This window comes from Rahnella woolbedingensis, from assembly GCF_003602095.1.
GTDB classification, from domain to species: domain Bacteria; phylum Pseudomonadota; class Gammaproteobacteria; order Enterobacterales; family Enterobacteriaceae; genus Rahnella; species Rahnella woolbedingensis.
The window spans coordinates 1-57,671 of the sequence record NZ_RAHH01000002.1; the positions used below are offsets into that span (position 1 = coordinate 1).

Annotated in this window: 47 protein-coding genes, 1 CRISPR repeat array and 1 other annotated feature; of the genes, 36 read left to right on the plus strand and 11 right to left on the minus strand. The window is 51.2% G+C overall.

Annotated elements, in window-relative coordinates:
- The 6 genes from D6C13_RS01250 to wzzB form a co-directional block, all read left to right on the plus strand.
- A partial coding sequence (locus D6C13_RS01250; protein WP_244212609.1) for a glycosyltransferase occupies positions 1–1,021 on the plus strand: 1,021 nt, incomplete at its 5' end.
- Positions 1,002–1,592, plus strand: coding sequence for a DapH/DapD/GlmU-related protein (locus D6C13_RS01255; protein ID WP_120131037.1), 591 nt, complete (start codon positions 1,002–1,004; stop codon positions 1,590–1,592). The genes D6C13_RS01250 and D6C13_RS01255, both read left to right, overlap by 20 nt.
- Entirely contained in the window at positions 1,580–2,707 is a 1,128-nt protein-coding gene (locus D6C13_RS01260) for a glycosyltransferase (RefSeq protein WP_120131038.1), read from the plus strand. Before D6C13_RS01255 ends, D6C13_RS01260 begins: the two co-directional genes overlap by 13 nt.
- A gap of 1 nt (position 2,708) precedes the next feature.
- The gene (locus tag D6C13_RS01265) at positions 2,709–3,500 is read left to right on the plus strand and encodes a glycosyltransferase family protein (protein WP_120131039.1); all 792 of its coding nucleotides are present in this window, start codon (positions 2,709–2,711) and stop codon (positions 3,498–3,500) included.
- Between the two features lie 170 nt (positions 3,501–3,670).
- A complete protein-coding gene (gndA, locus tag D6C13_RS01270; protein ID WP_120131040.1) occupies positions 3,671–5,080 on the plus strand; it encodes an NADP-dependent phosphogluconate dehydrogenase in 1,410 nt (469 codons plus the stop codon).
- Between the two features lie 202 nt (positions 5,081–5,282).
- Positions 5,283–6,275, plus strand: a complete 993-nt coding sequence (wzzB, locus tag D6C13_RS01275; protein ID WP_120131041.1) for an LPS O-antigen chain length determinant protein WzzB — start codon at positions 5,283–5,285, stop codon at positions 6,273–6,275.
- Positions 6,276–6,346: 71 nt separating this feature from the next.
- On the opposite strand, the gene hisIE is transcribed toward wzzB, so the two are convergent.
- The 8 genes from hisIE to hisG are packed head-to-tail and all read right to left on the minus strand — an operon-like array spanning position 6,347 to position 13,501.
- Positions 6,347–6,988, minus strand: coding sequence for a bifunctional phosphoribosyl-AMP cyclohydrolase/phosphoribosyl-ATP diphosphatase HisIE (gene hisIE, locus D6C13_RS01280; RefSeq protein ID WP_120131042.1), 642 nt, complete (start codon positions 6,986–6,988; stop codon positions 6,347–6,349).
- Positions 6,985–7,758 (minus strand): imidazole glycerol phosphate synthase subunit HisF, encoded by a 774-nt coding sequence (hisF, locus tag D6C13_RS01285; protein WP_120131043.1) that lies wholly within the window; start codon positions 7,756–7,758, stop codon positions 6,985–6,987. Before hisF ends, hisIE begins: the two co-directional genes overlap by 4 nt.
- Positions 7,740–8,477, minus strand: coding sequence for a 1-(5-phosphoribosyl)-5-[(5-phosphoribosylamino)methylideneamino]imidazole-4-carboxamide isomerase (gene hisA / locus D6C13_RS01290; RefSeq protein ID WP_120131044.1), 738 nt, complete (start codon positions 8,475–8,477; stop codon positions 7,740–7,742). The genes hisF and hisA overlap by 19 nt, the downstream gene beginning before the upstream one ends.
- Before the next feature lie 5 nt (positions 8,478–8,482).
- Positions 8,483–9,073, minus strand: coding sequence for an imidazole glycerol phosphate synthase subunit HisH (gene hisH, locus D6C13_RS01295; RefSeq protein ID WP_120131045.1), 591 nt, complete (start codon positions 9,071–9,073; stop codon positions 8,483–8,485).
- Entirely contained in the window at positions 9,073–10,137 is a 1,065-nt protein-coding gene (hisB, locus tag D6C13_RS01300) for a bifunctional histidinol-phosphatase/imidazoleglycerol-phosphate dehydratase HisB (RefSeq protein WP_425272689.1), read from the minus strand. The genes hisH and hisB overlap by 1 nt, the downstream gene beginning before the upstream one ends.
- A gap of 14 nt (positions 10,138–10,151) precedes the next feature.
- Entirely contained in the window at positions 10,152–11,285 is a 1,134-nt protein-coding gene (gene hisC, locus D6C13_RS01305; RefSeq protein ID WP_120131047.1) for a histidinol-phosphate transaminase, read from the minus strand.
- Entirely contained in the window at positions 11,285–12,598 is a 1,314-nt protein-coding gene (gene hisD, locus D6C13_RS01310; RefSeq protein ID WP_120131048.1) for a histidinol dehydrogenase, read from the minus strand. The genes hisC and hisD overlap by 1 nt, the downstream gene beginning before the upstream one ends.
- Positions 12,599–12,601: 3 nt before the next feature.
- Positions 12,602–13,501 carry an ATP phosphoribosyltransferase gene (gene hisG / locus D6C13_RS01315; RefSeq protein WP_120131049.1) on the minus strand — a complete coding sequence of 300 codons (900 nt, stop codon included), beginning with the start codon at positions 13,499–13,501 and terminating at the stop codon, positions 12,602–12,604.
- Between the two features lie 72 nt (positions 13,502–13,573).
- Positions 13,574–13,695, minus strand: a sequence feature (His leader region).
- A gap of 327 nt (positions 13,696–14,022) precedes the next feature.
- On the opposite strand from hisG, the gene D6C13_RS01320 reads away from it, so the two are divergent.
- The 15 genes from D6C13_RS01320 to cas6f all read left to right on the plus strand — a co-directional run bounded on the left by D6C13_RS01320 (position 14,023) and on the right by cas6f (position 32,367).
- Entirely contained in the window at positions 14,023–14,847 is an 825-nt protein-coding gene (locus D6C13_RS01320) for an SDR family oxidoreductase (RefSeq protein ID WP_120131050.1), read from the plus strand.
- Positions 14,848–16,103: 1,256 nt separating this feature from the next.
- The gene (gene flhD / locus D6C13_RS01325) at positions 16,104–16,448 is read left to right on the plus strand and encodes a flagellar transcriptional regulator FlhD (RefSeq protein WP_120131051.1); all 345 of its coding nucleotides are present in this window, start codon (positions 16,104–16,106) and stop codon (positions 16,446–16,448) included.
- 2 nt (positions 16,449–16,450) lie between these two features.
- Positions 16,451–17,059, plus strand: coding sequence for a flagellar transcriptional regulator FlhC (gene flhC / locus D6C13_RS01330; protein WP_120131052.1), 609 nt, complete (start codon positions 16,451–16,453; stop codon positions 17,057–17,059).
- Positions 17,060–17,236: 177 nt separating this feature from the next.
- Positions 17,237–18,127, plus strand: a complete 891-nt coding sequence (motA, locus tag D6C13_RS01335; protein ID WP_120131053.1) for a flagellar motor stator protein MotA — start codon at positions 17,237–17,239, stop codon at positions 18,125–18,127.
- A complete protein-coding gene (gene motB / locus D6C13_RS01340) occupies positions 18,124–19,224 on the plus strand; it encodes a flagellar motor protein MotB (RefSeq protein WP_120131054.1) in 1,101 nt (366 codons plus the stop codon). The genes motA and motB overlap by 4 nt, the downstream gene beginning before the upstream one ends.
- 36 nt (positions 19,225–19,260) lie before the next feature.
- Positions 19,261–21,279, plus strand: a complete 2,019-nt coding sequence (gene cheA / locus D6C13_RS01345; protein ID WP_244212617.1) for a chemotaxis protein CheA — start codon at positions 19,261–19,263, stop codon at positions 21,277–21,279.
- Positions 21,280–21,362: 83 nt separating this feature from the next.
- The gene (cheW, locus tag D6C13_RS01350; protein ID WP_120131056.1) at positions 21,363–21,860 is read left to right on the plus strand and encodes a chemotaxis protein CheW; all 498 of its coding nucleotides are present in this window, start codon (positions 21,363–21,365) and stop codon (positions 21,858–21,860) included.
- A 594-nt stretch (positions 21,861–22,454) separates the two neighbouring features.
- Positions 22,455–22,847 (plus strand): hypothetical protein, encoded by a 393-nt coding sequence (locus D6C13_RS01355; protein ID WP_120131057.1) that lies wholly within the window; start codon positions 22,455–22,457, stop codon positions 22,845–22,847.
- Positions 22,844–23,062, plus strand: coding sequence for a helix-turn-helix domain-containing protein (locus D6C13_RS01360; RefSeq protein ID WP_120131058.1), 219 nt, complete (start codon positions 22,844–22,846; stop codon positions 23,060–23,062). The genes D6C13_RS01355 and D6C13_RS01360 overlap by 4 nt, the downstream gene beginning before the upstream one ends.
- Before the next feature lie 193 nt (positions 23,063–23,255).
- Positions 23,256–23,645: a CRISPR direct-repeat array (repeat unit 28 nt; unit sequence GTTCACTGCCGTACAGGCAGCTTAGAAA).
- 249 nt (positions 23,646–23,894) lie between these two features.
- Positions 23,895–24,872 carry a type I-F CRISPR-associated endonuclease Cas1f gene (gene cas1f, locus D6C13_RS01365; RefSeq protein ID WP_120131059.1) on the plus strand — a complete coding sequence of 326 codons (978 nt, stop codon included), beginning with the start codon at positions 23,895–23,897 and terminating at the stop codon, positions 24,870–24,872.
- Positions 24,869–28,117: a type I-F CRISPR-associated helicase Cas3f gene (cas3f, locus tag D6C13_RS01370; RefSeq protein WP_120131060.1), complete on the plus strand. Its 3,249-nt coding sequence runs from the start codon at positions 24,869–24,871 to the stop codon at positions 28,115–28,117. Before cas1f ends, cas3f begins: the two co-directional genes overlap by 4 nt.
- A 356-nt stretch (positions 28,118–28,473) precedes the next feature.
- Positions 28,474–29,811, plus strand: a complete 1,338-nt coding sequence (gene csy1 / locus D6C13_RS01375; protein WP_120131061.1) for a type I-F CRISPR-associated protein Csy1 — start codon at positions 28,474–28,476, stop codon at positions 29,809–29,811.
- Entirely contained in the window at positions 29,808–30,761 is a 954-nt protein-coding gene (csy2, locus tag D6C13_RS01380) for a type I-F CRISPR-associated protein Csy2 (protein ID WP_120131062.1), read from the plus strand. The genes csy1 and csy2 overlap by 4 nt, the downstream gene beginning before the upstream one ends.
- A gap of 22 nt (positions 30,762–30,783) precedes the next feature.
- Positions 30,784–31,803, plus strand: coding sequence for a type I-F CRISPR-associated protein Csy3 (gene csy3 / locus D6C13_RS01385; protein ID WP_120131063.1), 1,020 nt, complete (start codon positions 30,784–30,786; stop codon positions 31,801–31,803).
- Positions 31,804–31,812: 9 nt separating this feature from the next.
- Entirely contained in the window at positions 31,813–32,367 is a 555-nt protein-coding gene (cas6f, locus tag D6C13_RS01390) for a type I-F CRISPR-associated endoribonuclease Cas6/Csy4 (protein WP_120131064.1), read from the plus strand.
- A 441-nt stretch (positions 32,368–32,808) separates the two neighbouring features.
- On the opposite strand, the gene D6C13_RS01395 is transcribed toward cas6f, so the two are convergent.
- Positions 32,809–33,813 carry an acyltransferase family protein gene (locus tag D6C13_RS01395; protein ID WP_120131065.1) on the minus strand — a complete coding sequence of 335 codons (1,005 nt, stop codon included), beginning with the start codon at positions 33,811–33,813 and terminating at the stop codon, positions 32,809–32,811.
- Between the two features lie 736 nt (positions 33,814–34,549).
- Positions 34,550–35,557 (minus strand): transcriptional regulator FtrA, encoded by a 1,008-nt coding sequence (ftrA, locus tag D6C13_RS01400; protein ID WP_120131066.1) that lies wholly within the window; start codon positions 35,555–35,557, stop codon positions 34,550–34,552.
- A gap of 114 nt (positions 35,558–35,671) precedes the next feature.
- On the opposite strand from ftrA, the gene D6C13_RS01405 reads away from it, so the two are divergent.
- The 14 genes from D6C13_RS01405 to D6C13_RS01470 all read left to right on the plus strand — a co-directional run bounded on the left by D6C13_RS01405 (position 35,672) and on the right by D6C13_RS01470 (position 51,357).
- Positions 35,672–37,144 (plus strand): MFS transporter, encoded by a 1,473-nt coding sequence (locus D6C13_RS01405; protein ID WP_120131067.1) that lies wholly within the window; start codon positions 35,672–35,674, stop codon positions 37,142–37,144.
- 198 nt (positions 37,145–37,342) lie between these two features.
- Positions 37,343–37,639 carry a hypothetical protein gene (locus D6C13_RS01410; protein ID WP_120131068.1) on the plus strand — a complete coding sequence of 99 codons (297 nt, stop codon included), beginning with the start codon at positions 37,343–37,345 and terminating at the stop codon, positions 37,637–37,639.
- A gap of 8 nt (positions 37,640–37,647) precedes the next feature.
- Positions 37,648–38,241 (plus strand): hypothetical protein, encoded by a 594-nt coding sequence (locus D6C13_RS01415; protein ID WP_120131069.1) that lies wholly within the window; start codon positions 37,648–37,650, stop codon positions 38,239–38,241.
- Positions 38,242–38,343: 102 nt separating this feature from the next.
- Positions 38,344–40,038: a methyl-accepting chemotaxis protein gene (locus tag D6C13_RS01420; RefSeq protein ID WP_120131070.1), complete on the plus strand. Its 1,695-nt coding sequence runs from the start codon at positions 38,344–38,346 to the stop codon at positions 40,036–40,038.
- A gap of 69 nt (positions 40,039–40,107) precedes the next feature.
- Positions 40,108–41,778, plus strand: a complete 1,671-nt coding sequence (locus D6C13_RS01425; RefSeq protein ID WP_120131071.1) for a methyl-accepting chemotaxis protein — start codon at positions 40,108–40,110, stop codon at positions 41,776–41,778.
- 67 nt (positions 41,779–41,845) lie between these two features.
- On the plus strand, positions 41,846–42,718 hold the full coding sequence (gene cheR, locus D6C13_RS01430; protein WP_120131072.1) for a protein-glutamate O-methyltransferase CheR: 873 nt from the start codon (positions 41,846–41,848) through the stop codon (positions 42,716–42,718).
- The gene (locus tag D6C13_RS01435; RefSeq protein WP_120131073.1) at positions 42,718–43,767 is read left to right on the plus strand and encodes a protein-glutamate methylesterase/protein-glutamine glutaminase; all 1,050 of its coding nucleotides are present in this window, start codon (positions 42,718–42,720) and stop codon (positions 43,765–43,767) included. The genes cheR and D6C13_RS01435 overlap by 1 nt, the downstream gene beginning before the upstream one ends.
- Before the next feature lie 46 nt (positions 43,768–43,813).
- The gene (gene cheY, locus D6C13_RS01440; RefSeq protein ID WP_120131074.1) at positions 43,814–44,203 is read left to right on the plus strand and encodes a chemotaxis response regulator CheY; all 390 of its coding nucleotides are present in this window, start codon (positions 43,814–43,816) and stop codon (positions 44,201–44,203) included.
- Between the two features lie 10 nt (positions 44,204–44,213).
- Positions 44,214–44,858 carry a protein phosphatase CheZ gene (gene cheZ / locus D6C13_RS01445; RefSeq protein ID WP_120131075.1) on the plus strand — a complete coding sequence of 215 codons (645 nt, stop codon included), beginning with the start codon at positions 44,214–44,216 and terminating at the stop codon, positions 44,856–44,858.
- A gap of 311 nt (positions 44,859–45,169) precedes the next feature.
- Positions 45,170–46,324 (plus strand): flagellar biosynthesis protein FlhB, encoded by a 1,155-nt coding sequence (gene flhB / locus D6C13_RS01450; RefSeq protein WP_120131076.1) that lies wholly within the window; start codon positions 45,170–45,172, stop codon positions 46,322–46,324.
- On the plus strand, positions 46,317–48,401 hold the full coding sequence (flhA, locus tag D6C13_RS01455) for a flagellar biosynthesis protein FlhA (RefSeq protein ID WP_120131077.1): 2,085 nt from the start codon (positions 46,317–46,319) through the stop codon (positions 48,399–48,401). The genes flhB and flhA overlap by 8 nt, the downstream gene beginning before the upstream one ends.
- Position 48,402: 1 nt before the next feature.
- On the plus strand, positions 48,403–48,819 hold the full coding sequence (locus D6C13_RS01460) for a flagellar protein FlhE (RefSeq protein WP_120131078.1): 417 nt from the start codon (positions 48,403–48,405) through the stop codon (positions 48,817–48,819).
- A 177-nt stretch (positions 48,820–48,996) separates the two neighbouring features.
- The gene (locus tag D6C13_RS01465; protein ID WP_120131079.1) at positions 48,997–50,574 is read left to right on the plus strand and encodes an ABC transporter substrate-binding protein; all 1,578 of its coding nucleotides are present in this window, start codon (positions 48,997–48,999) and stop codon (positions 50,572–50,574) included.
- A gap of 120 nt (positions 50,575–50,694) precedes the next feature.
- On the plus strand, positions 50,695–51,357 hold the full coding sequence (locus tag D6C13_RS01470) for a DUF998 domain-containing protein (protein WP_120131080.1): 663 nt from the start codon (positions 50,695–50,697) through the stop codon (positions 51,355–51,357).
- A gap of 69 nt (positions 51,358–51,426) precedes the next feature.
- On the opposite strand, the gene putA is transcribed toward D6C13_RS01470, so the two are convergent.
- Positions 51,427–55,401 (minus strand): trifunctional transcriptional regulator/proline dehydrogenase/L-glutamate gamma-semialdehyde dehydrogenase, encoded by a 3,975-nt coding sequence (gene putA, locus D6C13_RS01475; RefSeq protein ID WP_120131081.1) that lies wholly within the window; start codon positions 55,399–55,401, stop codon positions 51,427–51,429.
- A 525-nt stretch (positions 55,402–55,926) separates the two neighbouring features.
- Here putA and putP point away from each other — a divergent pair.
- Complete coding sequence (gene putP / locus D6C13_RS01480) at positions 55,927–57,411, plus strand: sodium/proline symporter PutP (protein ID WP_120131082.1); 1,485 nt, start codon at positions 55,927–55,929, stop codon at positions 57,409–57,411.
- The last annotated feature ends 260 nt before the right edge of the window (positions 57,412–57,671 follow it).

The following is a 57,671-nucleotide window of genomic DNA, read 5'->3' on the forward strand; positions in this document are numbered from 1 at the left end:
GGATTACTTTGCACAAATGAAAATATATTTTTTGAATGAGCTAAATTTCGTACGTAAAGATGCTGGCTTTAAAGCAAGAAAGGATGCAGTGGATATCATTAGTGAAATGGGGCGTGTTCAGGTAATCAATATACCTCTTTGGGGCTCTTTGTTATCAAGACTAACAAATGGGAGTAAGCTATTTCATTTTTTACTGACGCTAAATCGAACAGATGTTTTTTTATTTAATTTTCCTATGCCTAAACCCTTTTGGCAGGTTTTAACTTTAGCAAGAAAGCTGAAAGGCTTTAAAATAGTGCCGCTGATTCATGATATAGATGCTTTGCGTGGTGGACACGGTAAGGACCCAATAAGGATTTTATCGTGTGATAAAATCATTAGCCATAATAAAAATATGTCTCTGTATTTAAAAAATAAGAGTAGTAAGAAAATTGATATTTCAGAAATCCACGCTTTTGATTATTACTTACCCTATGAAAGCGCTCCTCGTTTGATAAATGACCAACAAAGAGAAGTTATATTTGCTGGTAACCTTGATAGGGCAAAATGCGGATTTATTTACACCCTTGAAGATGTCGACAACATAAAGCTTTTTGGTGTCAATTATGCAGGCGGAAGCCAAAATTACATGGGTAGTTTTGATTCCCAGTTTCCTGATGCAATCAGACAGCCAGGTATCGTATTTGGCTTGATCTGGGATGGTGATTCTATTGAAACATGTTCTGGAAGTTTTGGCGAATATTTAAAATTTAATAATCCACATAAAACATCTCTGTATTTATCAATGGGATTACCTGTATTGATTTGGAAAGAAGCTGCTATTGCAAGTTTTATCATTGATAATAATCTCGGATTTGGTGTTTCGAACATCAAAGAAGCAATGAATATTGTTAATACTATAAGCTTAGAACAATACCAATTGATTAATTCAAATGTAGAAATAATATCAAAAAAGATAAGGCAAGGTTATTATCTATCAAAGGTTGTTGATGAGGTCATAGATGATTTTTCGATTCATTAAGAGATATGGTTTTTTCGGCACTGTTAGACTAGCGAGAGATGTACTAATTACAAAGCTATTTTTCCCAGATAGTTGTCGGATTGTACGTTATCCATTTTATATTCGTTGTGATAATAAGATCAGCTATGGAACAAAATTTACCTCTGGTGTTGGTCTTAGAATTGATCTTTTTGGTAGCGGTACGTTAGTCTTTGGAAAAAATGTCCAGGTCAACGATTATGTTCATTTGGCTGTTATTGATAGCGTTATCATAGGAGACAATACATTAATTGCGAGTAAAGTGTTTATAACCGATCATAATCATGGCATGATTGGGCAATCAGATAAATCAAGCTCGCCTCTCGTAATACCCTCGCAGCGCCCATTAGTCTCTGCACCAGTGGTAATAGGTGAAAGAGTTTGGATTGGTGAAAATGTGACAATCTTACCAGGGATTACAATAGGCAATGGTTCGATTATAGCAGCAGGTGCTATTGTAACTCATGATATACCTGATAATTCAATTGCTGCAGGTGTGCCAGCCAAAATAGTAAAAACATACAATTTTGAGACTTTTAGATGGGAAAGCTAAAGTTAGTAATTTCTGCCGTTAATTTCACGCATGGTGGTCCCTACACAATTTTAAAGGAAACCTTAAAAGCTGCTTCTGAGCTCGAACATATCGAGGTTGTCGCTCTTGTTAATAATAGTGATGAACTTAAGCTAAGTTTTCCAAAGATCAAATTCATAGATTTTCCAGAACCCAAAAAATCATGGTTGGCTAGAATCCGCTTTGAGTATTTTTCTTGCAGAAAACTTTCTAAAGAATTAAGAGCAACCCATTGGTTTTGCTTACATGACATGACCGCCAATGTCGTGACTAAATACCGGTTTGTTTATTGTCATAACCCGGCACCATTTTACCATAGTATAACATTGAGAGAGGTATTTTTAGAGCCAAGTTTTTTCATATTCAAGATGTTATATTCTAAATTCTATGGTTTTAATATCAAAAAGAATGATGCTGTTTTCGTACAACAACATTGGCTTGCTAATGAATTCAAACGCATTTACCAACTAAAAAAAATTGTCGTTTCACGACCGGAATTTGAAGTAAAAGCTCCTCCAAATTCTTCATTGAAAACCAGTGAAAGCAAGAATACCTTTAGCGATAACGATAAGATAATAATATTCTATCCTGCTGTAAGTCGTGTATTTAAAAATTTCGAGATAATTCTAGATGTTGCTCAAATGATGATTTCAGATCACCGAGTCGAGTTTAGAGTTACCTTTGATGGCAGAGAGAATAAATACTCTAAATTACTGTTGGAAAAATATGGTGCACTAAGTAATGTCAAATTTTTGGGTTACCTCTCAAAGAAGGATATGACCATTCAATATAAAGAGTCTGACATACTTTGTTTCCCTTCTAAACTAGAAACATGGGGCCTGCCGATTTCTGAGGCCAAAATGCATGGCTTATGGATCTTGGCTGCGGATCTACCATATGCTCATGAGACATTAGGTGTTTACCCAAAAAAGACTTTTTTCGACCCAAAAAATAGTGATGCTTTACATAACGCAATTCTTTCTTTTTTGAGTTGTAGATTGCCTGAGATCCATCATGATGATGTACTGGATTGTCAGTGTACTGAAGAAATTATTGGGTTTAATGCACTCATTTCATACATAGTGGATTTTAAATAGTATGGTGTATATAATAGTTGTTTCTCATGGTCATGACAATTTTATAAAAAAGCTCTTTAGTGGCTTGAATCTAACCTCTTCATTCTACAAAGTAATTGTTAAAGATAACCTGAATAATAAAGAGTTACAAAAATACTGTAATGGTCTAGAGAGCGTTGAGTATATTTCTAGTAACATGCAGTATGGTTTTGGAAAAAACAATAACATAGCAGCAAAGTATGCGATCGAGATACTTCATGCAAATAATAGCGATTATTTTTTAATTCTTAACCCAGATATCTATATTACGGATGACGTTTTGGTTGGTTTCATTCAATATAATATAAGACATGACATTCCCTTCTCAACGCTTTGTTTATATAAAAACTTTGAGAAAACAGAACACTATTATTCAATTCGCAACTTTCCAAATCTTATTGACTTTGCTTCTTCTTTTTTATTAGGAATAAATAAAACAAAATATATCAAAGAAGACATTTCAGAAGAGATTGAGGTAGATTGGTGTGCTGGCTCATTCATGCTCATTAAAGTAGCACAATATCGTAGCATTAAAGGATTTGATGAAGGTTATTTCATGTATTGCGAGGATATCGATATCTCTTATCGTCTAAGTTTATCTGGGAGCCGGCTTCGCTACATTCCTCACTTTGATGCTATTCATTATGCACATCATGATAATCGTAACTTTTTATCACAGGCCTTTAGATGGCACCTCAAAAGCATTGGTCGTTATTTGCTCAGAAAAATATTCTTGACCAAGAATAATTTTAGCAGAATTAAGTCATCGCTTTAATTCCTTAAATATTATCAATGCGATAGCTTAGTTAATGTTTTCATTTTTAGTCATATGCTATATGTTGCTCAGACACATATCGTTTACATCCTTAAGATGAAATAAGAAAGCATTTTTGATATGTTTAACATCCTGATCTACGCAGCAAGTTCACCTGATAGGAGTTTGTAATGTCCAAACAACAGATCGGCGTTGTCGGTATGGCGGTCATGGGCCGTAACCTCGCGCTTAACATCGAAAGCCGTGGTTATTCCGTTTCCATTTTTAACCGTTCTGGCGACAAGACTGATGAAGTTATCGCTGAAAACCCGGGTAAAAATCTGGTTCCGCACTACACCGTCGAAGAATTTGTTGACTCGCTGGAAAAACCTCGTCGTATCTTGCTGATGGTGAAAGCCGGTGAAGCAACTGATAAAACCATCGCATCCCTGACTCCATATCTGGATAAAGGCGACATCCTCATCGATGGCGGCAACACTTACTATAAAGACACCATTCGTCGTAACCGTGAACTGTCTGAGCAAGGTTTTAACTTCATTGGCACCGGTGTTTCCGGCGGTGAAGAGGGCGCCCTGAAAGGCCCATCTATCATGCCTGGCGGTCAGAAAGAAGCGTACGCATTGGTTGCGCCAATTCTTGAGAAAATCGCAGCGCGTGCTGAAGATGGCGACGCGTGTGTAGCGTATATCGGTGCAGATGGTGCAGGTCATTACGTCAAGATGGTTCACAACGGTATCGAATACGGCGACATGCAGCTGATCGCAGAAGCATATTCTCTGCTGAAACAGTCACTGAACCTGAGCAACGAAGAGTTGGCTACCACTTTCGCTGACTGGAATAAAGGTGAGCTGAGCAGCTATCTGATCGACATCACCAAAGACATCTTCACCAAAAAAGACGAAGAGGGTAAATACCTGGTCGATGTGATTCTGGATGAAGCAGCGAACAAAGGCACTGGTAAATGGACCAGCCAGAGCTCTCTGGATCTCGGAGAACCACTGACTCTGATCACCGAATCCGTTTTTGCACGCTACCTGTCTTCCCTGAAAGACCAGCGCGTTGCCGCTTCTAAAGTCTTGTCAGGCCCGGCAGTTAAACCTTTCTCAGGCGACAAGGCTGAATTCATTGAGAAAGTTCGTCGTGCTCTGTATCTCGGTAAACTCGTTTCTTATGCGCAGGGCTTCTCACAGCTTAAAGCGGCTTCAGACGAGAATAACTGGGATCTGAACTACGGTGAGATCGCTAAGATCTTTCGTGCGGGTTGTATCATCCGTGCACAGTTCCTGCAGAAAATTACCGACGCGTATGCAGAGAATGCATCAATCGCTAACCTGCTGCTGGCTCCTTACTTCAAAAACATTGCTGACGAATACCAGCAAGCGCTGCGTGATGTGGTGTCTTATGCTGTTCAGAACGGTATTCCTACACCGACCTTCTCAGCTGCGATCAACTACTATGACAGCTACCGCTCAGCGGTTCTGCCAGCAAACCTGATCCAGGCACAGCGTGACTACTTCGGTGCGCATACCTATAAACGTACCGATAAAGATGGTGTATTCCATACGGAATGGTTGGATTAATCTGAGTTAACTAACATATTAACGCCCCGCAGAGGGGCGTTTTTTTGGACCGGGTTTTTTTCCTCTTAAATCCCCGAGTGATTTTTTTCAGGGAATTCTTACGAAAATCATTGCTTATAATCCCAATTTTCTCTGGAAACCTGTCTATAATTGATTGGCACAAATTGCTGATCTAATGTGACTTTTTCTCTCTAGGGTAATCATGAATCAAGATAACAAAATGACCAATAATCTGTCTTCGAGACAAAATGAAGAAATTGACCTCATCGACGTCCTTATGCAGTTGTGGCGCGGTAAAATAGTAATCATTACAGTGATGATTTTGACAATTATTCTGGCGGTTGTATATTTGTCTGTGGCTAAACAGAAATGGACTTCTGAAGCCATAGTCACATATCCAGATTCAGGGCAAATTGCAAACTACAACAACGCCATGAGCGTACTGTATAGCCAGAATCCCGGAAATGCCCCGACAGTTGTCGATGTTCAGCAACGTTTTTTCGGTCGATTCAATTCTGCCATTTCTGCATTGTCAGAGCAGCTGGGTAACCAGGCGACTCCAGAAAAACTGACCATCGTACCGGCAGTAAAGGATCAACCTGTTCCCCTTAAAATTAGTTATACGGCGGCAAATGCTGCTGAAGCACAAAAAACACTGACAACCTACATTCAGCAGATCAACAAACGCGTTGTCAGCGAGCTGGATAATGACCTTCAAATCAGTATCAACTCTAAAATTGAAGATCTAAAAGAAGATTTAGCGACTAAAGAAAAAGTGGCGCAGGAGAAGAAAGATTTACGTTTGAAAATGCTGAATCAGGCTTTGATTGTTGCACAGGAATCCAATATCAAAGATACCCTGGTACAGCAGGCTGAAACACTTTCTGAAGACACGCTCTTTGTTCTGGGTAGTGATGCTCTCTCTGCCACCATTAAAAATGAAGCGACGCGTCCTTTGCCCCTGGACAGAACTTACTACAGTGCGCGTCAGTCCCTGCTGGCTATCACCGCGTTAAAATCTAAGCCTGATTCTACATATGCACTTCGTTATGTCATGAAACCGGATCTGCCAATACACAGAGATAGCCCTAAGAAAGTGTTAATTCTCCTACTCGGTGCGATTCTGGGAATTATTGTGGGTTCAGTGATTGTCCTTGGTCGTAACATGGTAAAATCCTACTTACCACGTTCCTGATAAAATTAAATACTAAAAAGCCGCCAATGCTTCTTCAGCAAAGGCGGCTTTTTTAGGTCCTGAATCTGGCGTTATTTCTTATGACGCTGACGCAGATTCTCAATCACAGCACTCAGATTTAAATCCTGATCCTGCAACAATACCAGCAGGTGATACATAAGATCTGACGCTTCATTCTTCAGTTCAAAGCGGTCATTGACGGTGGCGGCCAGTGCGGTTTCCACGCCTTCTTCACCGACTTTCTGCGCGATACGTTTGGTGCCGCTGGCATACAGTTTGGCGGTATATGAACTTTCCGGATCGGCTGTTTTGCGCGATGCCAGCAGTTCTTCCAACTGATATAAAAACGCCCAGTCAGTTTCGGCAGGGTGGAAGCAGCTGTTATTGCCTTTATGGCAAGTCGGGCCGACCGGATTGACCAGTACCAGCAGCGTGTCATTATCACAGTCTGGCGTGATGCTGACCACGTTCAGGTAGTTTTCTGATGTTTCGCCTTTGGTCCACAGACGTTCTTTGGTGCGGGAATAAAAAGTCACTTTGCCGGAGGATTGCGTAACGCTCAGCGCTTCCTGATTCATATAACCGAGCATCAGTACTTCACCTGATATCGCATGCTGGATGATGGCCGGCATCAGGTTATCCACTTTTTCCCAGTCCAGCTGGTTAATCTGTTCACCGGTCAGCTGACCGGTTTTTACGTCCTGATTACTCACAAGCGGATCTCCACGCCATTTTCGGCTAAGTAGCTTTTCAGCTCGCCGATATTAATAATTTGTTTGTGGAATACGGAAGCGGCCAGTGCGCCGTCAACCCGTGCTTCGCGGAATGCATCGAGGAAATGCGGCATTGTGCCCGCGCCGCCAGAGGCAATCAGCGGAACATGACATACTTCGCGCATCATCTTCAGTTGCGCAAGGTCGTAACCACTACGTACGCCGTCCTGATTCATCATGTTCAGCACAATTTCACCCGCACCGCGTTCCTGCACTTCTTTCACCCAGTCAATGGTCTGCCAGGTGGTGACTTTGGTACGGGCTTCGTCGCCGGTAAACTGATGCACCTGATAGGTGCCGGTCGCCGCGTCGTGCCAGGTATCAATGCCAACAACGATACACTGTACACCATACCGGTCAGCGAGGCGGCTGATCAATGTCGGGTCAGCCAGCGCCGGGGAGTTGATAGAAATCTTATCGGCACCGAACTGTAAAATCTGACTGGCATCTTCCAGGCTCTTAATCCCACCCGCAACACAGAAGGGGATATCGATGACTTCCGCCACGCGCGAAACCCAGCTTTTGTCCACCACACGTCCGTCGCTGGACGCCGTAATATCATAGAACACCAGTTCGTCCGCGCCTTCTTCGGCATAACGCTTCGCTAATGGCACGATGTCACCGATGATTTCGTGATTGCGGAACTGCACGCCTTTCACGACCTGACCGTCTTTAACGTCGAGGCAGGGGATTATCCGTTTTGCCAGCATGAAATTGCCTCCGTCGCAGTAAATTTACCGTCGAGCAATGCGCGCCCGACAATCACACCTTTTACGCCGCTGTCCCGTAATGCCGCAATATCATCCAAAGAACCGATCCCACCAGAAGCCTGGAAAGCCACCTGCGGATAACGTGCTGTGACTTCGCGATAAAGCTCAACGTTAGAACCCGCTAGCGTGCCGTCACGTGAAATGTCTGTACAGAGCACATGTTTCAGGCCGAACGGCAGATATTGATCGACAATTTCTTCCAGCGTGGCGTTGGAGTTTTCCTGCCAGCCGCTGATGGCCACATTTTTGGTGCCTTCAGCATCAATGCGTACATCCAGCGCAAGAACCAGCGCATCTGCGCCGAAACGGCTGAACCAGCCCTGTACGGTCTGCGGATTTTTTACTGCTGTTGAACCGACCACAACGCGGGTCGCACCGGCGCTGAGCAACGCTTCAACGTCTTGTTCGGTGCGGATACCGCCACCGACCTGAACAGGCACAGAAACCCCTGCAAGTAATTTGGTCAGCAAAGGGATCTGGCGTGCGGCCGGATCTTTCGCGCCAGTCAGATCCACCAGATGCAGAACCTGTGCGCCTTGCTGCTGATAATCTTGTAAGCGTGGCAGCGGATCATTGCCGTAGTCACGTTGCTGACCGTAATCGCCCTGATGCAAACGCACCACGCTGCCTTCGATCAAATCTAAAGCGGGAATAATCATCCTGTTTACATCTCCAGAAAGTTTTTCAGCAACTGTGCGCCAGCGGCACCGGAGCGCTCGGGATGAAACTGCACGCCGAAGAAGTTGTCTTTTTGCACGGCGGCGCTGAAAGGCTCACCGTAAAGTGTCTGCGCGATGGTGTTTTCGCATACCGGCATGGCAAATCCATGGACGAAATAGAAGTAGGCGTTTTCATCGATGCCGCGAAAAAGGTGGCTGTCGGCGTTAGCGATGACCTGATTCCAGCCCATGTGCGGCAGCGGCAAGCCCCTGTCCTGCATGCGTTTTACCGGTGTTTCGATAATGCCCAGCGTATTAATTCCGCCATTTTCTTCACTCGAAGAAGCCAGCAATTGCATGCCCAGACAAATACCCAGCACCGGTTGTGTGCAGGCTTTGATGAGTTCGATAAGCTCGCGCTGCTCAAGTTGTTCCATCGCGGCCTGAGCCGTTCCGACACCTGGCAAAAACAGTTTGTCAGCCTGCAACACAATTTCTGCTTCGCGGCTCACCGCCGGCTCATAGCCCAGACGTTGCACCGCATATTTCACAGAAGAAAGATTGGCGCAGCCGGTATCAAGGATAACGACATTCATCACAGCACTCCTTTCGAACTCGGCAGGGTGTTGCCTTCCACGCGAATGGCCTGACGCAGCGTGCGGCCAAAGACTTTAAACAGGCTTTCGACGCGGTGGTGATCGTTCTTGCCTTTGGTACGCAGGTGCAGGGTACAGGCCATCGCGTAAGACAGAGAGCGGAAGAAGTGCTCGACCATTTCGGTGCTCAGGTCGCCGACGCGCTGATAGTTAAATTCCGCTTTGTATTCCAGGTGCGGACGCCCGGAGATATCCAGCGCGCAGCGTGCCAGACATTCATCCATTGGCAGTACGAATCCGAAGCGGCCGATACCCCGTTTATCCCCCAGCGCTTTATTCAGCGCTTCGCCTAAGGCAAGGGCGGTGTCTTCAACGGTGTGGTGATCGTCGATATACAAATCGCCTTTCACTTCGATGTTCATACGAAAACCGCCGTGAGTCGCAATCTGATCCAGCATATGGTCGAAGAAGCCGACGCCGGTGCGGATTTTGCTTTCGCCTTCGCGATCCAGCCAGACATCCACATCAATCGCCGTTTCACGTGTTACACGGTTCACTTTTGCGTGACGGTCACGTTTAGTCAGCTGGTCAGCAATGGCGGCCCAGTTCAATGTATCGCGCTGATAACGCAGCCCGGCGATGCCCATATTGGCCGCCAGCTGGATATCGGTATCACGGTCACCGATCACATAGCTATTTGCCGTATCCAGCACGCCGCTTTCCAGATAACCGGCGACCAGTTTGGTCTTCGGTTTACGGCAATCGCAGTGATCCGCCGGAAGGTGCGGGCAAATCAGCACTTCGTCAAAGACGATGCCCTGAGAAGTCAGGATTTGCATCATCAGGTTATGCGGCGGGTCGAAAGTTTCCTGCGGGAAACTGGCGGTACCCAGACCGTCCTGGTTGGTGATCATCACCAGTTTGAAACCGGCGTTTTGCATTGCCAGCAGTGCCGGAATAACACCCGGCTCAAGAGCCAGTTTATCCAGACGATCCACCTGGAAATCTTCCGGTGGCTCCGAAATCAGCGTACCGTCGCGGTCGATAAACAGTGTTTTTTGCAATAACGGACTCTGGCTCACATGTGCTCCTTGCGGGGGCTATTTTGATTATCGTTGATGGTCATGGCGTTTGCGCCCGGCAGTGGTTGCAGGGCGTCAATCACGCGTTGCAATTCACTGCGCGTACCAATCGTAATACGCAGGCAGCCGGAAAGCCCCGGTTGCTTGTTCTGGTCACGCAGGATAATGCCCTGATCCCAGAGGTTTTTAAATACTGAACTTGAAGCGGTGAAGCGGACCAGCACATAGTTGGTGTCGCTGGCAAAGGCCTCTTCAACACAGCCGCATTTTTCCAGTTCTGCCAGTAACCACTCGCGGTTCTGCGTCACTTCTGTCACGCGCTGGCGCATCACGGCCAGTCCTTCCGGGCTCAGCGCCTGTGCGGCAATATCGGCCACCGGCGTAGATAAAGGATAAGGCGCGATGACTTTCATTAATAAGCCAATCAGTTCGCTGTTGGCGAGCGTAAATCCGCAGCGCAGACCGGCAAGCGCAAAGGCTTTGGAAAGCGTGCGCAAAATGGCCAGGTGTGGGTATTCCTGCAACCAGCCGGAAACTGTCGCCTGCGGGCAGAATTCGATATAAGCCTCATCGACCGCAACAATCGCGCGGCCACGGGTCATTTCCAGTACGGCGCGGATTTCATCCGGGTCGATAATATTACCGGTCGGATTATTCGGGCTGCACACGTAAACCAGTTTCACGCCATCCAGCGCGGCTTCAATGGCAGGAATATCCAGTGACCAGTCGGATTTGGCGGGGACGGTACGGCCTTCAACGCCAATGGTTTCCGCGCTGACGCTGTACATACCGTAAGTGGGCGGACAATAAAGGATGGCATCTTTACCCGGCTCGCAGAATGCGCGGATCAAAAGCTCGATGCCTTCATCAGCACCCCGGCTGACCAGCACCTGCTCGGGATCCACACCGGCGTAGGCCGCATAACGGTTGATGACCAACGCGGGCTGACATTCCGGATAGCGGTTAAAGGTCTGCTGCGTCAGTTCAAACTGTGGCGCGATGGCGTATTCATTGGCATTCAGCCAGACATCACCGTTTCCGCCCAGACGACGGGCAGACTGATACGGAGTCAGTTCCTGCACATTCTTACGAGCCAGCGCCTGAACGCTGCGATTGTTTTCGTTGCTCATCAGCGTTGCTCCTTTAAGGCATTCACGCGCAAAGTCACGGCATTTTTGTGTGCGGTCAGCTGTTCTGCCTGCGCCAGCGTTTCAATAGTATTCGCCAGACCCAGCAAACCTTCAGGCGTTAACTGCTGAACGGTCATGCGTTTCTGAAAATCGGCCAGACCTAGGCTGGAACAGGTCGCGGTGTAACCGTAAGTCGGTAAAACGTGGTTGGTACCGGAAGCGTAATCACCCGCTGATTCCGGTGACCAGTCACCGAGAAATACCGAACCGGCACTGGTGATGCTGTCGACAAATTGTTCCGGTTCACGGGTCTGCAAAATTAAGTGCTCAGGTCCGTACGCATTGCTGATTTCGATACATTGCGCGAGGTCTTTCGCCACAATCAGACGGCTGCTCGCCAGTGCCTGACGGGCAATCTCGCTGCGGGATAGTGTCTGCAACTGACGTTCAACGGCTTCGCCTACGGCCTGCGCCATTTTCAAATCAGGTGTCAGTAAAATCACCTGGGAATCGGGGCCGTGTTCTGCCTGAGAAAGCAAATCAGAGGCCACAAAGTCCGGCGTTGCGCCACTGTCGGCAATCACCAGCACTTCGGAAGGCCCCGCTGGCATATCAATCGCCGCGCCGTCCAGACTCTGGCTAACCTGACGTTTGGCTTCGGTGACATAGGCATTGCCCGGTCCGAAGATTTTTGCCACACGTGGCACAGTTTCGGTGCCGAAAGCCAGCGCGGCAATTGCCTGCGCCCCGCCAAGCTGATACACCTCTTCCACGCCACAAAGTCGCGCCGCATACAGAATTTCATCGGCAATCGGTGGCGGGGAACACAGCACCACTTTCTGGCATCCGGCGATACGTGCCGGAGTTGCCAGCATTAATACGGTGGAAACCAGCGGTGCAGAACCGCCCGGAATATACAGTCCGACGGACTGAATAGGGCGGGTCAGTTGCTGACAACGCACACCTGGCTGGGTTTCGATATCGACTACAGCCAGTTTCTGCGCCTGATGGAACGTATCGATATTGCGGACGGCGTGAGCCATCGCCTGTTTAACGTCATCGCCCAAACGCGCACAGGCGGCCTCGATTTGTTGTGCGGTGACGCGCAATTCCTGAACTTCAGTCTTATCAAAGCGGGCGCAAAACTCGCGCAGCGCACTGTCACCCTCACTGCGCACCCGGCGCAGAATTTCACTGACAGATTCGGTAATACGGTCGGACGCCGAAATTGCCGGGCGTGTCAGCAGCTCACGACGCTGTTGTTCGTCGCATTGCTGCCAGTCAATCGGGGTAGTGAACGCGTCAGGCTTCATGGCTTACTCCATCATTTTTTCGATTGGCAGAACCAGAATGGAGCTGGCGCCCAGCGCTTTCAGTTTCTCCATGGTTTCCCAGAACAGAGTTTCACTGCTGACCATGTGCATGGCCACGCGTTGCTGATCGCCCGCCAGTGGCAGAATGGTCGGACGTTCGGCACCCGGCAGCAGGGCCACGATTTCATCCAGACGCTCACTTGGCGCGTGCAACATAATGTATTTGGATTCACGAGCCTGAATAACGCCCTGAATACGGGTCATCATTTTGTCGATCAGCAGTTGTTTCTCTTGTGGCATTTCGCCGTCACGCTGGATCAGACACGCTTTGGAGCGGTAAATCACTTCGACTTCGCGCAGTCCGTTGGCTTCAAGCGTTGCGCCGGTAGACACCAGGTCACAAATCGCATCAGACAAACCGGCACGCGGGGCGACTTCGACAGAACCGTTCAGCAGGCAGGATTTGAAATCGATGCCTTTTTTGTCGAGGTATTGCTTGAGCAGGTGCGGATAAGAGGTGGCGATACGCGCGTTTTGCAGACTTTGCGGGCCGGTGTACTCGGTGTCCAGCGGCGTCGCCAGCGACAGACGGCAGCCGCCGAAATCCAGACGACGCAGGGTGAAGTAACGCGGATCTTCGCCCTGGGCGCGACGGCTCAGCAGCTCTTCTTCCAGCACGTTTTCGCCGATGATACCCAGATCAACCACACCATCCATGACCAGTCCCGGGATATCGTCATCACGTACGCGCAAAATGTCGATGGGCATGTTTTCAGCGAAAGCGATCAGACGCTGTTCCTGAAGATTGATTTTAATGCCGCAGCGCGCCAGTAATTCGCGTGATTCATCGCTCAGGCGACCCGATTTCTGCATTGCTATCCGTAAACGTGTTTTATCCAGCATGATGACCTCAGTTTCTCAATTATTTATATAAATCGTTTTGTGTAAAATTCTTTCACTTCAATCCGTCAGGCCAAAAAAAAGCCCCCGGAAGAAATCTTCCGAGGGCTATCTCTGCGTTCTGCGCCACTGGAAGATCTAAACAGTCTCCCAGCACCAATCGCCTGAAAGACTAGTCAGGGTGATGGTGATGATGGTGGTTAATCAGAACGTTTGTCATGTCAGTATCTCGATTCAGTGATTCAGGTGCCGCGTGATTCAGGTTTGAGTCATTAGCCACACATATCAAATTCATTGCTAATAAAAGTAAACTATCAGGCGGCGGCGGCGCAACCTTTTTTTCCGATGATGAGTTTTTCTTATCAGCGGAAGGGTTTTCATCTGTAAATTGAATAATCTGTTAACAGACCCGAAGAAAACCTTACGCAGACTGAACGGGGAAAAGGCGATATTTGCTAGTATAAAGGAAGATATCAGCAGTTGGTGATGTGATGCCAAATGCCTCTGAACAAACGGAGCAAAGTATGAAGAAGGTTTCGATTATCGGACTGGGCTGGCTGGGAATGCCACTGGCGATGGCGCTGGCGTCAAAAGGTTACGATGTGGTGGGCAGCAAAACGACGCCTGATGGCGTGGATGCCGCAAGAATGGTGGGGATCGAATGTTTCCCGCTGGTTTTCGCGCCAGAAATGGAGTGCGAAGCGGAAGACCTCGACCATCTGCTGAATGTTGATGCCCTGATTATCACTCTGCCTGCGCGCCGGACCGTCGAGGGAAGTGAAGTTTATTTCCAGGCTGTGCAGCTTTTAACTGACAGCGCACTGGCGCATAACGTCAAACGGATTATTTTCACCAGTTCGACGTCAGTTTATGGCGAAACGGAAGGCACTGTGCGCGAAGATTCTCCTCTGGAGCCGGTGACCACGAGTGGCAAAGTGCTTAAAGAGCTGGAGAACTGGTTCCACGGATTACCCAATACTTCAGTCGATGTACTGCGTCTGGCGGGTCTGGTGGGCGGAGACCGTCACCCCGGGCGTTTCATGGCGGGTAAAACGCAGGTGAAAGGCGGGCAGCACGGTGTCAATCTGGTGCATCAGGATGACGTGGTGGCGGCCATCGCGTTACTGCTCAGCCGGCCAAAAGGAGGGCATACCTTCAACTTATGTGCGCCGAAGCATCCTGCTAAAGCCGATTTCTATCCGGCACTGGCCAGACAGATGGGGTTGCAACCGCCAACATTTGCTGATGAAGCTTCAGCAGGAAAGGGCAAAATAGTAGATGGTGAGCGGATCTGCAAAGAACTCGGTTTTGAGTATCAGTATCCGGATCCGCAATCTATGCCTTTTTAATCGTCAAACGGTTTTTGGATAATAATAAGTTATGGCCTGCCTGAAATATCAGCAGGCCTTTTTTATTTGCTGTATTAACGTGCAACGACATATCAGATTACTTTGAATGAAAGTAATCACTGTTCAAAAGTATCCTGGAAGCGTATTTCAGGAATAAGACAATTGAATGACCTTCACTTTTGCAGGTTATTCACTTATACCTGAAAACCTCTGCGCAAAAGATGTGTTTTATTCGTATTTTGAGTGTGAAACTAGTCTGGTATAGCTGCGTTGGTAATAAAAATCTTATTCCCACGCTGTTAATTTACGCTTGCGCCACATAAACCACTTTTTTAACCCCAATCGCTAAAGTTTTACGGAAGAGGTGCCGATAGGTAAGCGCGGCCAAATCCGCTGTTTCATCACTTATCCTTATCAATCTGGTCTTATGACTGGATGTCTCCGCACGCACTGTAATAAATAATTACAATCATTTTCTTTTTACTTTTGAAACCACGTGGTTGCTCACGATTTCACAACAATCCGCACTTATTTTAAACACAATTCTTTAAGATTACTCCCCGAAAACCCCTGCCACGACTGGCTTGTGCATAATTAGCACAATGATCATGCTATTTGAAATTCGCAGCATAAAAAACTGCATGAACTATGATTAATTACTGTGTGTGCTAATCATTTGGCTTTAGGTGGTCTTTGTACAAAATGATCTAAAAAAGGCGAAAAAAGACAGTTTGAAGACAGCTTTTTAGACGGTTTTTTACTTTTGACTTAATTTTACGCAAATCCTCACGATAAATTGCACTTTTGGAGACAAAATAAATTTTAATAATGTGATCTACATCACACTTTATTCAAAATTCGTCCACGGCAAGATTGTATGTGTAAAGGAAACGGGGTTAGAGTTGCGTCGTAGTAAGATTATTCCTAATAATGTATGTAAAAGCGTTTCACTGAATGACACGCCATCACAGCAACGGACCCTGCCAGTACATCAAAACTAAAGTGTTTCACTAATACTTAGCAGTGCAATTGTCTCAATTAATTTAGTTTACATCAGGAACAACTTTGTATTGGCGGTGAAGTAAATACCGCGGGATAAATCTAATTGTCATCGTGAGATTTATTAAACAGCCAATGATTCAATTGTTTTGATAGTAAAAAATACTCCTGTCACGCCGGGTAAAATGCTCGCTGCATGGAATATGTCTATCAATCAGCCACCGTTAAAAGTGGCATCGGTAACGGGGTAGAACAGAATGTCCGAATTGCTTAAGCACATATATGATATCAACCTGTCATATTTACTGTTGGCGCAGCGTTTGATTAACGACGAGAAAGCCTCAGCGATGTTCCGGTTGGGAATTGATGACGTCATGGCCGACGCACTAGGCCAGCTGACGTTGCCGCAGATGGTGAAATTAGCTGAAACGAACCAGCTTTTGTGCCAGTTCCGCTTTGATGACAGCAAAACAATAGAACGCCTGACGCAGGAATCTCGAGTGGATGACTTGCAGCAAATCCATACCGGAATTCTGTTGTCCAGCCATTTGCTCAAAGGTCTGGCTGCGAAAGATAGCGGCGCGATGAAGAAAAGGGCGTAGCTATGTCTGGGAAAGATGCGTCAACCAAACCGGCAGAAAAAAGTATCGTTCAGGAAGCACGCGACATTCAGCTTGCCATGGAATTGATTACGCTGGGTGCCAGATTGCAGATGCTGGAAAGCGAAACGCAATTAAGTCGTGGCCGGCTGATCAGATTGTACAAAGAACTGCGTGGAAGTCCTCCGCCGAAAGGAATGTTACCGTTCTCGACCGACTGGTTTATGACCTGGGAACAAAACATTCATTCTTCCATGTTTTACAACGCGTACTCTTTTCTCTTAAAGAGCGGGCATTGTAATGGGGTGGAAGCGGTGATTAAGGCTTACCGTCTGTATCTTGAACAATGTCCGGAACAGCCAGGTGAAGCGCCGATCCTCGCGCTGACACGTGCGTGGACACTGGTCCGTTTCGTCGACAGCGGCATGTTGCAGCTCTCTGCCTGTAACTGCTGTGACGGTTCATTTATTACCCATGCACACCAGCCCCGCCACGGGTTTGTTTGCAGTCTTTGCCAGCCCCCGTCCCGAGCAGTAAAAAAACGTAAACTTTCCCCGCAGGTTGCCGATATAACATCTCAAGAGCTGGACGAACAGGTCAAGCGCGCAGTTTGAGATGATTGGGTTGCAGTCAGTCTTTCTGAGCGGTGGTAACACCGCTCATCAATTTCCTCCCGAACTTCTCAGTCATTATCTGGCACCGTTTATGCACGTTTTAGCTGCATAAATCTGGCAGCAACATGACGTCGCGCTTTTCCTCGCCCTAAAACCACAACGAATTAAGGATTCATCGTGCTAGTGATAATAGGTTACATCGTGGTGTTGGGCTCAGTGTTCGGCGGTTTCATGCTCGTCGGCGGTGAACTGGGCGCGTTATACCAACCCGCAGAATTACTCATCATCGCCGGTGCAGGCATCGGTGCCTTTTTCGTGGGTAACAACGGTAAAGCGATTAAATCCACACTGCGCGCGCTGCCTCAGCTGTTCCGCGCATCAAAATACAACAAAGCGTTGTACATGGATTTGATGGCGTTGTTGTACCGGTTGCTGGCGAAATCACGTCAACAGGGGATGCTGTCGCTGGAAAATGACATCGACAATCCCAACGAAAGCGACATTTTCGCTAATTATCCGCGCATCCTTGCCGATAAGCATTTAGTCGAATATCTGACGGATTACCTGCGCCTGATGGTGAGCGGCAACATGAATGCTTTTGAAATTGAAGCATTGATGGATGAGGAAATCGAAACTTACGAGCACGAAAGCGAAGTGCCCGCCAACAGCCTGGCGCTGGTGGGTGACTCGCTGCCTGCCTTCGGTATCGTGGCGGCGGTCATGGGCATCGTTCATACCCTGGCGGCGGCGGATCGTCCGGCAGCAGAACTGGGGGCGTTAATTGCGCATGCGATGGTCGGGACCTTCCTCGGTATCCTTCTGGCGTACGGTTTTATTTCTCCGCTGGCCAGTGTTCTGCGCCAGAAAAGCGCGGAAAACGCCAAGATGATGCAGTGCATCAAAGTGACATTGCTTTCAAGCATCAATGGCTATGCACCACAAATTGCCGTCGAGTTTGGCCGTAAGACGTTGTACACCTCTGAGCGTCCTTCCTTTATCGAACTGGAGGAGCACGTTCGCCAGGTTAAGTCACCGGGCCAGAAACAAACTGAAGAAGAAAAAGTATGAAGCATCAGAGCCATCCAATCGTTGTTGTCCGCAGGAAAAAGAGCAAGCACGGCGGAGGGCATCACGGCGGTTCGTGGAAGATTGCTTACGCTGACTTCATGACAGCGATGATGGCTTTCTTCCTGGTAATGTGGCTGATTTCGATCTCCAGCCCTAAAGAACTGGTGCAAATTGCCGAATACTTTCGTACACCGCTGGCGGTGGCAATAACCGGCGGGCCGCGCAGCAGTGATGCGACCAGCCCGATCCCGGGCGGCGGGGATGACCCGACCGTGCAGGACGGTGAAGTGCACAAAATGGATCAGTCGCAGGGCGAGAGCAAACGCGAGGCCGGTGATTTACAACGGTTGCAGCAAAAACTCGAAGACATGCTGGCGTCCGATCCGCGGCTGAAAGATTTGCGACCGCATCTGATGATCAACCTGACCGAACAGGGCTTACGCATCCAGATTATTGATAGCAAAAATCGTCCGATGTTCCAGCTGGGCAGTGCGATTGTCGAGCCGTATATGCGCGATATTCTGCGCGCTATCGGGCCTGTACTGGATGATTTTCCGAACAAAATCAGTCTTGCGGGTCATACGGACGATATGCCGTATGCGCAGGGCGAACGCGGGTACAGCAACTGGGAACTGTCGACAGATCGTGCGAATGCCTCGCGTCGAGAAATGATTATCGGCGGACTCAGCGAAGGCAAAGTGCTGCGCGTGATGGGCATGGGTTCCACCATGCAGTTGAAAAACCATCCGGCGGGCGACGCGATTAACCGGCGCATCAGCATTTTAGTTCTTAATAAACACGCTGAAGAAGCCATTGAACGTGAAAACAGCGAGGGCGAGGCGATCACCATCAGTGACGCAGGCGAACTGCAAAGGGCAGTGCCGGGACGACAGACGGCACCCGCGCTGGCGCCAAAAATAAGCCCGGCTCCGGCATCAGTACCAGCGGCACCTGATTCATCAGCAGCACCAGCACCAGTACAGGCACCATCAATACCCGGGATTGAGACGCAGACGCCAGTGACACCATCGGCAGGCGCTCAACCTGCGACGGCAGCTCCGGCTGTCGCGGCAGGCACGGCACCTGCGACACATTAACAAGCCGCGATTCACAGCAGAGGTGATCACGTGAGCATGGATATTACTGATTTTTATCAGACATTTTTTGATGAAGCAGACGAGCTGCTGGCAGACATGGAACAACATCTGTTGTTACTTGATCCGCAGGCGCCTGATGTTGAGCAGCTCAATGCGATTTTCCGCGCAGCGCACTCAATCAAAGGCGGGGCAGCAACGTTTGGATTTACGGTTTTGCAGGAAACAACGCACTTACTGGAAAACCTGCTCGACGGTGCACGTCGCGCTGAAATGAGCCTGAGCACCGACATCATCAACCTGTTTCTGGAAACAAAAGACATTATGCAGGAGCAACTCGACGCCTATAAATCTTCCCGGGATCCTGACGCAGAAAGCTTTGAGTATATCTGTGCAGCCCTGAGACAACTGGCCCTCGACGCACAGGAACAGCGCGAGCCTGCGGCAGATCTTCACGTCGTGGCAGACGAACCCGCCGCCGCGGCAGCACCGGCACCCGTTGCTCCGACAGCGGGCAGTGGCGGTATGCGTGTCCGTCTTTCCGGGCTGAAAACGCAGGAAGTTCCTGTGATGCTCGAAGAGCTGGGCAACCTGGGTGAAATCAAAGATCCGGTTCAGACCGCCGACAGCGTGGAAGCCACGCTTATCACCACCGTGACCGAAGATGACATCATTGCCGTACTCTGTTTTGTACTGGAACCGGAACAAATCAGTTTTACACAGGTGCCTGTTTCCGTGCCTTCCGCTCCTGTTGCGGCCTGCGCACCGGCAGTGGCTGAAGCCGCGCCGGTCGCCGTGCGCCAGGCTCCGGTTCTGACTGCTGTTCCCAGCAGCGAACCGCCGAAAGCGCGTGCGCCAAAAGCCGCTGAATCGACCAGTATTCGTGTCGCCGTCGAGAAAGTGGATCAGCTGATCAACCTGGTCGGCGAACTGGTGATCACCCAGTCGATGCTGGCACAGCGTTCTGATTTGCTGGATCCGGTGGTGCACAGTGACCTGCTCAACAGCATGGGTCAGCTTGAGCGCAACGCCCGTGATTTGCAGGAATCGGTGATGTCGATTCGTATGATGCCGATGGAATTTGTCTTCAGCCGCTTCCCGCGTCTGGTGCGGGATCTGGCCAGCAAGCTGAATAAACAGATTGAACTGACTTTGCTCGGCAGCTCTACCGAACTGGACAAGAGCCTGATCGAACGCATTATCGACCCGTTAACGCACCTGGTGCGTAATAGTCTGGATCACGGTGTGGAAACGCCGGAAGTGCGTCTTGCCAATGGCAAAGAACCGACCGGCAACCTGACGCTGTCCGCCGAACATCAGGGTGGCAACATCTGCATTGAAGTCATCGATGACGGTGCCGGTCTGAACCGCGAACGTATTCTGGCGAAAGCCGCGTCGCAGGGCATGAACGTCAGCGAAAACATGAGCGATGAAGAAGTCGGCATGCTTATCTTCGCCGCCGGGTTCTCGACCGCCGAGAAAGTCACGGATGTTTCAGGCCGTGGTGTCGGCATGGACGTGGTGAAACGTAACATTCAGGAAATGGGCGGCCATGTCGAAATTCATTCCCAACAGGGGAAGGGGACGACCATCCGTATCCTGCTGCCACTGACGCTGGCGATCCTCGACGGTATGTCCGTCAAAGTCGGCGAAGAGGTCTTTATTCTGCCACTGAATGCGGTGATGGAATCGCTACAACCGCTGGCTGAAGATTTGCATCCGCTGGCCGGTGGCGAGCGTGTTCTGCAGGTGCGTGGTGAGTACCTGCCGCTGGTAGAGCTCTACAACGTCTTCGATGTGAAAGATGCGAAAACAGAAGCTACTCAGGGCATCGTAGTGATTTTACAAAGCGCCGGACGCCGCTACGCCTTGCTGGTTGATCAGCTGATTGGTCAGCATCAGGTGGTGGTGAAAAACCTGGAAAGTAACTATCGCAAAGTGCCGGGCATTTCCGCTGCCACCATTTTGGGCGATGGCAGCGTGGCGCTGATCGTTGATGTGTCTGCCTTGCAGGCGCTGAATCGCGACAAACTGGCAACGGGCGTATCTGCCGCATAACAAGCACAGCTTCCGGTGACCTCAACCGTCGCCGGGTGTGAAAAACTCAGGCCAATTTAAAGATAAAAGCAAAGGTGAAAAACATGGCAGGACTTGCAACCGTGTCTAAAATTGCGGGCGAAACAGTAGGTCAGGAATTTCTGATCTTTACTTTAGGCGACGAAGAATACGGCATTGATATCCTGAAAGTGCAGGAAATCCGCGGTTACGATCAGGTAACCCGCATCGCTAACACCCCTGCGTTTATTAAAGGTGTCACCAACCTGCGCGGCGTGATCGTGCCCATCCTCGACCTGCGTGTGAAGTTCGCGCAGGAAGACGTGATTTACAATGAAAACACCGTGGTGATCGTGCTGAACTTCGAAAACCGCGTGGTCGGCATTGTTGTCGATGGCGTTTCCGATGTGCTGTCTCTGAGCCAGGATCAAATTCGTCCGGCACCAGAATTCGCGGTCACCATGTCGACTGAGTACCTGACGGGGCTGGGTTCGCTCGGCGACCGGATGTTGATTCTGGTGGATATTGAGAAGCTGCTGAGCAGTGACGAAATGGCGTTGGTTGATTCGGTAACTAAGATCTAAGTCTTTAACGTCAAGGTCAACGTCGTGGGCTCGCCGCCCACACTGGCCCAGAGACCCGCAATCGCGCGGGCCTCTGGACTCCACGCTCTTATCACTCCGCGCTGTCGCAGGCGCGGGGGACATGTTCTGCTACCACAGCGTGTGGCGCAAAACCTTTCCGCTTTGTCCTTCTCCGTCTGCGTGGAAGTGGGGTACGTATTTCTCCTTCCCCTGCGAAGGGGAAGGCCGGGATGGGGTATTAATGGCATCTCTGCAACTTCCTGCAAGCCATAAAAACTCTCTGGAATCAGTATCTCATCTCTGATATTTGCCCATTTTTATTGTGTGGATACCCAGTTATTGTCTGCTCGCTGCGGCAAAATCCGCAGTCGGGCTTAGGAACCTGTGCATAAAGGTGGCACGTTCATCGTGTCGGCGCTTAGTCTCAACTTTATAAAGTAGTTTCAATACTGCATTATGACGTTCTGGTGACTCAGGCGGGGCAGCCGTTTGGCTGGTCGGTAACCTTTGGCCGATTCCTAACCTTGTCTGAGTTACCACCTGCGAGCTTAGGAACTCCGGTGGTAACAGTTGTTACCTAAAGGAGAATTTGTGATGGAAATACGTACCCCCGAAATATCCCCCGATTCATGGACCATTACTGATCGCTGCCGTTTGCTGGCGAATGCGTTGGTGAATCCGCAAAACAGAGGTGCGCAGGATCAGTTGTGCATCATGCTGCACAACGAGCTGGAAATTCTTGAAGTGGCGCTATCGGAGCCGATTCCCGAGCATCGCAAGAATTTGGGCATCCCGAAGGATGACGGTTTATATGATTACGCCGATTCTGAACCTGATGAATTATGCGATCAGTGCATGGCGCTGACCTTCACGCTGATGACGCTGCATGACAAAAAGATAAAAGAAATCATCACGTATATTTTGTGGGAACGGTTCGAGATGCTGCGTTGCTCGCTGTATACCTCCTCTGAGGAGCTTGCCGCATGAACAAAGACTGGCATCAGGCCGATATCATTGCGGCCATTAAAAAGAAGGGCACTACGATGGCGGCCGTTTCACGCCGCGCGGGGCTAAGTTCTTCGACGCTTTCGAATGCACTAACCCGCAAATGGCCGAAAGGTGAAAGACTGATCGCAGAAGCCATCGGCGTGCAAGCCGAAACCATCTGGCCAGGCCGGTACACCGAAATCAAATTCAACTGAGAACGACGCCTTCCCCTGCGAAGGGGAAGGCTGGGATGGGGTATTAATGGCAACTCTGCGTTTACCCTCTTTTTGGCGTGTTCGCTAACCCTTTGTTTTTTATAAAACACAAACTCCATCAAAAAAAGAGGGTATTTCCTCCCAAACAGGAATAACCTCTTGTAGTTCAACGCCTGAAACAGAAAATCTAACAGTTCACTGCCGTACAGGCAGCTTAGAAATGTGAGTTTGGCGTTTTGCCGGTGCAATCAGGTGTTCACTGCCGTACAGGCAGCTTAGAAAGGAAGCATGCGGCAAGAGACATTCTCTACGTAGTTCACTGCCGTACAGGCAGCTTAGAAACGGATGGGATGCCTTTTGAAATAGAGCGTGAAGTTCACTGCCGTACAGGCAGCTTAGAAAAGTCAATACCGTCATAGCTCAAACTGATGCCGCGTTCACTGCCGTACAGGCAGCTTAGAAAGAGCGCGGCGGCTGTTGCTAGCATGGTTACCCGTTCACTGCCGTACAGGCAGCTTAGAAACCGTTGCGCCGGCAGTGGCCTGCGGCGTCAATGTTCACTGCCGTACAGGCCGCTTACAAACACATCATAATTAACTGAGGCTATCAATATAAGTCTACTGCCGCACAGATAGGGAAACCCTTCTTTAAAATTCACCCTTCAAAAAACTAATTAACCAAATAGCTTATTTGATTATCTAAAATGTATAGTTAAATGGCGGAGTGAAAAAATCAATTCGAGATTTAGTCCAAAAAAAATAAATTTAATCGTTGATGTTCCGGCTAAAGGGTCTAGTTTAGTTTTGGTCATTTCCAAAGGAAAGAAGCGAACATGACCGACACATTGAAACCTGCTGAGCTGAAAACTATTCTCCATTCGAAACGTTCAAATATATATTACCTGCAATATTGCCGCGTGTTGGTCAATGGCGGACGTGTCGAATATGTCACAGAAGAAGGGAAGTCGTCGCTTTACTGGAATATCCCGATAGCCAATACCACTGTTGTCATGCTCGGCACAGGGACGTCTGTGACGCAGGCGGCGATGCGTGAATTTGCGCGCGCGGGTGTGCTGGTCGGGTTCTGCGGGGGAGGCGGAACACCGCTTTATTCGGCGAATGAAGTTGAAGTGAATGTCTCCTGGCTGACATCGCAAAGTGAATACCGTCCGACGGAATATCTTCAGCAATGGGTCAGTTTCTGGTTCGACGAACAGAAAAGGCTGGCCGCGGCGGTGGCGTTTCAAAAGGTAAGAAGCCAGCAAATTCGTAAACATTGGCTACATGCCACGATGGACAAACAGGAGGAATTTCAACTCGATGTTTTCAAAGTGGAAGCGGTATTACAGCGGTTTGAGCAAAACCTGCCGCAGTGTCACAACATCAGCGAGCTGATGGCGCACGAAGCGGTGCTGACCAAGGGACTGTATAAACTGGCGGCCACGGCGGCCCGTTACGGTGACTTCACGCGGGCCAAACGCGGTGGCGGCGTGGACGTGGCGAACCGTTATCTCGACCACGGTAATTATCTGGCTTACGGACTGGCTGCCACCGCTGTCTGGGTTATCGGTCTGCCACATGGGCTGGCAGTTATGCATGGTAAAACGCGGCGCGGCGGACTGGTGTTTGATGTCGCCGATTTAATTAAAGATGCCCTGATCCTGCCCCAGGCTTTTATTGCCGCAATGAACGGCGAAGATGAACAGGAATTTCGTCAGCGTTGTTTAACTAATATCCAGCGTGCGGATGCGCTCGATATTATGATCGAAACGGTGCAAAACGTCGCACAAACAATAAGCCAGCAAGTATGAATATATTACTGGTCTCGGAATGCAGCAAAAAAGCGCTGACCGAAACTCGGCGTATTGTCGATCAGTTTGCAGAACGCAAGGGAGAACGGACGTGGCAAACGGCGATAACCCTCGAAGGGCTGAATACATTAAGAAGAATACTCAGGAAAACTGCACGCAGAAATACCGCCGTGGCCTGTCACTGGATCAAATCAAATAATCAGACAGAAGTGCTTTGGATTGTCGGTAATATTCGCAAGTTTAATTACAAAGGTTCTGTGCCCACCCATTCTACACAAAGGGATATTTTAAAATCGGGCAGCGAAAACACCTTTCACAGTATCAGTACTATTGGATTGCTGGCTGCAATCGGCGGGCTATTTCATGATTTCGGCAAGGCCAGTAAGTTATTCCAGAATAAACTTAAAGGGCAGGGGAAAAGCTTCGAACCCTACCGGCATGAGTGGATTTCTGTTCGTTTATTTCAGGCGTTTGTCGGCCAGCAAACGGATGAGCAGTGGCTGACCTCATTGCAGAATGTCAGCGCCGAGGATGAAAAGGTCATGATACAAAATCTGGCCAGCAATAATGTCAGTCACAGTCATAACAGTCCGCTTGAAGGTTTACCGCCCGTTGCCCGGCTGGTAGCCTGGTTAATTGTTTCTCATCATCGCCTGCCAGTTTATCCGCGACAAAACGACAATTATAACAACCCGCCACAGCTGTCTGAGATTGAGCACTGGCAGGATCAACAATTCGCGCCGTGCTGGAATTCCACCAACATGGATGCACCCTGGACATCCCGTGAACAGCTTGCTGTCTGGCAGTTCGTGCACGGCACGCCAGTGCAGAGCGCAACATGGCGCGGTAAAGCGCAAAAATTCGCTAACCGTGCCCTGCAATTACCGTTATTTACCTCACCATTTGTGACTGCACAACAAAGGTTTACCCGTCATCTCGCCCGTCTAGTGCTGATGCTTTCCGACCATCTGTATTCCTCACTGGAAGCCACTGAGGGCTGGCAGGACCCGGATTTTCCGGCCATTGCCAATACTGACAAAAAGAGCGGTAAACCCAAACAGCATCTTGATGAACACAATATTGGTGTCTGCCAGACTGCGTGGCTGCTGGCGCGAAGTCTGCCATATTTGCGTGAAACACTACCCGCTATCTCACGGCACAAAGGATTTAAAAAACGCGCTCAGCAGGAGAAATTTCACTGGCAGGATAAAGCATTCGACCTGGCCTGCGGACTACGGGAAAACACCCGGCAGCACGGATTTTTTGGCGTCAATATGGCCTCGACCGGTTGCGGTAAAACGCTGGCGAATGCGCGGATCATGTACGGTCTGAGCGATGAAAAACTGGGCTGCCGTTTCTCGGTCGCGCTCGGGCTGCGTACGCTGACCCTGCAAACCGGTGATGCGCTGAGTGAAAAACTGCATCTCGATCCCGAAGACCTGGCTGTACTGATAGGTTCTCAGGCCGTGCAACAACTGCATCAGCTCAGTCACGATGACCGGCAGGTTAAGAATACCGGTAGCCAGTCGGCCGACGACCTTTTTGCTGAACATCAGTATGTGCGATACGAAGGAACCCTGGACACCGGCCGGTTGGGGCAATGGCTCAAAGGCAAAGACGCGCTGCTGAAACTGCTGAGCGCGCCAGTTCTGGTGACGACGATAGACCATCTGATCCCCGCCTGTGAAAGCCTGCGCGGCGGACATCAGATTGCCCCGATGCTCAGGTTACTGACTTCTGATCTGGTTCTCGACGAACCCGATGATTTCGACATGGCTGATTTGCCCGCGCTTTGCCGGTTAGTGAACTGGGCAGGAATGCTGGGTTCGCGGGTTTTACTTTCTTCGGCGACGCTCGCACCGGCGCTGGTTCAGGCATTGTTCAGTGCTTATGTCGCAGGGCGTAATGATTATCAGCAAGCCAACGGCCAGCCAGGTTTACCGGTGAATGTATGCTGCGCGTGGTTTGACGAATTCCATGTATCAGAAAGCCAGCACATGAGCGGGAAATCTTTCGGCACACAACATCGGGAGTTTGTGGTAAAGCGGGTGCCTTTATTGCGAAAGGCCAAACCGTTGCGTCAGGCTGTTCTGGTCACGGTGACGCCGGAAACCGCACGCGAGCATGACGTACTCAATGCGGTTTCTGCCTGCGTTCATCAGTCACTGCTTGAACTGCACCATGCTCATCACAAAGGCAAAAAGCTGACAGTCGGTCTCATCCGTATGGCGAATATCGATCCGCTGGTCGCAGTGTCGCAACGCCTTATGACAATGCCGTCTCCGGCAAACATACAAATCCATTATTGCGTTTATCACAGCCAGTATCCGCTGGCGATGCGGGCACACATCGAAAATCGTCTGGATGCCATGCTGACGCGCAATGATGAAAAGGCAATCTGGCAAGTCGATGAGGTCCGGCGTGCTTTCGCCGAGTATCCTGAAAAACACCATATCTTTGTTGTGCTCGCCACTTCAGTTGCCGAAATTGGTCGCGATCATGACTATGACTGGGCTATTGCTGAGCCGAGCTCAATGCGGTCGCTTATCCAGCTTGCCGGACGTGTGCAGCGCCATCGTCAGTCAGCCCCACAAATGCCCAATGTTCATATCCTGCATAAAAATGCCAAAGCACTGAAAAAGGTGACGCCAGCCTATTGCAAACCGGGCTTTGAAAGCAGAGTTAATCTGCTCAGCAGCCACGATTTGCACGATTTACTCCGTCCGGAAGAGTATGGCGTCCTCAATGCTATTCCCCGAATACAGGAGCGAGAAACGCCGGATCCGCAGATGAATCTGACCGATATGGAACACGGGCGTTTATGGCCGGAATTACTTGGACGCAAGCCGTGCGGGGAAAATTATGCCGCGCGCTGGTGGCGCGATCGTGCCGACTGGTGCGGTGAATTACAGCAGCGCACGCCATTCCGACAGTCCGCACCAGACAAGCAATATTACCTCTGGCTGGATGAAGAGGGCGAAGAGCCGCGTTTTCGACAACCAGACGAAGGAATTGAAGGCTGGAAAGACAGCGGGGGATTTAAAGCCATAACACCAATCTGTGCGCAAGGCGTCAGCCCGTGGATGGAGATGAACTGCGAAACTCTCTATCAGCGGCTTGCCGACGATTTCGGCTGGGAGCTCCAACGTGTCAGTAAAACATTTGGGGAAATCTGCTTACCTGAAGACGAAAACAAACGATGGCACTGGCATGAGGCGTTAGGGGTGTTTGGTGCACTCGACTGAGTGCACCGCTGCCTGTGCGGCAGATATGTTACTTATGTAATTTTCTAAGCTGCCTGAAGCGGCAGTTTTAAGATATTACCATTACAGTGAATAAAATATCTGAAAAATTTATAACTTATGTAATGGTTGCAATAAAATTCATTGAGTGTAAATTCCCCCCTACAATTCTTAGGGGGATACTGATGAGCAAAAGCCAAAAGTTACTGATAGGACTTAGTCTGTTTCTAATTTTGATGTTGTTCTCACCCAGAGCAGAAGGGGGAGCAAACGGCATACGGTGGTTATCTAAAATCACTAACTTTTCTGATAAACCCCCTACAGGTATTTGATAGAAGCAGTGGGGAAAGGAGTCTTCAATGGAAACTAATTCCTTAAAAAGATTTATAGAGAAATACATTCACGAACGCTGCCAGCTCAAACTTGAGCCCTTTGATAAAGCGACTGACAAGCAACTTTCCGCTGCCAGTGCGGAAGAGAAAGCCGGGCTTGAGTTGAAATTGTTTGAAGAACGCCGTTCGCTGGAAATGAAATATGATGTCCGCACCTGGCTGACCGATGCCGCCGCGCGCGCGGGGCAAATCAGCCTGGTAACGCATGCGGTGAAGTATTTTCATGGCGATGCCAAGGGCAGCAGTATTTACAGCGCGGTGAAAAGCCATGAGGCGGCGTATCTTTCAACGACAACGTTACATTCCCCTTCCATAGATGCTGTCGGAAATTCAGCGGCGCTTGATGTCGCAAAACTCCTTCAGACTGAACACGAAGGTGACTCTCTGCTTGCCAGCCTCAAACGCGGTGATTTCTCGGCGCTGGCGGCATTAGCCGAAAATGAAGCACAACTCGCTCAGTGGATGAGCGGGTTTATGCAGGCACTGTCGGATAAAAGCCTCTCGACACATCAGTTTGCCAAACAGCTCTATTTTCCGGTTTCAGATACAGGTGATTATCATCTTCTCAGTCCGCTCTATTCTTCTTCACTGGCGCATGCTTTATATCAGCGCATCAGCCATTCCCGTTACAGCGAAGCCTCAGTAGCAGCCCGTAAAGCCCGACGCGAAGGGCTCTGGCATCCCGAAGCCGTACAGTATTTCCCTGACCTCGCGGTACAGAATATGGGAGGCACCAAGCCGCAAAATATCTCCTATCTGAACAGCACGCGTGGCGGCAAAAATCACCTGCTGCGATGTGCGCCGCCGCAGTGGCAGCAATCCCTTAAGCCGCCTGTTGCCCATAAAACCTTTCTGACGGCGGTTTCTTCCAAAGTCACCCGTGTCGTGACTGATCTGCGTCGTTATTTGCACAGCGTTTATAACCTCGAAAACACCATGGAAATCCGCCAGCAACGCGCCGAATATGTAGATGAACTGATCGGCATGATTTTCAGTTACGCCGCTGAAATCCAGTCGCTGACAACGCTTCAGGGCTGGAGCCTGGATGAAGATTGCCTGCTTAAAACAGCGCACCAGCTTTGGCTCGACCCGTTGCGTCAACATACCGATCCTGATTTTAAACTCCACCGCGAAAGGGGGGAGTGGATCAGTGAGATTGCTGAGGATTTTGCCCACTGGCTTAACACCCGTCTGAATAAGGACGAAAAACTGAATATGGGCGCAGTCGAATTTCGTGACTGGTCAGTGTTAATGCGCAGACGTCTGCGGGAATTTGATGCGGCTCAGCAGGAGAACTGGCAATGAGTTATCTGATTGTTCTGCCCCATATTCAGGTCGAAAACGCTAATGCGATTTCCGGCCTGACTTACGGTTTTCCGGCGATAACCCACTTTTTGGGATTCACACATGCGCTTTCACGACAGATTCAGCAAAGCCATGGGCTGAGATTCACCGGCTGCGGTGTGGTGAGCCATCAGCATCAGATTCAGGCCTACCAGGCTAATGATCGCGGCGACCATTATTTTGCGCAGACGCGTAACCCGCTGACCAAAGAAGCGAAAACCGCGCCTTTTAATGAAGAAGGCCGGATGCACATGACTGTTACGCTGTTCATAGAGTGTGAAGGCAGTCTTGCACATGGAGATGCGGGAGCCAGAGATCTGGAAAAACTTCTTCAGTCGCTGTGTGTTACCCAACGTCTGGCGGGCGGCACGGTGATTTCGATGAAACCCGTTCGGGTCAGGGCGTTACCCCAAAATACAGATGAACTTGCAGATGTCACCCGCCGCGAAATGTATCGCGCGTTGCCGGGTTTCGCGCTGATTGACCGCTCTGAACTGCTGGTGCAGCACTTCGCTGAGCGACAGGCGCAGGATCCGCAGACGGAAATGATCGACGCCTGGCTGGATTTCGCCACGATTTCCTACCGGGCAATTCAGCCAGAAGGCGGCACCGTTGAATGGCAATACCAGCCAAAACCTGTGAAAGGCTATCTGGTACCGCTGATGGTAGGATTCACTCCGATCTCGCCGTTATATGCCGCAGGTGAAGTGGCAAGGACCCGTGATACCACGTCGCCTTTCCGTTTTGTCGAGGCTACTTATGGCGTTGGCGAATGGCGCAGCCCGCACCGCGTCAACGATATTCATCAGCTCATCTGGCGTTACCCCAGCAATCCCGGAAATTACCTCTGTAGCCACACTATACCGCTGCAGGAAGCCGACTTAACTGAACAAGAACACTCAGATTTCTAATCATTGAAATAAGGAAAGTACAATGACAAAAACGACTGTTACGACGGCCAGCGTTCTGGCTTTTGAACGCAAACTGGCGAATTCCGATGCGCAGATGTTTGCCGGTGACTGGCATGACTGCAACGAACCGGCAAAATGGACGCCGGTTGAAGTCAAAGAAAAGGCCGTCCGTGGCACTATCTCTAACCGGATGAAGAATGGAATAGCCACCGATTCGGGAAAACTGGATGCTGAAATCCAGAAGCCTAATCTCCAGCGAGTGGATGTCGCCGCGCTGCCCTTTGATGCTGATACGCTGAAACTCCGTTTTACCTTGCGCGTGTTGGGTAACCTTTCTTCGCCATCAGTGTGCAACGATCAGGATTATCAGGCAGCGCTGGCCGCAGTCATTGACGGTTATCGTCAGGAACATGGCTTCAGCACGCTGGCTGCGCGATATGCAGAAAACCTCGCCAACGGGCGCTTTCTCTGGCGTAACCGCATCGGCGCAGAAGGCATCGCCGTGCACGTCACGCACAATAATCACTGCTGGATATTTGAGGCGGACGGATACAATCTGCGTGAGTTCAGCAAACCTGCGGGCGACCTGGCTGCGCTGGCCGCGGTGATTGAAGAAGGGCTGAGTGGCAATGCTTCGGTATTTCTTAGCGTGGAAGCCTTTGCGCGACTCGGCGCGGGTCAGGAAGTTTTCCCGTCGCAGGAACTGGTTCTGGACTCAAGCCGCGACAGTAAAAAAAGTAAAATCCTCTATCAGACCGGCGGCGTCGCGGCATTACATTCGCAGAAAATTGGCAATGCGCTGCGCACGGTTGACGACTGGTATCCGCAGGCATCAGAGTTTGAACTCGGACCTATCGCCGTCGAGCCTTATGGTTCGGTGACCAGTAAAGGCAGAGCGTATCGCCAGCCAGGGCAAAAAGTGGATTTCTACACTTTGCTGGATAACTGGGTGACGAAAGACAAAAAGCCGGATGCCGGACAGCAACATTACGTGATGGCGACGCTTATACGCGGCGGCGTATTTGGTGCAAAAGGCGAGTAAGGGGCAAGCATGGAAAGTTACCAGGAAATCCGCATTCTTCCCAATCTTGAATTTGATACTGAACTGCTGATGGCCGCGTTGTTTGCTAAATTACATCGTGCGCTGGGCCAGCATGCAGCAGGGAAAATTGGCGTGAGCTTTCCGCATTACGCCCGCAAGCCAGGTGATGTCATTCGCCTGCACAGTACCGCGGCTGCGCTGAACGCTTTTAGCCAGACGTCATGGCTAAAAGGTCTGAATGACTATGTTGATATCAGCGAAATACGTAATGTTCCGGCAGGTGCGAAACATTGCTGTTTCAGCCGGGTACAGGTCAAAAGCAGCGCGGAAAGGCTGCGCAGACGCTCAGTTAAAAAAGGCTGGTTAAGCGAAGCAGAAGCGCTCGAACGCATCCCTGACAGCAAATCACAAACGACAGCACTGCCGTTTATTAAGGTAAAAAGTCTGTCCACCGGCGAGGCATTCCGATTGTTTATCCGGCGCGGAGCGTTGCAAGTTGATCCTGCAGGAGGAGAATTTGGTGCATATGGATTAAGCGCAGTGGCGACAGTGCCGTGGTTCTAGCGTCAACGTCGTGGGCTCGCCGCCCACACTGGCCCAGAGACCCGCAATCGCGCGGGCCTCTGGACTCCACGCTCTTTTCACTCCGCGCTGTCAAAGGCGCGGGGGACATATTCTGCTACCACAGCGTGTGGCGCAAAACCTTTCCGCTTTGTCCTTCTCCGTCTGCGTGGAAGTGGGTTCGCATTTCTCCTTCCCCTGCGAAGGGGAAGGCCGGGATGGGGTATTAATGGCATCTCTGCAACTTCCTGCAAACCGTAAAAACTCACTGGAATCAGCATGTCATCTCTGATATTTGCCCATTTTTATTGTGTGGATACGCGTATCGAACGCACTCAGTATACCGGTCCTAGTTGGGGGGGCATAAACGAGTGGTACATTATATGTCATTAGAGTACGTGATTGTATAACATGGAGTTTAGTTAAGGTTATTAATGTCCTTGCCTAAGGGTTTTTGCTATTTACTGGGTAAGTTAGAAGGAATTTTAAATTTAGTTTTTGTACTAGCCAATAAAATAGTATAGGAACAAATACTCCTGCTATAGTCCCAGCAATGATGTGTAAGTACCAGTTACTAAGCCCAAATACTTTACTCAGAATTATCCTTGTGCCACTCGCACAGAGTATGTGCACAAGGAAAATAACCATACTGTCATTTCCTATCTTACTCAGTAAATCAACCTTTATTGAACTAAGAGTCAGAGATAAAACATAAATGAAGAATATTGAAATCATAGCAACAACAAATGTTGAAATACCTATTCTGTTATAGAGCATGCCATCAATAAAATGAAATTTATATTGAACAAGAAGGAACGTTAATGCTGATATAAGTAAGGTGTTTACGTTTATTTTTGTAACCAATCGGTCTAATTGCAAAGTGCTAAAAACACATCCTAAAAAGAAAAATACAATATTATTTGTTATGAAATTTAAGTGGAGTGAATCACCGATATTTAAACTGTAAAGATATAATAAAAATGAAACCACTGTTATTATTGGTAGTTGAGTTGTAAAATTTCTTTTGTTATATATTAAGCATGACACTATAAAAATCATAAACAAAGCATAGAGAAACCAGAACTGACCGGTTGGTTGATATGGGAAAGCAAGAACAGACATGAAATCTGTTTTTTTATTTGTAAAGTTTGAAAGCAATACACCGATAGATCCTTGAATGACTGACCATATAACATAAGGATATGCTATAGTGGCTATCTTCTTCTTAATGAATTCGGTCTTATTGTTTTTTTGTATAGATTTTATAAAGAAAAGTCCTGAAAGAAAGAAAAATAAAGGCATGTGAAAGGTATAAATGATGCTGTCGAACATTCTAAAAAAAGGTTCTGATATATATATATCAGCGCTATGTAGCCCTCTATTGACGTGTCCGATGACAACCAATATTATACCTATGCCTTTAGCATAATCTACCCACTGCTCTCTCATTTTTAAATGCCTATTTAATATATGGATTATCTAATTTAATTATTACACCAGTAATTTCGACAGAAGTTAAAAGCCCATTCACCCTCCTCCAGGAACATAACCCCGCTTGCGATATACCTAACCTAAAATCAACACCAACGATGGCGATAGCTTCAAGAAACAGATGCCACAACTCCTTAATTCATCCTCTATATTCATCACATCAAAGTCAATAGTTTTTATGTGTTAGACCCTGCTGCTAATAACTTAACAATAGTAACAACATAAATATTCAGATATTGGTAGTGCATTTATATTAATATTTACAGAGTCTCAGCTTAGTTAGGAGGCTGTGCGGAACGTTTCTTTTTCTGGGTCAGAAGAGGGAGTACTTCATGACTTTTAGCTTCGGATGGTTTTAAGTTACTGATTTATAGATATTAAAATACAAATTTAAATTATGAAGTTTTGGCGTAACTCTATGGACCATAAAAAACTACGCAGGATTTAAAATCCCTTGCGCAAGCTCCCGGACATCTAAAAAACCCTCCGGTAAACCATTTTAAATAATATGAAATGATTTTATTTAATGTTTAGAAAATATGTCTCTTGAAGGGGTGATGTGATTTATATGTTATTTTTTAAGGTTTAAGTTTAGTTTTCTCATTGCTGCCGTAGAGGCAGCTCAGAAATAATCTAACTGATAAAGCGCGCCGCCGTACATGTTCACTGCCGACAGGCATAACCGCCGCCTGCTTCATCCTACCAAACTTCTCTCCATAAACTCTTTGCGCCATTGAGTCGGCGTTGTCCCCATCCGGTGACGGAAGTGATGCCGCAGCGTTTCAGGTGATCCAAATCCTGCTTGTTCAGCGACGCGGTCAATACTCAGTTTCCCGTTTTCCAGCAGGGCGCAGGCTTTTTCCAGCCTGACGCCCAGCATCCATTCGCCGGGCGTTGTGCCGGTGGCATCGTGAAAACGGCGTAAAAAAGTGCGACGACTCATGCCTGCCTGTGTGGCGAGTTGCTCAATCACCAGCGGCGTATTGAGATGACTGCGCAAATCGTCCAGCATGGGGGCGAGCGTTTTGGTCTGATGACGCGGAACCGGCTGCTGGATAAGCTGCGCCTGATTTCCCTCACGCAGCGGCGGTGTCACCATCCGGCGTGCCGTGCGGTTCGCGACTTCAATGCCGTAATCGCGTCGGATCAGATGCAGACACAAATCGACACCCGCCGCGCCACCGGCAGAGGTGATGATGCTGCCTTCATCGACATAAATCATGCCGTGCTCGACCTGAACGTTTGGAAATCTCTGCGCCAGTACATCGGTGCTGTTCCAGTGCGCGGTGGCGCGTTTGCCGTCCAGTAAACCGGCAGCGCCGAGCACGAAGCTTCCCGCACAGATCGACACAATTCTCGTCCCGTTTTGATGCGCTTTTTGCAGTGCCGTCATCAGCCGCTCAGAGGCCGGTTCGTGAATGCTGCGCCAGCCGGGGATCACAATCGTTCCCGCGTCTTCCAGCAATTCCAGTCCGCCATCAACCACCAACCGAACGCCGCCTTGTGCGCCGAAGGTACCTTCTTCTACTGACGCTACGGATAACTCGTAAAGCGGTTCGCCAGTGAGTTCATCGGCGCGGCCGAAGGCTTCAACCGCAATGCCGAATTCAAAAGTGCACAGACATTCATAAGCCAGCAAAACCAGACGCCGGTTTTTCGGGGCATGCGCAGAGGCAATCGCCGTCATTTCAGGTTTGAGCATTAACGTGAACCCTCATATTGGCACGATCTTGACGATACATGGCATCCGGCCTGATTTCTACAACCCGCGCAATCTTACATGCTGTTGTTCTCTGAACATTTGCAGGAATACAGTATGAAGAACACCCTGGCACTGATGGCGGTTTGTCTGGCAGCCCTGATGTCCGGACTGGAAATCTCCAGCGTTCCGGTGATATCGCCGGTACTTGAACAGCAGTTACATGCCAGCTTTCGTGAGCTGCAGTGGATTATGAATGCCTACACGCTGGCCTGTACGACGGTACTGATGGCGACCGGTACACTGGCTGACCGCTATGGTCGCAAACGGGTATTTATTATCAGTATTGCTGCCTTCGGGCTGACGTCTCTGATGTGCGGTCTGGCAGCCAGCGCAGCCTGGCTGATTACCGGAAGGTTTCTGCAGGGGCTGAGCGGCGGGGCAATGCTGACGTGTCTGATTGCGATTTTATCGTCGCAATTTCCGCAAGGAAAGGCACGCAGTCAGGCATTTGCCGCATGGGGGATTACCTTCGGTTTCGGGCTGGGGTTTGGGCCGGTGATCGGCGGCGTGCTGGTGGCGTGGATGAGCTGGCATTGGGTATTTCTGATCCACGTATTTATCGCCATCATCACGCTGATTCTGGCGCTGACCAACGTTGTGGAGTCAAGGGACATGCAGGCGAAAAAGCTCGATGTCGGGGGGCTGCTGACGCTTTCTGCTACGGTGCTTGGCGCGACGTATCTGATCACGCAGGGAAGTGTTCTTGGCTGGAGCAGCGCGCTGGCACGGACATTATTGATGCTCACTTTGCTCAGCGCATTGTTGTTTGTGGTGATAGAAAAATGGCATCCGCACCCGATGTTTGATTTTTCAGTCTTTCGCATCCGGCCATTCTCCGGGGCGCTGATGGGGTCGGTTGGCATGAACTTCAGCTTCTGGCCGCTGATGATTTATCTGCCGGTGTATTACCAGAGCGGGCTGGGCTATGACAGCGTTTCAACCGGCCTGGCATTACTGGCGTATACCTTGCCAACATTACTGATGCCGCCGCTGGGCGAAAAGCTCACTTCACGGTTTGGTGCCGCACGTATTATTCCGCTGGGACTGTTCACGATTGGAGCGGGCTTTATGCTGATGCAAATGGCTGTCATTTATCATCTAAGCCTGCTCCCCGGTGCATTGCTGGCGGGCGCTGCGCTCGGCATGACCAATACACCCGTCACCAATACAACAACCCGTTCGGTACCCGGCAGTCGCGCGGGCATGGCCTCGGGAATGGATATCAGTGCACGGCTGATTACGCTGGCTATCAACATTGCGCTGATGGGCAGTCTTCTTGTGACGGGTATAGCCGAAAGTTTGAAGAAAATAATGCCCGGCGCGGCACAAAGTTATGCGCTGGCTGAACGTATTGCAGGGGGCAGCGAAGTGGCATTAGCGCATAGTCAGGTTGAACAGGTACTGACCGCGGGATTTGCCGGAATTCTGATGTATGGCGGGATGGGTGTCTGGATCCTGGCACTGATGAGTTATTTATTGTTTAACGTCAGAGGGCGGTGCAGGACTGCATCCTGCGAGCCGTACTGATTTGTAAATTCAGCGTTGCATTTCATGCAGCGCGTTTTAGCGTAATGTCTTCCATTTACCTGAAATATAATCATTTTTCCTGCGCATCTTTTTGCGGAATATGGCGTGATACTCCGGCAGGACGGGGCTTCACGGATACAGACGTGATGCAAAATGATAATTTGATTAAGTACGACAACTGGCGTACATTGAGGCCACATGAGTTTCAGAGAGATCAAATGGAAGGTGATCGAATGTTTAAAGAATGGAAATATTGAATTTGAGGCAAGACGCGAGATTCAGCTCAAGAATCTGTTAAGCACAGGAGACATCTCGCCCTTTGAAGTGGCGGCCTTAATCGGCAGGGCATCCGGGGATAATCATCAGGTTCGCCCCCACCATTTCGACAGCAGTATTGATGTTCACATTATCACTGTCATGCGTGCCGGAACTGAGTGGTACATCAAGTGGTACTTTACAGACCCAATCAGTGTTTTCATCAGCGTTCATCATTAAGGAATAATATGATTATTTATAAAGTAGGGGATGAGAAAAAGGCGGTGTGCAGCGTCTGTGAGGCTTTACGGACTGTGAGTTATCAGCTGCGCGACGTGCCGTTTGATGACGGCAGCGGTAGGGTAAAAGATGTCATCGCGGGTGTGTGTAAAACCTGCGACAGTGTCGCGGTGATCCCTTTTCAGTCTGTGCCTGCCATCAAAAAGCAGTTGCAGATACAGCGTAAGGCTGTTGAAAGCCGCGTGCCTGCGCACATGATTGATCTCTTGAATCTGGCGAGTGCACAATTAGGCGCAACGCCTGATTTCGTGCCGTTGCTGCTCAAATACTACATTCATCAGCTGGCATCAAACCCTGAAGCTGCCAGACGTCTGGTGACATTTATGACATCCGAACTGGCTACCGGCCTGGCGAATAAACGCCTTTCCCTGAAGGGGCGTGAAATCGGCAATGATATCGATAAACTCAAAACCCTTTCCCAAATCAATAACACCACTGAATTACTGAAAGGCGTAGTGCTGACCATCCACAACGACCTGCTGGTGAACCCTGACGTACAACGCATCGCGCTGTTGAAGAGTTTTGTCGCCACGGTTGCCTGACCCCCCGATTCCCCTCTAAAAAAATCCGATCCTCATCACATAAAGTTCCCGCACTTTCTGCCGATAACTGTTCCAGATAAATCCAATTCAAAAAGGAACAACATGTTTAACCGTATGAGAGTGGTCACGGGAATCGTGATCTTACTGGTGGTCTTCGGTGCTTTACAGTTGGTATCCGGAGGCTTGTTCTTTAAGTCTTTAAAGACAGATAAAGACAACTTCACGACTTCTCAGCAGATTCGTTTACAGCAGGCAGAATTCAATGCCAGCTGGATCTACCTGCTCCAGACCCGTAACACCTTAAACCGTGCGGGTATTCGTTTCATGCTCGACGCGAACCAGATGGGCAGCGGTGCCACGGTCAAAGAGCTGATTGATACGGCGACGAAAGACTTGCAAATCGCCGATCAGCATTTCGCCAATTATCAAAAAATCCCGGTGGATGCCAGCCAGAATCCGCAGTACGCCGCGGATGCCAAAAAGCAGTATCAGGTTCTGCATGATGCGCTTTCTGAACTGATTGAGCTGATCGGTCTGGGGCGCATTAACGACTTCTTCGAACAGCCTACGCAGCAATATCAGGACAACTTCGAAAAAGCGTTCGTGACCTATATCGACCAGAACGATCATCTCTACAACGATGCGGTGAAAGTGAGTGAAAACTCCTTCACACATGCGATATGGATGCTCGGTACGGTCCTGATTGTATTGCTGGTGTTCATCATTCTGGCGTGGACCGGCGTGCAGCGCATCCTGATCCATCCTCTGAAAAATATGGTCGATACCATCCGCAAAATTGCAACCGGTGATCTCACGCACGAAATAGTCGTGAAAAGCCGTAATGAAATCGGCCAGCTTGCCGATAGTCTCAGGTACATGCAGGACGAACTGATCCGCACGGTATCCGGCGTGCGTCACGGTGCTGATGCGATTTACAGTGGCGCGAGCGAAATCTCGGCGGGTAACAGCGATTTGTCTTCGCGTACCGAACAGCAGGCATCTGCGCTGGAAGAAACCGCAGCCAGCATGGAACAGCTGACCGCAACGGTGAAACAGAACGCCGAAAACGCCCGTCAGGCCAGCCAGCTGGCACTCAGCGCGTCAGAAACCGCGCAGAAGGGCGGCAAAGTGGTGGCTAACGTGGTGGATACCATGAATGACATCGCCAGCAGCTCGAAGAAAATCACCGATATTACCGGTGTTATCGACGGGATTGCCTTCCAGACCAATATTCTGGCGCTGAATGCCGCGGTAGAAGCTGCCCGTGCAGGCGAGCAGGGGCGTGGGTTTGCGGTGGTGGCCGGTGAAGTTCGTACCCTGGCGCAGCGCAGCGCGCAGGCTGCAAAAGAAATTAAAGGGCTGATTGATGATTCTGTCAGCCGCATTAATACCGGTTCAGTACTGGCAGAAAGTGCCGGTGAAACCATGAATGACATGGTGAACGCCGTCACACGTGTGACCGACATTATGGGCGAAATCACGTCGGCATCTGATGAACAGAGCCGCGGGATTGAGCAGGTTGCACAAGCCATTACTGAAATGGATCGGGTGACGCAGCAGAACGCCTCACTGGTTGAAGAATCCGCTTCCGCTTCGGCGGCACTGGAAGAGCAGGCCAGCCTGCTGACGCAATCTGTGGCGGTCTTTACGCTGAGTCAGACCACAAATAACAACGTGCGCCAGAGCCCGGCATCTTCGGCAAGACTGCCTCTGTTGACTCCGAACCTTTCAGGTTCTAAAGCCGGAAAAGGTGGAGCACAAAGTACAGATTTAACCGAAAACTGGGAAACCTTCTGAGCCACGTACATCGCAAGCTTTATAGGCAATATTGTGCCGGTCAGGGCCGGCACATAAAAGAGGTTATCCATGTTTAAGCACATCCGTGTGTCCACCTGCATGTTTTTGTTATTGATCGTGTTTTTTGTGATGCAACTGGTGAGCAGCGGCTTATCACTGTATGCCGCCCACACGGATAAAATGAATTTTGAGCAGATATCCAACACCGCTGAGCAGCGTGATGCGCTCAGCCAGAGCTGGTCTTATCTGCTGCAAACCCGCAATACCCTTAACCGCGCGGCCACGCGCCTGGCGCTGAAACAGCCTCAGGAAACCGTCACACAACTGATGGCCGATGCGAAAAACAGCCTGAAAAGTGCTGAAGATTCCTATGCAGCTTTCCTGGCTCTGCCACGCAGAACCGAAAAGGCTGCACAGCTGACTGCCGTTAACAAGGCCAGTTACGAAGCACTGCACGGTATGTTGCAGGTGCTGATTGATTCATTATCGCGTGGTGACATGGATGCGTTTCTCGCCAGCCCGACGCAAAAATATCAGGATCAGTTCCAGCAGGATGTCGGCAATTATGTCGCGTATGTCGGCGGTCGTTTCCAGCAGGCGCAGACCCAGACTGCGGCGTCTTATCAGAGCGTGATAATCAACACCACGGTGATCACCCTGTTGTTGCTGGCGCTGACGGCACTGGCGCTGGTGGTGACCCGCCGGATCCTGTTCCGCCCGCTGACCACTATGCGTGCCCATTTTGACCGCATCGGCTCCGGCGATATTTCTGCGCCAATTGCCGTAGAAGGGCGCTACGAAATCAAAGTGATGCTCGAAAGCCTGCAACAGATGCAGACCTCGCTGGCAGAAACGGTACGAACCGTTCGTCACGGGGCAGACACTATGTTTGCTGGCCTGAAAGGTATCGCAACAGGCAACACCGATTTGTCTTCTCGCACCGAACAACAGGCTTCGGCGCTGGAAGAAACGGCTGCCAGCATGGAACAGCTGACCGCCACCGTGAAGCAAAATGCTGAGAACGCCCGTCAGGCAACTCAGCTGGCGCGCGATGCGTCGAATACCGCTGAAAAAGGCGGCGAACTGACCGGCAATGTGGTGAAAACCATGAATGACATTGCGGGCAGCTCGAAAAAAATCAGCGCCATTACCAGCGTGATTGATGGCATCGCATTCCAGACCAACATTCTGGCGCTGAACGCCGCCGTCGAAGCTGCCCGCGCGGGTGAGCAGGGACGTGGATTTGCGGTTGTCGCCGGTGAAGTGCGCAGCCTTGCACAGCGCAGTGCTCAGGCCGCGAAAGAAATTAAGGCGCTGATTGATGAATCGGTCAGTCGCGTCAGCCAGGGTTCCGTGCTGGTGGAATCCGCCGGTAACACCATGGATGACATCGTTCGCGCCGTGACCCGCGTGACCGACATTATGGGCGAAATCGCTTCAGCCTCTGACGAACAGAGTCGTGGCATCGAACAGGTTTCTATTGCCGTGACGCAGATGGATCAGGTGACACAGCAAAATGCCACACTGGTTCAGCAGGCCGCCTCCTCCACGCACGCACTGGAAGCGGAATCTGAAAACCTGACCCGCGCGGTTTCGGTGTTCCGTCTTGCCACCGCCCATGGCGCATCGCCTCGCCATAACGGTCTGGCTCAGGGCTTTGCACCACGCCAGGTGGCTCAACCTGCGTTAATTGCAGCCCCCGCGCGAGCAGGCTCTGCGGATAACTGGGAAACTTTCTGACAGGTCAATCCGATGAAGCGTCAATTGGGTACATGTAACACCCCCTGTCCATTAATGGAGCTGCACCATGAATCAACCAGGCTCGCCATTGAGTGCTGATAACACTTCGATCATGGCTCAGATGATCCAGCGTTTACCGCTGTCAGATACCCATTTCCGCCGGATAAGTGAACTTATCTATCAGCGTGCGGGAATTGTACTGGCAGACCATAAACGTGAAATGGTCTACAACCGCCTGGTCCGGCGGTTACGTATCCTCGGCCTGAATGACTTTGGCAGTTATATGGCGCTGCTGGAAAGTGACAGCAACAGTCCGGAGTGGCAGGCATTTATTAATGCGCTGACGACCAACCTGACGGCGTTCTTTCGCGAAGCGCATCACTTTCCGATCCTGGCGGAACATGCCCGTTCGCGCCCGAATAATTACAGTGTCTGGAGCACGGCGGCGTCGACCGGTGAAGAGCCGTATTCCATCGCCATGACGCTCAGCGAAGCGCTCGGCCCGCGTATGGCCAGCTGCCGTATTCAGGCCAGCGATATTGATACGCAGGTACTGGAGAAAGCCACGGCCGGTGTTTACCGGCTGGAAGAGCTGCGCACGCTGAGCCCGCAACAATTACAGAAATTTTTCCTCAAAGGCACCGGCCCTCACAGCGGCCTGGTGCGGGTGCGTCCTGAGCTGGCGCAGATGGTGGCTTTCCAGCAACTGAATTTGCTGGCGAATCAGTGGCAGCTGAACGGTCCGTTTGATGCGATTTTCTGCCGTAATGTGATGATTTATTTCGATAAAGAAACACAGGAGAAAATTTTACGCCGATTTGTTCCGTTACTTAAACCGGGTGGCCTGATGTTTGCCGGACACTCCGAAAACTTCAGCCAAATCAGCCGGGAATTTTATTTGCGCGGCCAGACTGTCTACGGCCTCGCCAAGGAGAGGTAATGAACAAAATCAGAGTGTTGAGCGTCGATGACTCGGCGTTAATGCGCCAGCTCATGACCGAAATCATTAACAGCCATCCGGATATGGAAATGGTGGCAACCGCGCCGGATCCGCTGGTGGCGCGCGATCTCATCAAGAAATTCAATCCGGACGTGCTGACGCTGGATGTCGAAATGCCGCGCATGGACGGACTGGATTTTCTGGAAAAACTGATGCGCCTGCGCCCGATGCCGGTGGTTATGGTGTCGTCGCTGACCGGTAAAGGGTCTGAAATCACCCTGCGTGCGCTGGAGCTTGGGGCGATTGATTTCGTCACCAAACCGCAGCTCGGTATCCGCGAAGGCATGCTGGCTTACAGCGAAATGATTGCCGACAAAATCCGCACTGCGTCAAAAGCGCGTCTGAATAAAAGCGTGAATACCGAACAGCCGCGCATTCTCAGCCATACGCCGCTGCTGAGCAGTGAAAAGCTGATTGCGATCGGCTCATCAACCGGGGGCACCGAGGCTATCCGCCACGTGCTGCAACCGCTGCCGCCGACTTGTCCGGCACTGATGATTACCCAACATATGCCACCGGGTTTTACCCGCTCGTTTGCAGAACGTCTGAACAAGTTGTGTCAGATAACCGTGAAAGAGGCTGAAGACGGCGAACGCGTTTTGCCAGGGCATGCCTATATCGCACCGGGCGACCGGCATATGGAACTGGCGCGCAGCGGCGCCAACTATCAGGTTAAGTTGAACGACGGTCCGGCGGTGAACCGCCATCGCCCGTCGGTTGACGTGTTATTCCGTTCGGTGGCGCAGTTCGCCGGACGCAATGCCGTCGGGGTGATCCTGACGGGAATGGGCAATGACGGTGCCGCCGGCATGCTCGAGATGCACCGCGCAGGGGCTTACACCCTTGCACAAAACGAAGCCAGCTGTGTGGTTTTCGGTATGCCTCGTGAGGCTATCGCCACCGGTGGCGTAAACGAAGTGGTGGATCTGAGCCAAATCAGTCAGCGCATGCTGGCACAAATATCAGCCGGTCAGGCATTACGTATTTAATTTTTCAGCCTTGAGCTGGGTAGCAAACCTTAGGAGTAAATAAAACATGGCCGATCCAAATCTGAGATTTCTGGTAGTAGACGACTTCTCTACCATGCGTCGTATCGTGCGCAACCTGCTGAAAGAGCTGGGCTTCAACAATGTTGAAGAAGCGGAAGACGGCGTTGATGCGCTGAACAAACTGCGTTCTGGCGGTTTTGACTTCGTGGTATCTGACTGGAACATGCCAAATATGGACGGTCTGGACCTGCTCAAAACCATCCGTGCTGATGGCGCACTGGCTAAATTGCCGGTGCTGATGGTGACGGCAGAAGCGAAGAAAGAAAACATCGTTGCAGCCGCGCAGGCCGGTGCCAGTGGTTATGTTGTAAAACCATTTACCGCTGCCACGCTGGAAGAAAAACTGGGCAAAATCTTCGAAAAACTGGGCATGTAGGAGCACACCTATGGCAGAGATACCAATGCCTGCAAATGATGCAGCAACCGCGGGCGATATTATCGCCCGCATTGGGCAACTGACCCGTATGTTGCGTGACAGTATGCGTGAACTTGGCCTGGATCAGGCCATTGCTCAGGCAGCCGAAGCGATCCCGGATGCCCGCGATCGTCTCGATTATGTGGTCACCATGACAGCTCAGGCCGCCGAGCGCGCCCTGAACTGTGTGGAAGCCGCGCAACCTCGTCAGAACAAACTTGAATCTGCCGCGAAGAAACTTGATAAGCGTTGGGATGAGTGGTTTGAGAGTCCGATTGAATTGTCGGATGCCCGCGAACTGGTGACGGACACCCGCAGCTATCTGAAAGAAATCCCTGAGCACACCAGTTTTACCAATGCTCAGCTGATGGAAATCATGATGGCGCAGGACTTCCAGGACCTGACCGGTCAGGTGATCAAACGCATGATGACCGTGGTGCAGGAAATCGAAAATCAGCTGTTAATGGTGCTGATGGAAAATATTCCTGAACAACAGGTTAAGCAGAAACGCGAAACCGAAAGCCTGCTCAACGGCCCGCAGCTCGATGCCAATGGCGTAGGCGTAGTCGCCTCGCAAGAACAAGTCGACGATCTGCTGGATAGCCTGGGATTCTAAAGGGCTATCTGACTTGCCATTTTGAACCCGGGCAGTGCCCGGAACCGTCACGTACTACGTGTACGCTCCGGCTCCTGTGCGCTGTCCGAGTCCAAACTGCCTGCGACGAAAACGCCCCGACTCTTGTGTCGCTCTCTTTCCTGAGGGGCGTATTTCCCTATCTGCAATTTTAATTCTGGCATTCATCTGCTGAATAGCCGCTATTTTTCCTCTTTAATTCACCCATCGGACTTCACCACTTTTGTCATGCTATCCCTGAAATTGTACCCGCTGCGTTTTACATGCCGGGTAAATGCTGACAGGAACCGCCGGTGGCTGAAGAAAGCGATCTCGAAAAAAGTGAGGCCCCCACCGCACACAGGCTTGAAAAAGCGCGTGAAGAAGGGCAAATCCCGCGTTCGCGCGAACTGACCTCCGTGCTGATGCTCGGCGGCGGTTTAACGCTGCTGTGGATGTCCGGCGAATCAATGGCGCGGCAACTTGGCGTGATGATTTCTCAGGGGCTGAAATTCGATCACGGCATGGTCAGCGATGACCGTCAGGTTTTACAGCAGATGGCCACTTTAGTTGGTCGCGCCGTCTGGGCGCTATTGCCGGTGATTGGCGGTCTGGTGCTGATCGCACTCGCGGCGCCGTTACTGCTCGGCGGGCTGATGTTCAGCGGCAAATCCTTTGAATTCAAATTCAGCCGGATGGATCCGATTGCCGGTTTCAAACGTTTATTTTCCGGACAGGTGCTGGCGGAGCTGCTGAAGGCCATCCTCAAAGCGTTACTGGTTGGCACCGTCGCCGGATTGTATTTGTGGCATAAATGGCCGGATATGATGCGCCTTCTGGCACAACCGACTATTCCGGCGCTCGGTGAAGCGCTGAATATGGTGGTGTTCTGCGGGCTGATGGTGGTACTCGGGTTGACGCCGATGGTCGGATTCGACGTGTTCTGGCAAATCTGGAGCAACCTGAAAAAACTGCGCATGAGTAAGCAGGATATCCGCGACGAACATAAAAGTCAGGAAGGCGACCCGCACGTTAAGGGGCGTATTCGTCAGCAGCAACGTGCCATGGCAAAACGCCGCATGATGGCCGATGTGCCGAAAGCGGACGTGATAGTCACCAACCCGACGCACTACGCGGTGGCGTTGCAGTATAGCGAAAACAAAATGAGTGCGCCGAAAGTTTTGGCGAAAGGTGCCGGAGAAGTGGCGCTGCGCATCAAAGAACTCGGTGCTGAACACAAAATTCCGATGCTGGAAGCGCCGCCTCTGGCACGTGCGCTTTACCGGCACAGTGACATCGGTCAGCAGATCCCGGCGGCATTATATGCGGCTGTGGCGGAAGTGCTGGCCTGGGTTTATCAGCTCAAACGCTGGAAGCGTGAAGGCGGACTGATCCCGAAAAAACCTCAACATTTGCCAGTGCCTGACGGCCTGGATTTTGCAGCAGGAGAGAGTGATACCCATGGCTAATCTGGCCGCGATACTGCGTTTACCCGCCAACTTTAAGTCCGGACAATGGCAGGTGCTGGCAGGTCCAATCCTTATCCTGATCATCCTGTCGATGATGGTGCTGCCGTTGCCACCGTTCATCCTCGACTTGCTGTTTACCTTCAACATCGCGCTTTCCATCATGGTGCTGCTGGTGGCGATGTTCACCCAGCGTACGCTGGACTTTGCCGCGTTCCCGACTATTCTGCTGTTCTCAACCTTACTGCGGTTGTCGCTGAACGTGGCCTCGACGCGTGTGATCTTAATGGAAGGTCACACCGGCGGCGCGGCGGCAGGGCGGGTGATCGAAGCCTTCGGCCACTTCCTGGTCGGCGGCAACTTCGCCATCGGTATTGTGGTGTTTATCATCCTCGTGCTGATTAACTTCATGGTTATCACCAAAGGTGCCGGGCGTATCGCCGAAGTGGGCGCACGTTTCGTGCTCGACGGGATGCCGGGCAAACAGATGGCGATTGATGCAGATCTCAACGCCGGTCTGATTGGCGAAGACGAAGCAAAAAAACGCCGCAGCGAAGTCACGCAGGAAGCAGACTTCTACGGTTCGATGGACGGTGCGAGTAAGTTCGTCCGCGGAGACGCCGTTGCTGGCCTGATGATCATGATCATCAACGTTGTCGGCGGCCTGCTGGTTGGTGTGTTGCAGCACGGTATGGATCTCGGTCATGCCGCTGAAAGTTACACCCTGCTGACCATCGGTGACGGTCTGGTCGCGCAGATCCCCGCGCTGGTTATCTCCACTGCTGCCGGTGTGATCGTGACCCGCGTCGGGACTAACGAAGACGTCGGCGAGCAGATGGTGACCCAGCTGTTCCGCAACCCGCGCGTGATGATGCTCAGTGCCGGTGTTCTGGGCTTACTCGGTATGGTGCCGGGGATGCCAAATCTGGTGTTCCTGATGTTCACCGCCGGTCTGTTAGCGCTGGCGTGGTGGACGCGCGGACAGGAGCAGAAAAAACCTGCGGCGAAAGAAGACATCCCGGCTACGGCTGACAGCGGCAAACAGATGGTTGAAGCCAGCTGGCAGGACGTGCAGCTGGAAGACCCGCTGGGGATGGAAGTCGGTTACCGCCTGATCCCGATGGTGGATTTTGCTCAAAACGGCGAGCTGCTCGGGCGTATCCGCAGTATCCGTAAGAAATTTGCACAGGAAATGGGTTATCTGCCGCCGGTCATTCATATCCGTGACAACCTTGAACTGCCGCCTGCGGGCTACCGTATTCTGATGAAGGGTGTGGAAATTGGCACCGGTACGGCGCATCCGGGACGCTGGATGGCGATTAATCCGGGCAGCGCGATTGGCGAACTGCCGGGCGAACCGACGGTGGATCCGGCCTTCGGACTGGCGGCGGTATGGATTGAACCGGCCATGCGCGAGCAGGCACAAATTCAGGGCTTCACCGTGGTGGAAGCCAGTACCGTGGTGGCGACGCACCTCAATCACCTGATAAGCCTGCACGCCAGAGAACTGTTTGGCCGTCAGGAAACGCAGGAACTGATGGAGCGCGTGACCAAAGAAATGCCGAAGCTGACGGATGATTTCATTCCGGGCGTCATTTCCCTGACCAACATGCACAAAGTGTTGCAGAACTTGCTTTCGGAGCGGGTCTCTATCCGCGACATGCGTACCATCGTCGAAACGCTGGCGGAGTACGCACCGAATCAGCCGGATCCTAACGAACTGACCTCCGTGGTCCGCGTTGCGCTGGGCAGGGCGATCACTCAGCAGTGGTTCCCGGGCAATGGCGAAGTGCAGGTCATCGGCCTCGATACCTCGCTGGAACGTCTGCTGTTACAGGCATTGCAAAGTGGTGGCGGCCTCGAACCGGGTCTGGCCGACAGGTTGCTGACACAATCTGAAGCCGCGTTGCAGCGTCAGGATATGCTTGGCGCACCGCCGGTTCTGCTGGTAAATCACGCGCTGCGTCCGCTGTTGTCACGCTTCCTGCGCCGCTCGCTGCCCAATATCGTGGTGATGTCGAATCTGGAAATGACCGACAGCCGCCAGATCCGCATGACTGCGACGATCGGCGGCGAATAATATGCGCCGTGTGGTGATAGTGCTGCTGGGAACATTGAGTCTGTCTGCGATGGCCGCGTCAGGCTCATGGTCTGACACCCGCCACGGCGTCACGCTACAAAATCGTGGTGTGATGATGTCATCGGCGGCGCTGGCAGCGACAAATTCCGCACCGGTCAGGCAGCGGACTTCAGCGACCATCACCAGCATCAGCTGGAAGTACGAACTGCTCGGCGCAAGACCGGCGGGATTGCAGGTGCAATTGTGCAATACGCACAATCACTGCGTCGCGCTGGACGCCGAAGGCGGAATGACGAAATCTTTTTATGGTCAGGTCGCGATTTCTCCGCTGAGATTCGTGTATTTCGTGCCCGGTGCGGGCGCGCTGAATACGCCACTGCGGGTGGTCAGTAATCAGGTGATTGTGAACTATCAGTAACCCAGGACGCAGTAACGCAGGGCGCATTTCGGTGCGCTGTCGTAACTTCCCCATTTCTCTGCTGTACTCTCTTAATCTATTTTCCTGAAATACATAGCGTTATTTCATGGTTCTGGCGGTGCCGCCGACACTCTACACTCGAAAAAATAGCCTTTTCACCTGTGGAGTATGACCTCAATGAACGTCCGTGTTCCTTCCCTGTTATTTTTGCTCATGATGGCAGTCACCCGAGTGGACGCCGCCACACCCGCCGATACGCTGGTAGTGGCCGGTTCACTCGAAGGTATTATCAGCCTGGATCCGGCTGAAAGTTTTGAAACGGTCAGTTCCGGCAATCTGGTGAATCTGTATCAGCAACTGGTGGTTTCTGACCGTCAGCATCCTGATAAATTGGATCCCGATGCGGCCGCCAGCTGGCAGCCGGGGCCGGACGGTCATAGCCTGATTTTCACCCTCAAACCCGGCCAGAAATTTGCCAGCGGGAATCCTCTGACCGCAGACGACGTCATTTACTCTTTTACCCGCGTGGTGAAACTCAATAAAAGCCCGTCATTTATTTTGGGGGAACTGGGCTGGACGCCGGAAAACGTCGACGGCAACCTGAAAAAACTGAGCGATGATAAGGTGCAGCTTAGCTGGCCTGCGGATATCGGCAGCGGCTTAGTACTGAGCATCTTATCCGCGCCGGTCGCCGGAATAGTTGACAGCAAACTGCTGAAAGAACATGTCGAACAGAACGATTTCGGCAACAGCTGGCTGCGTTCGCGCTCGGCAGGCAGCGGTGCGTTTGAGGTGCGCAATTATGTGGCGCATGAAGCCTTAATCTTTAAACGTAATCAGAACGCCAGACCTTTAGCCAAGCTGGAAAACGTGTTGTTTAAAAACGTCGGTGACCCGTCCACCCGCCGGTTGCTGGTGCTCAATGGTGATGCTGACGTGGCGTATGATCTCGGTGCCGACCAGTTCAGCTCGCTGCAAAAAGAGAAAGGCGTGCATGTCGCGCAGTTCCCGGCGGCGAAAGTGTTCTATCTGGCGTTTAACGTCGGCGATACCACACAACCGGCGCTGGCGAATCCGGCATTATGGGAAGCGGCACGCTGGCTGGTGGATTATCAGGGGATTTCGACTGACCTGCTCAAAGGCCAGTACGGCATTCATCAGACCTTCCTGCCTGACGGTCTGGCCGGTGCGATTGACGACCAGCCTTTCAAATATGATGTGGCGAAGGCCAAAGCCATTCTCAGCAAAGGGGGGATCGCCCCGGGCACTAAAATTGATTTAATCGTCATTAACCAGCCGCCATATTCTGATATCGCGCAGGCATTACAGGCCAGTTTTGCCAAAGCCGACATCAATTTAGTGGTGCATCCGCTGGTAGAAAGCGATGTGCTGACCCGTATGCGGGCGCACAAATTCCAGTCCATCTTTACCTACTGGGGCGCGGATTATCTGGATCCGAATACCAACGCCAGCACCTTTGCGTATAACGTGCCGAATGGACCGAAAACGCTGGCTCAGCGTATTCAGTGGAATATTCCCGACATCAGCAAACAGACACGTGCCGCTGCCGCAGAATCCGATCCGGTAAAACGCAAAGCGCTGTATGCCGATTTACAACGTGAGCTGCAAAAAAGCTCGCCATTCGTGGTGGCGTTGCAAAGCAAATTGCTGGTGGCAATTCGTGACAACGTAAAAGGCGCGAGCCAGAACGTGGCGGGAAGTCAGCTGTATCTTGATACGGTGAGCAAGGAATAAACCTCCGGTCAGTTCCCGACGGGTTCCAGACATTAATACACACAGGGAGGACATGGGTCCTCCCTCTTTATTGCGTGATTTCCGCTACTATTACCTCACCGCAATATCACTAAGACTCTCATGCACATTTCATCTGAAGAGCAGAAAACGTCATCGAAAGGACAGAAAACGGGCGCGCTGTGTTTTGCGGCGGGCGGGCTGATTTATTTGCTGGCGGAAAAAATCAGCGCATCGGGCTGGCGCAGTCCGGCCTATTCCTACCTGCATAATTACATCAGCGATTTGGGCATCGCGTCCTGTGGTGCAACGCCTGACGGCAGGGATATTTGTTCGCCCCTGCACAATGTGATGAACGCCGGTTTTGCGGCAGAAGGCGTGCTGTTTTTTCTGGCCTGCTGGTTATTACGTCCGGTTTTTAAAGGGCAGGGAGAACGTGCGTTTGTCTTTTTCGGGCTGCTGCATGGTAGCGGCGGCGTGATGATTGCTGCTTTTCACAGCGGGGGAGGAACAGGCGGAATAACGGTTCATCAGACCGGCGCCGTGCTGGCGATTGCGGGCGGGAATCTGTGCTTACTGTCGGCGGGATGGATAAAACGTCAGCACGATGGCTGGCGGGGATTTTCGCTGCTGAGTCTGATCCTGGGCAGCCTCGGGCTGATCAGCATGGTCACTATTTCGTTCGATGTTTTACCGGTCGGAATCATCGAGCGTCTTTCAGTCTACACCATCACCGGCTGGCAAATCGGCACCGGACTATGGCTCAGAATGCAGACCCGGACCTAAAGAAACGTGTTACTTGCGCAACAGTCAGCGCAAGGAACACGTGGGGTTTTCCTGAAGTTTTACCAGTGGTTAACCGATGGTCATCAGGCTCGCATTTCCGCCTGCCGCCGCAGTGTTGACGCTTAATGAGCGCTCATGCAGCAGACGCTCGAGCAGAATGTTATCCTCACCGCGCGCAAAACCCTGCACCGAGATAATCGCGCCGGAACGCTGGGCAATGGTCTGACACAGTTCGCGCAGCTGATCGGCATCACCGTGATAAATCACCGCATCGAATACCGGTTCTGCATTCTGCCAGTCCTGGGTGAAATCCACGCGCTCCTGCACGGCTTTTGGCAGCAGGTTGAACAGGTCACGCTGCAATGGCGCTTCCGGCCACATAATGCGGCAACCGGTGGCGGTGACTGCCGCCAACTGGGTCAATGCATCGTCCTGATTATCGGCCAGCGCCAGAACACGTTCACGCGGGAGCAATGCGTAAGTGTTACGCTCGCCGGTCGGCCCCGGCAGGGTGCGCAATGTGCCGCCCTGGCTGGACTGAGCGAAACGCTCGCAAACTGCGACCAGCTCCTCACGATGTTTCTGTCCGGTAGCCCATTTTTGCAGCGCGCGGTGCGGTGCCAGCAGGGCTTCACGCACGGACGTATCCAGCGGCAGTTCACGGTCCTGACGCAGCAACGTTTGCTGCACGGCATCCTGCGGACGGCTGCTCAGCAGGCGATAAAGATACAGCGGGCCACCGGCTTTGGGTCCGGTCCCGGACAACCCTTCGCCACCGAACGGCTGGACGCCAACGACCGCGCCGACCATGTTGCGGTTCACGTACATATTGCCGACGTGCGCCTGCTGTGTGACACGATGAATGGTTTCATCGATGCGGGTATGAATCCCCAGCGTCAGGCCATATCCGGCTGCATTAATCTGACCGATCAGCTTATCCAGATCCTGACGGGCATAACGCACCACGTGCAACACCGGCCCGAAGATCTCTTTTTTCATCTCATCAAAGCTATCAAGTTCGATAAGCGTAGGTTTCACAAAGGTGCCGTGCGCCCATTCCTGCTGATCGGCAGTGAATTCCTGCGTCGCCTGATAAACGGTGCGACCTTTGGCGCGCATGTCATCGATGTGTTTTTCGATACCCGCTTTGGCTTCGGCGTCGATCACCGGCCCGATATCGGTACACAGGCGCTCAGGATTACCCATGCGACATTCCGCCATCGCACCGCGCAACATTTGCAGCGTGTGATCGGCGACGTCGTCCTGAATACACAGCACGCGCAGGGCGGAACAACGCTGACCGGCGCTGTCGAAAGCTGATGCGACCACATCGGTCACCACCTGTTCGGTCAGTGCGGAGGAATCAACAATCATCGCGTTCAGACCGCCGGTTTCTGCGATAAGCGGCGTCGGACGCCCTTGCGGATCCAGACGTCCGGCAATGTTACGTTGCAAAATTCCCGCGACATCCGTCGAGCCGGTAAACAGCACGCCACGCACGCGTTCGTCATTCACCAGTTGCGAACCGACGGTTTCACCCTGACCCGGCAGCAACTGCAATACGCCCGCCGGAACACCAGCTTCATGCAGAATACCCACGGCCAATGCCGCAATCAGCGGCGTCTGTTCCGCAGGTTTTGCCAGCACGCTGTTACCGGCGGCGAGGGCGGCCGCAATCTGACCGGTGAAAATGGCCAGCGGGAAGTTCCACGGGCTGATACACACCACCGGCCCGAGCGGACGGTGCGTGTCGTTGGCGAAATCTTCACGGATCTGACCGGCGTAATAATGCAGGAAGTCCACGGCTTCACGCACTTCGGCGATGGCGTTATTAAAGGTCTTTCCGGCTTCGCGCACCAGCACGCCGAGCAGGTTTTGCAACTGCGCTTCCATCAGTTCTGCACCACGTTGCAAGATTGCGGCGCGCTCTTCGGGAGGCGTCGCAAACCAGATAGCTCCGGCGGCGGCAGAAGCGTCCAGCGCACGGCTGATTTCTGCTTGTGTGGCTTCGCGGACATACCCGACGATATCGTTGCTCTGTGCCGGGTTAATCACCGGCAGGAACTCGCCTTCGTCAGTCTGAGCATCAATAATTGGCTGTGCTTTCACCGGATGGGTGGCGCTTTGCAGCAGGGCGCTGGAAAGGGAAGCCAGACGATGCTCGCTGGACATATCCAGACCGGAGGAATTCACGCGCTTGTCACCGTACAAATTACGCGGCAGGGCGATACGCGGATGCGGCAATCCGACCTGACCTTCGCTGGCGGCCAGCGCTTCGACAGCCAGAACCGGATCGGCAACCAGTTCTTCGATAGGCAGTGTGGCATCGGCGATACGGTTAACGAATGAGGTGTTGGCGCCGTTTTCCAGCAGGCGGCGGACCAGATATGCCAGCAGCGTTTCGTGGGTGCCGACCGGTGCATAAATACGGCAAGGGCGGTTCAGTTTGCCCTCGGAAATCTTGCCGACAACCTGCTCGTACAGTGGTTCACCCATGCCGTGCAGGCACTGGAACTCGTACTGACCCGGATAATAGTTATTGCCCGCCAGCTGATAAATAGCGGCCACGGTATGGGCGTTGTGTGTCGCGAACTGCGGGTAGATCAGGTTCGGCATCGCCAGCAGTTTGCGGGCGCACGCCAGATAAGACACGTCGGTGTAAACCTTGCGGGTATAAACCGGATAATCTTCCAGACCTTCCACCTGCGCGCGCTTGATTTCGCTGTCCCAGTACGCGCCTTTCACCAGACGGATCATCAGGCGACGGCGGCTGCGTTGCGCCAGATTAGTCAGGTAATCAATCACCATCGGGCAGCGCTTCTGGTAAGCCTGAATGACGAAACCGATGCCATTCCAGCCCGCCAGTTCCGGTTCGAAACAGAGTTTTTCCAGCAGGTCGAGAGAGATTTCCAGACGATCCGCTTCTTCGGCGTCAATGTTAATGCCGATATCATAACTGCGCGCCAGCAACGTCAGGGAAAGCAGGCGCGGGTATAACTCTTCCATCACACGTTCGTATTGCGCGCGGCTGTAACGCGGATGCAGGGCGGAAAGTTTGATGGAAATACCGGGGCCTTCATAAATCCCGCGACCGTTCGAGGCTTTGCCAATCGCGTTGATCGCCTGCTGATAAGACTGCAAATACGCCTGCGCGTCTTTTTCGGTCAGCGCCGCTTCACCCAGCATGTCGTAGGAATAGCGGAAACCTTTTTCTTCATGCTTACGGGCGTTCGCCAGCGCTTCTGCGATGGTTTCGCCGGTCACGAACTGTTCGCCCATCAGGCGCATCGCCATATCCACGCCTTTGCGGATCAGCGGCTCGCCACTTCTGCCGATAATGCGGTTCAGGGATTTCGACAGGCTGGCTTCGTTATGTGTCCCGACCAGTTTACCGGTGAACAGCAAACCCCAGGTGGCGGCATTGACGAACAATGAAGGACTGCGGCCGAGATGTGAATGCCAGTTACCGTTGCTGATTTTGTCGCGGATTAATGCGTCACGCGTGGGTTTATCAGGAATACGCAGCAGCGCTTCGGCCAGGCACATTAGCGCCACGCCTTCCTGCGAGGAAAGGGAGAACTCCTGCAACAGGCTTTGCACCATACCGGCGCGGCCATTTGCACTCTTCTGGTTACGCAGTTTAGTGGCGATATCGGCGGCCAGTTTCAGCGCAGCGTCGCCGAGCGGGGCAGGTAAACGAGCCTGTTCCAGCAGCATGGATACGGCTTCAGGTTCCGGGCGACGATAGGCGGCAGTAATAGCGGAACGGCTGACCGACTGCGGCAAAATCTGCTCGGCAAAATCAAGGAATGGCTGGTGCATTTCCTGAACCGCCGGTAACGCGGCATCTTCGCTTTCGCCAGCGGCAGCGCCGTTCAGCGCCGGAATTTCCGGCAACGCATCGCCGTTTTCCAGACGTTCCAGATAGGAAAAAATCGCCTGCTTAATCAGCCAGTGCGGCGTGCGGTCAATTTTATGCGCCGCCTCTTTTAGCCTGTCGCGTGTGCCTTCGTCCAGCTTCACGCCCATCGTTGTCATACCCATGCGCAACCACTCCATATGAAAAGGTTCAGGTGAGTTCATTAACTTTATAGCAAGCAATATCATCTATGTTGCAACCTTGTGCAACCTTGTTAATGCAGGAAGTATGCCTGATGTGATTTATTTGGCATTTTTAACAAACAGCGGCGCCTGAAAAAGCAATTTTTAGCCGATAACGCAATAGACAGAAGGGTTGCAGCGGGTGCAACTGACAGAGTTGCAACGTGCAACCCGGATACAAGATAACTGTGATGAAGCGTGAGTTTTAGGTATCAAAATTGTTAAAACAATTGAAAACTCATCACCGCTGGACCAGTATCCGGCACGACAGGTTTTTTGAACAATAACCAAACTATTGACGCTGACTATTGAAGCGCAAATATAAAAAACATGGAGAGTAATGCTGAAACTACAGCCGGTTTCAGCCATCATCTCGCCCCGGCAGGTTTTGACCGTCCTATAAGAGCAGGGCGTCAGGACAGACAGATGCCGGACAACATCGCAAATAAGAAGAAAGTGGAGAATAGAATGACAATGGGCACACCGATGCTGGTGACGTTTTGTGTTTATATTTTCGGGATGATTTTAATTGGGCTCATCGCGTATTTACGAACCAAAAACTTTGATGACTATATTCTGGGCGGACGCAGTTTAGGCAGCGTGGTGACGGCGCTTTCTGCCGGTGCTTCAGATATGAGCGGCTGGCTGCTAATGGGTTTACCGGGCGCGATTTTCATTTCCGGAATTTCCGAAAGCTGGATTGCGATTGGTCTGACGATCGGCGCTTACCTGAACTGGAAGCTGGTCGCGGGGCGGTTGCGTGTCCATACCGAAGCCAATAATAACGCGCTGACGCTACCGGATTACTTCACACATCGTTTTGAAGATTCCAGCAAACTGCTGCGTATTATCTCCGCGATTGTGATCCTGGTGTTCTTCACCATTTATTGTGCGTCCGGCATTGTCGCCGGTGCACGTCTGTTTGAAAGTACCTTTGGCATGACGTACCAGACCGCACTGTGGGCCGGTGCGGCAGCGACCATCCTCTATACCTTTATTGGCGGTTTCCTGGCGGTCAGCTGGACGGATACCGTGCAGGCCAGCCTGATGATTTTCGCCCTGATCCTCACGCCGGTGATCGTCATCCTCGCGGTCGGTGGCATTGATACCTCCATGATGGTGATCCACGCTAAGAATCCTGAATACACCGACATGTTTAAAGGCATGAATCTGGTGGCGATCTTGTCACTGCTGGGCTGGGGACTGGGGTATTTTGGTCAGCCACACATTCTGGCGCGTTTTATGGCGGCTGATTCCCATCACACCATCCGCAGCGCACGCCGGATCAGTATGACCTGGATGATTCTGTGTCTGGCAGGCACCATCGGGGTGGGCTTCTTCGGGATTGCGTACTTCAGCAATAATCCGGGCGAAGCAGGCAACGTGACGCAAAACGGGGAGCGCGTGTTCATTGAGCTGGCGAAAATCCTGTTCAATCCGTGGATTGCCGGTATTTTGCTGTCCGCCATTCTGGCGGCGGTGATGAGTACGCTAAGCTGTCAGCTGCTGGTGTGTTCGAGTGCGATAACGGAAGACTTGTACAAAGCGTTCCTGCGCAAAGGGGCAAGTCAGCGTGAGCTGGTGTGGATTGGTCGTCTGATGGTGCTGGTGGTGGCACTGGTGGCGATTGCGCTGGCGGCAAATCCTGAGAACCGCGTGCTGGGTCTGGTGAGTTACGCATGGGCTGGTTTCGGTGCGGCATTTGGTCCGGTTATCCTGATTTCGGTCATGTGGAAACGCATGACGCGCAACGGCGCGCTGGCAGGCATGATCGTCGGTGCGGTGACGGTTATCCTGTGGAAGCAATACGGCTGGACGGAACTGTACGAAATCATTCCGGGCTTTATCTTCGCCTCGCTGGCTATCTGGATTGTCAGCCTGATGGGACGCAAACCTTCTGCTGCGGTGGAAGAGCGCTTCATCAACGCAGAAGCGGAATATAATACCATCTGATAAACCTCTGTTCAGAGGTCGCACATTACGGGGTCTTCCTGACCCCGTTTTGCCACATTTCCCGACACGTTGCCCGCAAGTTTCTCGCCACAGAACGCTCCCGCCTGACTTTTCATGCGCATTTGCGCAGACATCTTCAAAAAAGAAACGGTTACCTCTTGTATTTCTTTTTGCAAGAATGATAATCACTATCGTTTCCTTTTACTTTTCTTTACAGAGACCTTACAGTTTTTGCCGATCAACGGGGTCAGGAGTTTGCG

Bases quoted from the DNA above. Each gene is read 5' to 3' on its own strand.
- D6C13_RS01255 (WP_120131037.1), top strand. From the start codon at position 1,002: ATGATTTTTCGATTCATTAAGAGATATGGTTTTTTCGGCACTGTTAGA.
- D6C13_RS01260 (WP_120131038.1), top strand. From the start codon at position 1,580: ATGGGAAAGCTAAAGTTAGTAATTTCTGCCGTTAATTTCACGCATGGT.
- D6C13_RS01265 (WP_120131039.1), top strand. From the start codon at position 2,709: ATGGTGTATATAATAGTTGTTTCTCATGGTCATGACAATTTTATAAAA.
- gndA (WP_120131040.1), top strand. From the start codon at position 3,671: ATGTCCAAACAACAGATCGGCGTTGTCGGTATGGCGGTCATGGGCCGT.
- wzzB (WP_120131041.1), top strand. From the start codon at position 5,283: ATGAATCAAGATAACAAAATGACCAATAATCTGTCTTCGAGACAAAAT.
- hisF (WP_120131043.1), bottom strand. From the start codon at position 7,758: ATGCTGGCAAAACGGATAATCCCCTGCCTCGACGTTAAAGACGGTCAG.
- hisA (WP_120131044.1), bottom strand. From the start codon at position 8,477: ATGATTATTCCCGCTTTAGATTTGATCGAAGGCAGCGTGGTGCGTTTG.
- hisH (WP_120131045.1), bottom strand. From the start codon at position 9,073: ATGAATGTCGTTATCCTTGATACCGGCTGCGCCAATCTTTCTTCTGTG.
- hisC (WP_120131047.1), bottom strand. From the start codon at position 11,285: ATGAGCAACGAAAACAATCGCAGCGTTCAGGCGCTGGCTCGTAAGAAT.
- hisD (WP_120131048.1), bottom strand. From the start codon at position 12,598: ATGAAGCCTGACGCGTTCACTACCCCGATTGACTGGCAGCAATGCGAC.
- hisG (WP_120131049.1), bottom strand. From the start codon at position 13,501: ATGCTGGATAAAACACGTTTACGGATAGCAATGCAGAAATCGGGTCGC.
- D6C13_RS01320 (WP_120131050.1), top strand. From the start codon at position 14,023: ATGAAGAAGGTTTCGATTATCGGACTGGGCTGGCTGGGAATGCCACTG.
- flhD (WP_120131051.1), top strand. From the start codon at position 16,104: ATGTCCGAATTGCTTAAGCACATATATGATATCAACCTGTCATATTTA.
- flhC (WP_120131052.1), top strand. From the start codon at position 16,451: ATGTCTGGGAAAGATGCGTCAACCAAACCGGCAGAAAAAAGTATCGTT.
- motB (WP_120131054.1), top strand. From the start codon at position 18,124: ATGAAGCATCAGAGCCATCCAATCGTTGTTGTCCGCAGGAAAAAGAGC.
- cheA (WP_244212617.1), top strand. From the start codon at position 19,261: ATGGATATTACTGATTTTTATCAGACATTTTTTGATGAAGCAGACGAG.
- cheW (WP_120131056.1), top strand. From the start codon at position 21,363: ATGGCAGGACTTGCAACCGTGTCTAAAATTGCGGGCGAAACAGTAGGT.
- D6C13_RS01355 (WP_120131057.1), top strand. From the start codon at position 22,455: ATGGAAATACGTACCCCCGAAATATCCCCCGATTCATGGACCATTACT.
- D6C13_RS01360 (WP_120131058.1), top strand. From the start codon at position 22,844: ATGAACAAAGACTGGCATCAGGCCGATATCATTGCGGCCATTAAAAAG.
- cas1f (WP_120131059.1), top strand. From the start codon at position 23,895: ATGACCGACACATTGAAACCTGCTGAGCTGAAAACTATTCTCCATTCG.
- cas3f (WP_120131060.1), top strand. From the start codon at position 24,869: ATGAATATATTACTGGTCTCGGAATGCAGCAAAAAAGCGCTGACCGAA.
- csy1 (WP_120131061.1), top strand. From the start codon at position 28,474: ATGGAAACTAATTCCTTAAAAAGATTTATAGAGAAATACATTCACGAA.
- csy2 (WP_120131062.1), top strand. From the start codon at position 29,808: ATGAGTTATCTGATTGTTCTGCCCCATATTCAGGTCGAAAACGCTAAT.
- csy3 (WP_120131063.1), top strand. From the start codon at position 30,784: ATGACAAAAACGACTGTTACGACGGCCAGCGTTCTGGCTTTTGAACGC.
- cas6f (WP_120131064.1), top strand. From the start codon at position 31,813: ATGGAAAGTTACCAGGAAATCCGCATTCTTCCCAATCTTGAATTTGAT.
- D6C13_RS01395 (WP_120131065.1), bottom strand. From the start codon at position 33,813: ATGAGAGAGCAGTGGGTAGATTATGCTAAAGGCATAGGTATAATATTG.
- ftrA (WP_120131066.1), bottom strand. From the start codon at position 35,557: ATGCTCAAACCTGAAATGACGGCGATTGCCTCTGCGCATGCCCCGAAA.
- D6C13_RS01405 (WP_120131067.1), top strand. From the start codon at position 35,672: ATGAAGAACACCCTGGCACTGATGGCGGTTTGTCTGGCAGCCCTGATG.
- D6C13_RS01410 (WP_120131068.1), top strand. From the start codon at position 37,343: ATGAGTTTCAGAGAGATCAAATGGAAGGTGATCGAATGTTTAAAGAAT.
- D6C13_RS01415 (WP_120131069.1), top strand. From the start codon at position 37,648: ATGATTATTTATAAAGTAGGGGATGAGAAAAAGGCGGTGTGCAGCGTC.
- D6C13_RS01420 (WP_120131070.1), top strand. From the start codon at position 38,344: ATGTTTAACCGTATGAGAGTGGTCACGGGAATCGTGATCTTACTGGTG.
- D6C13_RS01425 (WP_120131071.1), top strand. From the start codon at position 40,108: ATGTTTAAGCACATCCGTGTGTCCACCTGCATGTTTTTGTTATTGATC.
- cheR (WP_120131072.1), top strand. From the start codon at position 41,846: ATGAATCAACCAGGCTCGCCATTGAGTGCTGATAACACTTCGATCATG.
- D6C13_RS01435 (WP_120131073.1), top strand. From the start codon at position 42,718: ATGAACAAAATCAGAGTGTTGAGCGTCGATGACTCGGCGTTAATGCGC.
- cheY (WP_120131074.1), top strand. From the start codon at position 43,814: ATGGCCGATCCAAATCTGAGATTTCTGGTAGTAGACGACTTCTCTACC.
- cheZ (WP_120131075.1), top strand. From the start codon at position 44,214: ATGGCAGAGATACCAATGCCTGCAAATGATGCAGCAACCGCGGGCGAT.
- flhA (WP_120131077.1), top strand. From the start codon at position 46,317: ATGGCTAATCTGGCCGCGATACTGCGTTTACCCGCCAACTTTAAGTCC.
- D6C13_RS01460 (WP_120131078.1), top strand. From the start codon at position 48,403: ATGCGCCGTGTGGTGATAGTGCTGCTGGGAACATTGAGTCTGTCTGCG.
- D6C13_RS01465 (WP_120131079.1), top strand. From the start codon at position 48,997: ATGAACGTCCGTGTTCCTTCCCTGTTATTTTTGCTCATGATGGCAGTC.
- D6C13_RS01470 (WP_120131080.1), top strand. From the start codon at position 50,695: ATGCACATTTCATCTGAAGAGCAGAAAACGTCATCGAAAGGACAGAAA.
- putA (WP_120131081.1), bottom strand. From the start codon at position 55,401: ATGGGTATGACAACGATGGGCGTGAAGCTGGACGAAGGCACACGCGAC.
- putP (WP_120131082.1), top strand. From the start codon at position 55,927: ATGACAATGGGCACACCGATGCTGGTGACGTTTTGTGTTTATATTTTC.